This window comes from Desulfogranum marinum (genome assembly GCF_016918565.1).
Lineage (GTDB): Bacteria > Desulfobacterota > Desulfobulbia > Desulfobulbales > Desulfobulbaceae > Desulfogranum > Desulfogranum marinum.
Window position 1 is genome coordinate 1 of the sequence record NZ_JAFFQD010000033.1, and the last position, 57671, is coordinate 57671.

Below are 57671 nucleotides of genomic sequence, written 5' to 3' on the forward strand. Positions count from 1 at the left end.
GCACTCGGAACCGAAAGCTGACAGCTCGAGAACAGAAGAGTAACAGGACCAAATCGAAGGTTCGTGTAAGGGTTGAGCATGTTTTCGGTGCGCAAACCCAGAAGGCAGGAAATTTGCTTGTAAGAACAGTCGGCCTGGCAAGGGCGACGGTGAAGATTGGGATGAGAAACCTTGCTTACAATATGGATCGGCTGGGCACATTGCTTGTAACATAGCAGGAAAATGGGTTTCAGGGCGATTGAGTTGTTCGCTGCAACCCCAAAAACACGAAAATTTAAATGTTGAATTGACCCTGATTGCCATATTTATCGCATAATTAAAGACGCTGGGGAATAAACCATTTATTCGAGATTCCCTTAAATGGTTAACATTGCCATTACTAGTCTCTGCAATTGTTATATCGTGCGTCCCTGTACCTTCTCATGGATAGTATCAAATCTTAAATAACGGTTTAATCGTTAGGTTTTGAGGAAGATGTATTTTTTTAGATAGAATAGGGTTATCAATAGTTGCATTCCTCCGGCCTTCCAATTTACCCACATACCGTATTGCAATTATTGATAATCCTGAAGAACTGAACTGCGGAGCGGATTTACAGCCGGGAGCTCGGCGCTATGGGGATTGAGTGGTGATTTTATTTGTTGATATTTGATCTGGAATCAACATTGATACGGACATATTCCAGCCTTTGCTATCAGAATTGACTTTTGGGGAGAGATTTCTCTATAAACCGTGTCGTTCAAGTTTTATACCTTGCGCGTATTTGTCATTTTCACCCGTTCAAGACGTAGCTCTCCTGTTAACCCATCCACTGGGGCATTTACAAGTCACACGATCTTGTCAACCAGCCCAAGTCAGGACGTATCGTCATAAGCTGATTCAGTAATCGGCATGAGGTATACCATCTTCCCCTTGCCGCACTGCGGGCAGCAAAAGATGTCAATGCCGATTAGCCGCAGCATCATCTCCTGAACACTCTCAACCAGCTTATCCACGTATGCTATGGGTGTACCGATTAACTTGCGAATCAGCTCAATGCAAGTTTTCTTGTTGGCATGGGCCAGGAATCCGTAATAGCGGATCTTGGTAAAACCTCTTGGGAGCACGTGCAAAAGAAAACGCCGGATAAACTCATAAGCGCTGATGGTGAGTTCTTTTTCTTTGTTGTCGTCACTGCGATCTCGATACTTGATTCGTACTTGGTCGTTTTCGATTGCAACAATCCGATTGTTAGTGATCGCTACTCGGTGCGTGTAACGGCCCAGATACTCAAGTACCTGCTCCGGCCCACCGAAGGGCTGCTTGGCATAAGTAATCCACTGCTTGTCCCATAACACTGTAAGAAGTTGCTGGAACTGTTTTTCGTCCCGATACTTCTCAGCCCTGCCATTAAAAGACAAACTGTTCTTACGGTAGGTCTTTTCCAGCTTGTTCAGATATCGCCTCTGGAACTCCTTAGCTAGGGACTGCACCTTGAACAGATATTTTGTTCTGGCACCGATCCATTTTTTACGATCTAATGCAAGTACTCCTGCCGGGATGATGCAGTGCAGGTGAAAGTGGTCCATGAGTTTCTGATTCCATGTGTGGAGCACGGAGATGAAGCCGAGTTGGCCTTCAAGGCGCCACTGCGAATCACGGGCAAAGACCTGCAAAGTCTCTTTAACGGCTGTAAACAGCAGAGCCAGCATGATGCGCTTATTAACCATGATAAGGGAATTGAGCTCATGGGGTAATGTGAAGACATTGTGGAAGTAGGGGCAGGGCAGCAACTCTGCCTTCCTGTTATTGAGCCATTTCTCCTTGACCATTGTCTGGCATTTGGGACAATGTCTGTCCCGGCAGGAGTTGTAGGCATTTTGTGTATGGCCGCAGTGATCGCACGCTTGGATATGTCCTCCGAGAGCTGAGGTACGGCACATCTCAATGCGCTTCATTACTTTGTATTGCTGAGAGGTAACTCTGTTTTTATCCCGGAACTGTTGTCCATAGCTGCGGAATATATCAGCCACCTCCGGTGATCTGTTATTATCTTTCATCTTCCCCCTCCTGCGGTTCATCCATCAGATCGAGTGGACTCTTGATTTGGACGTACCGGGACGGGACCAGATGCAGATAGATCGTGGTTGTTTCTATTGCGTTGTGTCCGAGCAGTTGGCTGATTGTATAGAGATCGTAACCTTTATAGAGCAGATGTGTGGCAAAGCAGTGGCGAAGGGTATGGAGGCTGCACTCTTTGGTTAAGCCGATTTTTTTTAGCATCATACAATACCTGAGATACGGAAACGTTGGTGATATGGGTCCCGGGCTTCTGTCCGGGGAACAGCCAGTACTTCGGCTTATATTCAATCCAATAAGCCCGCAGTTCATGCAGCAGGTGTTCCGAGAGAACTGTATAACGGTCTTTACGCCCTTTGCCCTGTTCTATCCGGATCACCATCCGTGACGGATCACTTTCAATATGCTCGGGTTTTAGACGTATGGCTTCCCCGACCCTGAGCCCGGCGCTGTAGATGGTCTTGAGCATGACCCTGTGCTTGAGGTTGTCGATGCAATTAAGGAGCTTGCTTACTTCTTCCATGGACAACACTGCCGGTAACTTTCTCCCCATTGGGCGCGGTGGTAAACCAAAACGATCATCAACTTCCCGACCGCAGATATGGCGATAAAAATAGTTGATACCGGCGAGATAGGCTTTACATGACGAATGAGCCAGTTTCTTCTCAAGGAGCAGATGGCGAAAATACTCCCGGACTTGATCATTACTCAGATGTTCCGGGGATGTATTGTAGTGGTTAGCCAGGCATCTGACTCCGCTGATATATCCCTTTTGGGTCTCCTTGGTGAGACCATAGAGTTCCATGTGCTCAATAAATTTGTCTTTGATTGGATTAGGCATGATTTACCTCCCTGGTTGAGATGAATAGGATTGGTACTGCTTAATCCAATTTATCAAAAATCCAGGCAGAGCAAAAATCATGATCAGGGAAGTGCCGGGTTAACTGGGAGGCTGATGTTATTGCAAGAGGGGAGTATTGGTTTTTCTGCGCAGCGGAGCGTAGCGGTTCAGTTCTTCCTGTCCATTCTCAGGCAGATCAAACCGATAAGCTGCTCCTTTTCTAACCATAGCAGTGGAAAAAACTACGCTGAAAGCGAGCAGCAGGGAAGAGAAATTCCATTCTCACTTAATGTGGGTCCGCACCCATTATTGCGGGCCTCATTCCCACTAATGTGGTCCCATTGGCAATTAAAGTGGGTCGAGCACCATTCTTATTGTCAAATAATGTGGGCCGAGATCTGGCTTGATTGCGGGTCTGGCCGTTTATCTTTGCGGGTCACTACAACTAGTTCCATCATTGGTCAGGCAAACAAACTCCCTCTGACTCAAAACGGGTCTCAGATTTTTTTATCAGTTGCGGATAAAATGAAAACCCTTGATCAACACCACGATATCTCAATGAAAAAAGGTGAATAAAAGCTCCCACCCGTAGAGAATTAATGGTTTCCCCTTGTCATTTTAAGGGATTCCCCAATAGACAGAAACAACTTTTTCATCCAAAATAACCACAACCAATAAGTGTCGACATTCGTCACTTTAATAGCATTTTAATCACAGTTTTACAGAAAGATAGCGTTCAATATCATCACTAGCTACTAGAGCATATAACATGAAAGCGAAAACAGCAATAGCAACAGATAATGCTCCCGGGGCAACAGGATCGTATTCCCAGCCAGTAATGACAGGGAATTTACATTTCACCTCTGCCCAGCTGCCTATTGATCCGGCAACCGGGATTATGGTTGAAGGGTCTATTGCAGACCGGGCGCACCAGACGCTAAAAAAACTTGCTGCTGCAGTAGTAAAAGCTGCAGGTGCAACACTTGAAAATGTTGCAAAAACAACAGGCTTTTTATTTAATATTGGTGACTTACAAGAATTCAACACCGTTTATGTCGAGTATTTCGCATCTCCTTTTCCAGCGAGGAATGCATTCTAGGTTGCAGCTCTTCCTTTTGGGCGCGGATATTGAAATCGAAGCAGTTGCAATGATTAAGTAAAATCTCTAATAATCTGAAAGTTACAGGGTATACAATGAATCTGACACAGTTCCCCAGAAGAAATTATGTACAAAGCGCAACTCCCATCGAAGCGCTTCCTGCCTTTTCCAAGGCTCTCGGCGGCAAAGTAAATATTTTCATTAAGCGGGATGACCTGTTACCAGGTTGTGCCGGTGGCAACAAGACCAGAAAACTTGACTATTGCATCGCAGATGCTCTGGAAAATGGTGCGGACACGATTATCACCTGCGGCGCTGTCCAGTCTAACCACTGTCGGCTCACCCTCTCCTGGGCTGTTAAGGAAGGTATGGATTGTCATCTCGTTCTCGAAGAGCGTGTAGCTGGGAGCTATAAGAAGGACGGTTCCGGTAATAACTTCCTGTTCCAGTTGATGGGGGTGAAGAGCACAACCGTTGTACCGGGTGGTTCCGATATGCTTGGTGAAATGCAGAAACTTGCAGAGCAACTGAAAAAAAATGGAAAGAAGCCGTATATCATTCCCGGCGGAGCATCAAATACTATTGGCGCTACCGGGTATGTGGCCTGTGCTCAAGAGATTCAGCAGCAACTGTTTGAGAGCAATTTGACCATTGACCATATGGTTGTACCAAGCGGTAGCGCAGGTACCCACGCCGGTATTGTTGTCGGCATGTATGGCACCAACGCGGGCATTCCTGTATCCGGTGTTAACGTCAGTCGTAAAAAAGATGTTCAGGAAGAACTCGTTCACAAGCTCGCTGTAGAGACCGCTGAGCGGCTTGGTATGCGTGAGAGCCTGCCGGCAGATCAGATCACCTGTTTTGATAACTACGTTGGAGAAGGCTACTCTATCCCGACAGACGGCATGACCGAAGCGGTCAAGTTGCTTGCCCGGACGGAGTCAATTCTGCTTGACCCTGTCTACTCAGGAAAGTCGATGGCAGGACTTATTGATCTTGTTCGCAATGATCACTTTGCCCCAGGCTCTAACGTACTATTTCTGCATACTGGAGGGTCTCCGGCTCTCTATGCGTATCTTGATACCTTTTAGATCATTATGATCGTTTTTCAATAACCGGTCTATTGTAGGGGAGGTTCGTTAATAGGTTACGAACTAACAAAAAAGAAACTTAGTTAATTACCAACAAGGAGAACGTAAAATGAAAAAAATCAGAATTGTCAAAAATGTTTTCATGGTAGTGTCCATGTTTATTTTTAGCATCGTTATCCCGATCAGCGCTATTGCTGGAGATTACCCTAAGAGGCCGATAACTATTATCGTGCCCTACTCGGCTGGAGGTTCAACCGATATCCAGGCCAGAATGATTGCCGCACATATGAAAACCAAGTTGGGTCAACCGGTCAATGTCATCAACAAACCAGGTGGTGGTGGTGCAATCGGAATGGTGGCAGCAAAAGCAGCTCGCCCTGACGGCTATACAATAATTCTGACCGCCTCTGGACCGGTATCTGTAACCCCATTTCGAACCAACGCAGGTTTTGACCCGCTGAAGGACTACGAGTTTATGGCACAACTTAGTTCAAACGATTTTTCGTTAAACGTTAACAGCAAATCAGGCATTACTACCTTTAAAGAATGGGCTGAAATTGCCACTAAAGATCCTGCAAAAGCAACGTATGCTACTCCTGGAGCAGGATTGCAAATTCACCTTGTAATGCTAGAACTGCTGGAAAAAATGAACCTGGATCTCCCACATGTTCCTTTTAACGGTGCATCGGAGGCTATTGGCCAGCTTCTCGGTGAACACGTCTTTTCAGCTATGGTAGCATTACCTGATAGTATTACTCAATATGAAGCTGGAGCAATAAACACTCTCGCCGTTGCCAGCGACAAAAGACATCCTAATGTCCCCAACGTACCAACCATAAAAGAACAGGGTTATGATGTTGTTGCCGGCGGTTGGTTTGCATTCATGGCTCCAAAAGGCACACCCAAACCGATTATCGAAAAACTTAATTCATCGATCGCTTACGCTTTGGAGCAGCAGGACGTTATAGACAGGTATAAAAAGCTTGGACTGGACATCAATTTCACAAACCCCGAAGCATTAAAAACCTTTGTGACAAACCAATGCAATAAGCATTCTGCCATTGTTAAAAAATTCGGACTATAATTTATAGCCAACATTACGGAGCAGGTTTTATCACTTGCTCCGTAGAGGGAAGTAAATGAAAAACAAAACAGACTTTTTCTCGGCAATTGGATTATTGGTTCTTGTAGCTTTTGGATTTACCTCAACCTCAAAGATCCCTCCTCCTTCATCATTGAGCTATTTTGGCCCCGCCTCATTTGTTAATTTCATTTTGTTCTGCTTGGGTGGGTGCGCTTTGATTCTTGCAATCAGGTCTTTTCGTGAGCACCAATCACCAAGCAAAGCAAAAGGCGTTGTTGGTTGGCGCAGCTTACTGTTTACCTTGTTGTTCGGTAGCTATGTTTTTCTCTTTCTGAAAATCGGTTATTTGATATCAACAGCCTTATTTCTTTTTTTATGCCCCTTGTTATTTGGCCGAAGGAAAGTTTTGCAAAACACATTTTTCGCAATTAGCAGTACCGTATTATTGTGGGCTGTATTTATCAAACTGTTTAACGTGCCTTTACCATAAATAGAGGTTGAAATGATTGAAAATATCCTTTACGGACTTTCGTTTGCTTTTTCTTTGTCTGCTATTTTTGCAAATATAGTTGGAGTCGCCCTTGGTATTACTTTCGGAGCTCTTCCAGGGCTTACGTCCACCATGGGCGTGGCATTGCTCATTCCTTTAACTTTTGGCATGGAGCCTGTTATAGCTTTTAGTGCTTTATTAGGAATGTATATAGGTTCGGTCTATGGCGGGTCTCTGACTGCAATTATGATCAATACACCCGGTACACCTGCTGCAGTGGCAACGTTGCTCGAAGGACCTGGGCTTACAGCTAAAGGTCAAGGCCGTAAAGCTATGGAAATGGCCACGATAGCCTCATTTGTGGGTGGTTTTTTCAGCTGTATGGCGTTGACCCTGGTCGCACCACAACTTGCTAAAGTAGCTCTCTCTTTTGGGCCACCGGAGTATTTCGCTATTTCGCTGTTTGGGCTGTCTATTGTAATAGGTCTCTCAACCAACGAACTATTAAAAGGTGTTATCGCAGCCCTTTTAGGTCTCCTTATCGCCACCATCGGTATAGATTCGGTTTCAGGTACTGTCAGAAACACCTTCGGTATTCCGGAGCTGCTCAGTGGCGTAAGCCTGGTTCCAGCGCTTGTGGGACTATTTGCGATATCGCAAGTATTATTGAAACTTGAAGAGTGGGTGGAAACCAGGGTCGAAACATATTCACCCACGGTTCCAATAAGTGGGGAAAAAGACCGACTTACCTTAAAGGATATGCATAATAACTTTTGGACTATTATAAGATCTTCAGTAATAGGGACATTTGTTGGTTTAATCCCGGCAACGGGTGGCGGCACTGCATCGTTTATAGCCTATAATGAGACTAAACGAACCTCGAAAGAACCTGAAAAATTTGGTTCCGGTCATCTTCCAGGTGTAGCAGCAACCGAGGCAGCAAATAACGCGACAACCGGAGGGGCACTCATCCCTTTGCTTACCCTGGGTATTCCTGGTGACATGGTTACCGCAGTAATGCTCGGCGCACTGATGATTCAGGGGCTGGCACCAGGGCCACTGCTTTTTCGAGATAATATGCCAATCATCACTGGAATTTTTATAGCTTTGATGCTGGCAAATGTGTTCATGCTTATCCTTGGGTTCAACTCTCTCCGATTTTTAAGTAAAATAGTTGCACTACCAACAGGATTACTTTTGTCATTTGTTTCCGTCCTCTGCCTTCTCGGATCTTATGCAATGGCAAACTCTGGGTTTGATGTGCTTGTTATGGTTTGCTTTGGAGCTATTGGTTATATCTTGACTCGTTGTGGCTTTCCTTTAGCCCCGCTACTTCTGGCAATGATACTTTCCCCTCTGCTGGAATCAAATTTCCGACGATCGATGATCATGTCTCAGCAGGATTTCTCTATTTTTTTTACCAGACCGATATCTCTGGTGATCATCATTATTACCATTCTGTTTCTTACGAAAACGATATGGGATGAAACTCGTCGACGCCTCAAAAAGGCACGCTCTGAAAACATAAATAAGGTGAGTAGCATCTCATGATAGATACTTTATTATTAAACGGTTCGATTATAGATGGGACAGGGGCACCGGCTTACTCCGGTTCTGTTGGCTTGCATAACGGACGAATAATCATGATCACTCGACCGGATGGTTCCGGCACCGCTGAGCTAATAAATGCCAGTGCTAATAACGTCTTTAATGTCGACGGACTGACTATAGCCCCTGGTTTCATCGATCAGCACACCCATTCAGACATCACTCTTTTAGCTGACGGTAGGGGCAATAGTCAAGTTTGCCAGGGAGTGACTCTTGAGATCATAGGGCAATGCGGTTTTAGTGCATCCCCATGCCATTCCCCTGAAATTGTAAAACAAAGGATGATTGGCTATCACTCTTCTGTCGATGTGAGCTGGAGCAGTTTCGGTGAATACCTTAATTGTGCTTCAGAGCATCAACTCGGCTTAAACGTGGCAGCCATGGTTGGCCATGGGGCACTACGATGGACAACAACAAGAGGTGTATCTCGTCAAATAACCCGAGAAGATGTGGAGCAAATGACACAGCTCCTCCGTGAATCTTGCCTGGAGGGTGGTTTTGGTCTGTCATTAGGATTGGAATATGAACCAGGCTTAAGTGCCAATGTGCAAGAGTTGCAAAAACTAGCCGCTGTGACAGGACGTTTGAATCTTCCCGTCAGCTCCCACATTCGTAACAGAGACAAATACTTTGACTTGGCTGTAGCTGAGATGTGTAGCCTCTCACGTAACAGCGATGCGGAGGTGATTATCAGCCATGTAAATCCTAAATTTGGAGCTCCAGAATCTGCCATGGAACAGATTCTGGAAACTGTTTTGGCTAGCCGTAATAGAGGAATTCAAATTTTCATGGATTTAATGCCTGATATCTGGGCAAACACCTCAATGATTTCCATACTTCCGACCTGGGCATTTAAAAATGGAATTGAAGGAGTAGTTGAGCTGCTGACAGACGACAAGATGCGTAGTCGCATTAAACAGGATTTAAAACCGATCTGGCAACTGGTTCTTCAAGGAAGGTGGGAACTCATTTACCTGATGCATGCTGAAAACTCAACAGAACTCATAGGTAAAAGTTTCTACGAAATCAGCAAGGAGCGTAAAAGGCCTGCTGACGATTGTCTGCTAGATATAATACGAGATGAAGGGCTGGGGATGGTCAATCTGCTCTGGACCGCAAAAAACTTTAAAGAAAATGATGTAATAACTGCTTTGAGCGATCCTTATTGCGGGGTAATCTCAGACGCACGAACCCACTCTCCAGATGGTGTTTTAAAAGATCGTAGAGGAGCCCTTGCCACCTATGGTTGGGCTGCGCATTTTCTGAATCGATATGTTCATGTTCTAAATAAATTACCTTTAGAAGATGCTATCAGACGCCTTACTATGCTACCTGCAACACGGTTTGGCATATCTGACCGAGGGAGAATAGCACCCGGGGTATGGGCAGATATTGTTGTATTTGATCCAATAAAAATTAGAAGCAACGTTTCCTTTGATAATCCTGCTAGCTATCCATCTGGAATCAAACATGTGTTTTGTAATGGTCAGGCAGTTGTTTTAGATGGCGTTCGTACCAATAACAACCCTGGCAAAGTTATTAAATCCTACAACTATCGCAAATAAACTATCATTACGAGGAATTACTGAAAGTTCTGTCGCAAAGTTTGTTACGGATGTGTCCTGCATTGCCAGCAGCCAATAGCAGAGTCGAGTTTGCAACAGAACCAAAAACTACGTAAAACGTAGAAACCAATCAGCTATTCCCGGCTGAATTTTATGTATTTGAAAATATGTACTATTTAAGTTTGAGCTTTCGTAAACATTTGACACAAGACATGAGTGCAATAGACTGAAATAACAGAAAATAAATATCAACAAGCCTGACATTTTTTACTTGACATGCCCAGTAAAAAATGTCGCGCGTTTTCTATGGTATATCAATCTCATACATAGGGAACGCGATGAAATTATCAGCATACAATACAAGCAAAGCCTTAACCCTGACATTAGCAGGCAGAAAAGTGAGAAAACACCTCAATGCAGATTCACTTCTTGCAGCAATCCGGCAGGATTTTCAGAAAATCCCGGACAGCCGAGGTGCGAACTCGAAAATAACTCTTGATGATGCCTTGATGTCTGCCCTTGCAATGTTTCAGCTCAAAGATCAATCGCTTCTGGCCTTTGACAAAAGACGTAGTGAAGAAGATCATAATCTTCGTTCTGTCTATGGTCTTTCCAATATCCCTTGTGACAGCCAGATGCGTACAATTTTGGACCCGTTACCCTTGTCTGCTCTGAGAGCCCCATTCCTGTCTGTATTCAGACAAATACAACGAGGGAAGGACTTTGAGAAGATGGCCTATTATGATGGGCACTATCTCCTCAGCGGTGACGGCACCGGCTTCTACAGCTCTGAAAAAGTTTCATCACCGTATTGCATGGGAAAAAAAAGCAGGAATGGGAAGATCCTGTACCATCAACAAATGTATGCAGCCTGCTTTGTCAAACCAGGAAGTAAAGTTGTCATCCCTGTCTTTCCAGAGATGATAACCCAGAATGACGGTACCAGTAAAAATGATTGTGAGCGCAATGCTGCCAAAAGATTTTTCAAGGATTTCAGGCGTGAACATCCTCACCTGAAAGTCATTGTTGTCGAAGATGCACTCAGCAGTAACGGACCACACATAAAAGAACTCAAAAATCACGACCTACGTTTTATCCTCGGTGCTAAACCAAAAGATCACAAGGCGCTCTTTAAAGAGCTGGACCGAGCTACAAATGAAGGTCGAGCATCTGAGATTCAATTCCTGGATCCAGAAGATCAAAAGACAGGTCATATTTTCAAATACCTGAATAATGTACTGCTCAATCAATCCCATCCCGACCTTTTGGTCAACGTGCTGGAATACTACCAGGTTAACAAGAAAGGTAAGGTTACGGAATTCAGTTGGGTTACAGATATTGAGATAACAGATGACAATGTCTACCAACTGATGAGGGCCGGACGAGCACGGTGGAAGATCGAAAATGAAACGTTCAATACCTTAAAGAATCAAGGGTATAACCTTGGCCACAATTATGGTCTTGGCAAGAAGAACTTGAGTGGGATTTTCACTATCCTGATGATGTTGGCTTTTTTGGTAGACCAGGCGCAGCAATTAAGTTGCTGGTTATTCCAGGCCGCACTGATCAAGGGGAGAATAAAGAGAACCCTGTGGGAGCTTATTCGTTCTACAATACAGTTGTTTGAAGTTGACTCCATGGAAAGGGTTCTGCGCATTATAGTCTTTGGAAGCAAGGAGGCGTTCAAGACGTAATGGTTTCTTGCTTGATTGAAAATCAAATTGTCAATGATCAAGTGCCCTTGAAAACCGATGTTTTCATAGGGGATTGGGTGAGTATGCCCGAAAAACGTGTATTTTTAATAAAAAATGGTCATCAAAACTGAAGAATTACGGTTGAGGTCTCATCTTACTGGTAAACTAAGAATAGTAATGGTTCGATTAGTGGTAATTCCTCTTTTTTCATTGAGTGAAATGCCATAACGGGAATAGCTGGAAACCAATGAATGAACAACATAAGACACCAGGAATGAATCAACTCAAATGCAACCCGTGGAAAATGAATAAAAAACAGTTTAACCGAAGAAATTCTGTGGTAAGAAACGAAAGATAGGCTGGGGCCCTACCGTTCATTCATTCATGGAGTCGCATCATGATCATCACGCGTCACGGAAATCTTGTTTCTTACAATAAACGGTCCAATACGCCCCTTAAGAGCAGCTGTCTTGGTTTATTTTCCATGAAGTGGCTTGCTGCTCTCCTCTTACTATCCATGGTCGTGGGGACGGCCTGCACAAACGCCAGAGCAGCGGCCATAACCCTTACTTTCGCCACGAACACGGCCCCTGTGGGCCTCAGGGGCCAGGCCGAGAAAGCCTTTATTGATGAGGTGGAACATCTAAGTCAGGGTAAAATTCGCATAACCTCCTTCTGGAAACAATCATACCTCCGAGACCAAGAACTCCTTGAGGGTATTAAGGACGGCAGCGTGGATATGGGCCACGTGAACATCAACTACTACCCCAAACGGTTGGTGGTCAACAGCGTCATGTCCCTCCTGCAACAAGGCCCCTACCACTATGCAAACCGCATATGGGCCTATGACACCATCTACAATAAGATCCCCCAGCTCAACGCCGAATTTACAAAATTCAATCAAAAAATCATCTATACATACTCGCCACTGCCCATGGAAGGTGTCTTTACCCGGCCTGTGACCTCCCTTACCGATTTCCAAAACCTTCGGGTTTACACCCCCAGACGATGGATCATGAAAATCTTGGAAGAAGTGGGGGCCGTGCCCATCTCCATTCCTTGGACCGACACCTTCATGGCTTTAAAAACCAACGCCATAGAGGGGGTCTACACAAACATCGATGCAATTCACCGTGTCGGCTTAGACAGCGTGGCCCCCAATATCCTGATCTTTCAACCCTTCTGGATCCCCCTCCCTTTCCACATCACTATAAACCTGGATACCTGGAACCAGTTGCCCCAAGATATCCAGCTGATCATCCGCACAGCTTCGACAAACTCGAAACGCCACTTCGCAGCACATTACGAGAACATGCTAGATGAAATTGTCGCAGCTCAGAGAGAGGCGGGGTGCCAAGTTGCCTTTGTCCAAAAAGAGGATATGGACACCTGGCTTAAGCTTCCCGAGATAACAAAGGTGGAACAGCTATGGATCAAGGAGGTGAGCCAGTTCATGCCCACCGAAGAGGCTTGGGGAATATTGGAAAAAATCGAATCGATCGTTAGCGAAGGCATCCGAAAAGACAGTCGGCCCAAATACACCCACCCGGAAATAAATTGCCCCTGAGCGAAGCGAATATCTCGAACGAATAACGACAAGCCAGGAACGAGAAACGCTTTTCTCAAAACCCCAACTCTACCAACCCTTTGATGATGGCGTACTTGGTCAGCTCGGCTGTGCCGGAGAGTTTTAGTTTCTTCTGGATATTCGACCGGTGGGCTTCCACAGTCTTAGGACTGATGAAGAGCTGCTTAGCGATCTCCCGGTTGACGCGGCCTTCGGCGATGAGCTGAAGCACTTCCCGCTCCCGGTCTGAGAGCTTCTCCAGCCCCTTAGGTTCGTCGCTCCCTCCCTCTTTCTGCTTCACGTAATATGTGATCACCTTATTGGAAATGTCCGGACTCAAGTAAGAGTCCCCTTCATGGGCTACATGGATGGCCTTGATGAGGTCGCTGGTAGCTGACCGCTTCACCAGATAACCGGAAGCCCCAGCCCGCAAAGTCTCGAAAATGTACTCCTCGCTGGTGTGCACGGAAAGGATCAGGATTTTCAGGTCAGGGAACCGTTTCTTCAGCTGCCGCGTGGCGTCCATGCCATTGAGCTCCGGCATGGTGATATCCATGAGCACCACATCGGGCATAAGCTGCTCCACCATATTGATGGCCTCCCGACCGTTCTCCGCTTCCCCCACCACCTCGATATCAGACTCCACATACAAAAGGGCACAAAGCCCCTTCCTTACAATGGTGTGGTCTTCCACCACAATCACTTTAATTTTTGCCATCTTCATTCTTCCTTTATGGACCTCCGGGGACAAAGTGAGCCACCTTGAAAGTTGGTTGCGAATACTCCCGCCTTTCGTACCTCGAAACGATTACACTCGTTGACGGACATAAACCGCTATATTTTCTCAAATTTTTCAAGCTGTTTTGGTGCGTGTAACGCACCCTGCGGAATCAGGTACCTCAACAGGTTACCAATTACCAAATCTTCCTCGATTGTCAAACGTCGGGTTCGTCGGAAATGGCCAGATGCCATATATCCATAGGTATGCCATCACCGTTGCAGGGTGCATTTTATGCACCCTATCCGAACCGCCAATGCCCTTGGTTTTTGGTAGCTATTCGAATTCAGAACCATTTCAGCAACCTCACAAGCCTTATGTCAATGCCCGAGTAGCCACCAAAATTGATGGCGTACGAATCCCGCAAGAAACGATGTGCCCATCACAGCTTGGTTAGTAACCCCTGAAGAGCATGAAGCGACCACCGGGCATCATAAAGAAAACTGGATAACCTTTATTGTTCTCCACGGACAAATCCCTTATCATTCGCGAACCTAGGGCGCAAAGGGCTGAGTTCCTTGCGCCCTAGGCAAGATTGCTATTCCCCCCCCTGAATTTCGGTTGAAATACAGGTGCCCTGGCCCGGGCTGGACCAGATGGAGAGTTTCCCCCCCAGGAAGGCAATGCGCTCACGCATGCCGAGGAGGCCCAGTTTGTCGGTCATCTTGTGGCCGGAGAGAACCTCTTCGGGTTCGAAGCCCACGCCGTCGTCAATCACCTTAAACACGATCATGCCATCGGGTCGGTGGGAGAGAAAGATCTCCACGCGTGTGGCTTCGGCGTATTTGAAGATGTTGTTCAAGGCTTCCTGGGCCAGGCGGTAGATGGTGGTTTCGATCGCCTCGGAGGGCCTGTTGTCGAAATCCTGAGCATCGAGGAGCAGGACCATGTCCACCTTCTCTTCTATGCGGCTCAAATACCACCTGAGAGTGGGCACCAGACCGAAGTCCCGCAGCATGGGAGGCCAGAGGTTGACGGAGAGGTCGTGGGCCTGTTCAGCGAGGCGACTGACAATCTCTTCGGTGTCGGCAAGGAGGTCGACGATTTTCTCCCCTTTGCCTGTGGTGATCATCTTCTCCATGGCTGCAAGATTGAGAGTAGCCGCGGTGAGGGCCTGGCCAATCTCGTCGTGCAGCTCAAACGAGATCTTTCGGCATGTGGTTTCCTGCATCTCCACCACCTTGGCCGAGAGCCGTTCCAGCTCATGGCCATGCTGCACGGTGGCCTGCATGAGGTTGACGCTCTGGATGGCCACGGCAAGAGAGGTGGCCACCTCTTTAATGGTATCGAGATTTTCGATGGTAAAGCTCGGGTCCGGAAACCGGGAGAGGTTCAGGCACCCGATGAGTTCATCATTTGCGACCAGAGGCATGCTCACGTAGCCGTCCCGACCTCCTTCGGATGCGTGAAAGTCTGCAACCATGGTGTTCTGAGCGGCCTCGATCCCCCGGATAACGATACGTTTGCCCGGGGTCAGGCGTTCTGGCTTGAAATCGTCCATGGGATAGTGCTCCCCTTCGGGGACCCCGTACCCGGATTCCGTGTCCGAAGCCACCACGGTTGCTCTTGTTCTGGGGAAGTCAAACACAACGACACAGGCCCAGAAAGCCCCGTAAATGTCCCTCAAATACTTCAGGACTCTCCGAACTGTTTCCGATGAAAAGCTGCCGTCTAAAACCGCCCGATCGATGCGATTCATTACCCTCAGCTGATTGGAATAGTATTTCAAGGATGTCTCCACCCGTTTGCGCTGGAAGGTGTTCACCACAAGAATAAATATAATAATGCTCAGCACCGTGATACTCAGGACGATGCTCCACACCAGCTTTTTGTAGGTCTGGTAGAAGGAAAACGGCACGTTGATCACCTCGGCACCGGACGGGAGGGACGCCTCTTTGATATGGAACCGGATCATCTGGTTGTAATCGAACATGTGCCGGTTCAGGCTCTTGGTAAACACGGGAATGGCCTGCACCGGGGTACCCGCCATGATGCGCAGGGCGATCTCAGCAGCCTTTTTCCCGTGGGCGCTGCCGCTTGCCATCATCCCACCCATGACCCCGTTGCCGAGGTGGTTATCCCAAAAGGTGTAAATGGGGGAATTGGACGCCTGGGCCACACGTTTCAGGCCCTCGTCCAGGGAGAACTCGCGTCCGGTGCGGTCCACAGTGAAGTTGACGAAGAGCACCAGGGAGGCCGGCGGCAGGGAGCTCACCTCTTCCTGGAGCTCCTCCATGCTCATGGCGGGGATAAACCGGAAGATGGATGCGTCATCCATCTGTTTGAAGCTGGAAACAATGGTTTTCAGAGTGGCAATGCTGGTGTCGGTCTGATCCACCACCACGAGAATTTCTTTGGTTCGTGGATGGAGGCGCAGGGCGGTTCGGACGGTCTCTAGGATATCTATGCGTTCCACCACCCCGGTGAATCGGTCGTGCCCAAACATCTCGAACTCTTCGTAGTAGTTCACCCCACAGAAGACCACCGGGCTCTCAGAAAAAAGTTTCTTCTTTTCGTCCAGGAGGAAACGAAAGGCCGAATCGTCGGTGGCAATGATCACATCAAAGCGGGTCTGGCGGTATTTCTCCTTCAAGAAATCGGAGAGGCGGCTCATTTGGCGGGTGTTGTCAAATCGCTCCGCATCCATGTACTCGTAATAGACCCGGAGTCTCATGGCAGCAGGATCCACCTGTGTCAGCCCGGAATCGATCCCCTCCGAAATGCTGTCGTTCCAAACGTGCCCCTTGTGAAAGGAGTGCAGGATCAGGATATTCTGCTCCTGGATCACTTGGGAGTGCGCCGGATAAGCCCAGGAGAACAGGTACAATACAAGCAGCATAAAGAATTTTGGCAACAGTACTCTGTCAGTCACGATGCACATCCACCCCTGAATCGATGATAAGAAATCTCTTTTTCAAACGACCTTAAAAAATGAGCTTATCCGGCCCATGTTCTCCTGCGACAACAACTACCCTATCTGTTCAGCGCCACACAGGCAATATTTTTCACTTTATTATGTGTACTTATCTGTAAGACTCCATACTGAAATGCACTGTTGTGACTTAAAATCACATTTTGGCTAAATTTCGCGCAGACTTCATGGACTTGAGAAGTTCCCTGTTTTAGATGAATTACTATCCGACCTCGCATATTTTCATGAATTCCAGAATGTTTTAAGTACTCTTATAGATCGATACTCAATTGCGTATAAGCAGGAAGAAAATCTTCAAACATTTTCAGAACTGGTCATAGATTTTTATTATTCCACTGCTCCTGATGGGTATGATGCTCTGTATGCCTTGAAAGAGCGGTATCCAGTTGGAAGTGACAAGAGAAAAGTGATCGACTTCCTCAATGAGATTGAAGATTCAGGATGTGATGAGGAGGATATTGCGTTTTGAAACCTTTCAGATGGAGATTGATGCTGCCAATCTCAACAAAACTACTGATCTAGAAAGTTACTTTGATCGTTGCAAGAATGGATATGTCCACCCTAATGGAACTGGCCTACAATGGAGTCACTGCAAAGAAGAGATGTCCAAAGAGAAGGTAATTTCAGTAGCTTGTCATTGAAGTTTACATTGCCAGGACGAAGGTAGTGAATTCTGTCACAGACTCAAACGAGAGGTGTTTCTTGTGAAGGTCCTGGCCTGTTAGACTGGAACGTTGCTCCATTTTCAGCATGTGCCTCCACGGTGCCAACACTACAAAGTTTTGAAGTAATGAACTACTACCGAGATGGAGCCTTCTTTTTTGCCGACCAAGAAACCCAGCTACACCCGGGAGACGAAGTGGACATCCTGACAAGCAGCGAGCACCTGGTTGATTTGAGTAAGCGCTGGCATGCCGAAAAAAAACAGGAAGGATCATAGAGCTCAGTCCAAAATCATTCGCATACTACCTCTGTCAATCTTAGCCTAACCTATAGATATGGTAATTAACTGGGATCTTATATCAAATTTTGCTATCGCCATGCTGGCCATTGTCAACCCGATGGAAAAAATTCCGCTATGGGTCGCCGCTTCTTCCGGAGAGCGTCGCTCCTTTCGCTGGCTACTGGCAGGGCTGGTCATCGTGACCTGCGCCTCTATCCTGCTCTTTTTCCTCTGTTTTGGCCAATTCCTGCTACTGAAGCTGAAAATTGACCTAGCCAGTTTCAAGATCGGCGGCGGACTTATTTTGCTGCAATTTGGCTTTAGTGTCCTTAAAGGCACGGCTGTAGAATTCGACGATGTGGACCGCAACGAATCAACCACTACCCTTTCCAGAGTACTTCAACGCTACCAGCAGATCTTTATTCCCATAGGAGTGCCGGTCATTGCCGGGCCGGGAGCTATTACGACCGTCATTATTTACGGTCACGAAAGCGATTCTCTGCTGACGACCATTTTTCTGAGCGTGACCCTGGTCGCTGTCCTGCTCATCCTCCTGATGGCCCTTCTCAGCGGTTCCATCATCCAGAAGGTCACAGGCACCCTGCCGCTCGAACTTGCTTCTCGGGTTTTTGGCATGATCCTCATCGCCATCGCCGTCCAGTTCATGGTCGAGGGCCTGGTGATCACCTTTCCCGGATGGGCCGCAATTCACTAGCCAAGGTTGCTCAGGCGCAATTCGCTCTGGCAGCTCTATCCCCTGCCATCTCTGCCTTTTTTCGACAACTCCCAGATTGCTACTTCATCCTGAGCTTAAACGTTTTTCAAGTGGCCGCCCATCGTGCTCCGCTTGCTTTGGGCTCAGATGTTCCGGTCCCTTTTTCATTAACATATTAATGTGATATGTTTTGTTAGCCAGGATGAGGGGGGGGGGCTGCAACACTTGCACATTGCTCATAATTCACCAGAGAAAGGGTAGCGTATGCAACAGGCAATAATAGATGATTTGGTTCTAGTTGGCATCGGTGCATCAGCCGGAGGGCTTGAGGCACTGAAAGCACTGCTGCCCTCGCTTCCGGCGACAGGTAATGTTGCCTATGTGGTGGTGCAGCACATGGACCCGCAGCACCACAGCCTGCTCGCCTCGCTGCTGAAAAAGACCACCGACATTCCTGTTGTCGAAGTGGAAAACGATCTTGCACTGGAGGCCGGAAAAATATTTACTACCCCTGCCGGCCACAATATTACGGTGCGAGATTCAAGGCTCGTGCTTTCCCAAACCGAGTCAGAAGGTGGTCCCACGCCCAATGTTGATCTTTTCTTCACCTCGCTTGCAAACCACTATGAAAAACGCAGTATTGGCATTATTCTTTCCGGCACCGGCAAGGATGGCGCCAGAGGCCTGCAAGCCATAAGAGCCGCCAACGGGATCACCCTGGTGCAGCAACCGGAGACTGCCAGATATGACGGCATGCCTAAGACTGCCATTGGCCTGGGATGTGTTGACCTTGCCCTTTCCCCGGAAAAGCTCGGCCAGGAAATCGCCTCAATACTGGATACCGGTACCGTCAGCGAGCCCACCAGTGACAACGAAATCAATTCTGGCGACCTTAAGCGCCTGATTACGGCCATACATGAGCATACCGGATACGACTTTTCCGACTACAAGGAAGCTACCCTGCATCGTCGTGTATGGCGGCGCATCGCTGTCCTCAAATTGAGGAATATAGCAAACTATCTCGCATACACCAAAAAAACACCTGCTGAATACCAGGAACTGGTAAAGGATGTGCTGATATCGGTCACCGATTTTTTTCGCGACCCAGAAGCCTTTGAGGCACTGGGTAAAGAGCTCAAGCGATCACTGGGATCCGAAGACAGGGAACCGCCCTTTCGGGTATGGATTCCCGGTTGTTCAACAGGAGAAGAGGCGTACTCCCTGGTCATCCTGTGCGCAGAAATCCTCGGGCAGGCCTTTTTCAATTTTGATCTTCAGTTCTACGCAACAGACATTGACGCGGAAAATATAGCCTATGCCCGCCAAGGCATATACCCCCTCTCCAGCCTCGAAGCCATCTCCTCTGAACGTATAAGCAAATACTTTACCCATGATGAGGGATTTTATCGGGTCATCAAGCCGCTCCGCGAACGCATTGTCTTTGCAAAACAAGACGTCATTCACGACCCGCCTTTCGCCCGCCTCCAGCTCATCGCCTGCCGCAACCTGCTCATCTACTTCAAGCCGGAACTCCAAATGAAAATCCTGGAGACCTTTCACTATGTCTTGAATGCCGACGGCCTCCTTTTTTTAGGAAAAAGCGAGTCAGTCTTCCAATGCGAGGGCCTTTTCCGACCGGTCTCTAAAAAGCATAAACTCTTCAAAAAAGAACAGGCTGCAGTTCGCTATCCCCCCCATGAAAGACGGAATTTTTACTCCACTTACCAGCGCTCGCACCTTGGCAAAGTAAAGGCGGAAAAAAGCAAACCCTCTTTTGGCGAAATCATAGACAGCGCCATCGCCAGTATGTTTTGTCCCTCTGCGGTACTGATCAACAACAAGACCGACCTGCTGTTTATTAAAGGAGAAGCAAGCAAATACTTCCAGCTCCGTGAAGGCAGCCTGGGAGCGAGTGTCATTGATCTGGTCAATCCGGAAATTCGCCCCGCTTTGCGTTCATCCATCATTCGCGCGCAACGTGAAGGCCGGGAAGTGAACTGCAAACGCATACGCTACAACGACCCGGACGCCGGAAACAGGTACGTGGATATCCGGGTTCGCCCTCTGGAAGCCACAAAGGAACAGGGAGGATTACTGGTTGCCGCTTTCAGTGAAACAGCGGCGCCTGAGCTCGTCCAGGCGGTAGAGGAAGCGGATATAGACGAGAAGGACAGACAACGTGTAATTGAATTAGAACAAGAGCTTGCTGCTGCCTATGAACGATTGCAAACCACGGTGGAAGAGCTTGAGACGTCTAACCAGGAGTTACAATCGCTTAATGAAGAGCTGCAATCCTCCAATGAGGAACTGCAGGCAACCAATGAAGAGTTTGAGACCAGCAACGAAGAGCTCCAGGCAACCAACGAGGAGCTGAACACGGTCAATCAGGAACTGCAGGTAAAATCACAGGAGCTCAGCGAAGCAAACGATGACCTGGAAAACGTGTTCCGCAGGCTCGATATCCCCCTGGTGGTGATCGACAAAGAGATGCGCATTCGACGCAGTACGCCTACAGCAACATGGATTTTTGACATCAGACCAGGAGAAGCAGGGCAGGTGATCACCAACGTCGGCACCCGTTGCACCCTGCCGAATTTTCGTGAGCACCTTGATCAGGTGATAGCCACGGGAAAAGTCATCGAGTTGACCATCTCCGGTGCAACCAGGGTCTATAGCAGTAAATTTCATCCGTATCATGATGAAGCTGAGACCATCAGCGGAGCCATTCTCTCTTTTTATGACGTAACCTCGAGCCATAGGCGCCAGCAGGAATTTCAAGCACTGGCGGAAAACGCTCCTGACATAGTGGCGCGATTTGACATGCAGATGCGTCACCTGTATGTCAACAATGCCGTTGAAGAGTACGCGGGCCTGGAAAAAGAGGAGTTCATTGGCAAGACCAATCGCGAACTGGGCATGCCAAAGGATCTCTGCTCACTATGGGAAGAGGAGATGCGCAAGCCGCTCCTTACCCAGCGTGAACATGACTTTGAGTTCACCTTCCCCTCTGTTGACGGCAGAACCAGCCATTTTCACGCTCGGATTGTGCCGGAATTCTCTGCCAGTGGCACCATATCCTCCCTCCTGCTGGTATCTCGCGATATCACCGAGGAACGGAATAAACTCCTGGAACTCAACGACACCTTGAGCAGTATCAGCGACGGCTTCTTTTCCCTCGACCAGGACCTGCGTATAACCTATTTCAATCGAGCCGCGAGCAAACTTTTAGGCCGCAGCCCTGATGAGGTGCTGGGAGAAAAAATATTCGGCGTGTTTCCAGAGGCTGCAGGATCAATTTTTGAAAAAGAGTACCTAGCTGCCCTGCGCGACAAGCAACCTCGAAATTTCGAAACCCACTTTGAGGTTGAACCGTATACAAACTGGTACAACGTCAGAGTGTTCCCGAAAAAAAACGGGATATCCGTCTATTTTCAGGTCACCACTTCCCAACATAAAACCTTGCTGGAACTGGAACGAAACAAAAAAATACTGCAGGCCATCATTGATAACATCCCGGTAATGATAACCACCTACGACCAACGCCACCATATAACACTGGTAAACAATGCCTTTGAGCAAATTACGGGATGGACGCAGGAAGAGGTCAATACCGTTGACGTGATGGCACAATGCTACCCAGACCCTGAGCTGCGGAAAAAAGCAGCCCAATATATGGAAAAAGGGAGTACTGAATGGAAAGAGTTTCCCCTGACCAATAAAAATGGCACGACCGTGGATACAGTCTGGTCAAACGTAAAACTCGATGACGAGTTCCGCATCGGCATAGGACTGGACATCTCAGAAAAAAAATTGATCGAGAAAAATCTGCGCGAACACCAAAACGTTGAGTCACTTGGGACCCTTGCCGGGGGGATTGCCCACGATTTCAATAATATTCTGGCGGTTATCCTTGGTAATGCAGAGATAGGCCTCGATGCTGTTGACGATTTCAACCCGGCCAAACGCTCCCTGGAAGCGATCATTCAAGCAAGCAGGAATGCCGCTGAACTCGTCAAACAGATATTAACCTTCTGCCGCAGGGAACAGATTAAAAAGGTGGAATTGGATACACCGGCAGTAGTCCGCGAGGCACTCAATTTTGCCCGCGCTACCATCCCAACCACTATCGATATCAGCGAACGAATAAGCTCGGATTGCGGTCCAATTCTGGCGAACAAGACGTATATCCACCAGATCGTAGTCAACCTGTGCACCAACGCCGCCCATGCGCTCACGGACGAAAAGGGAGAGATATCTGTGGAATTACGGCAAGAACAGCTAGCAGATAGAGATCTCGTCAATGAACCTGCAATCGATCCCGGCTACTTTGCCGTCCTCACCGTGGCGGACACCGGATGCGGCATGAGCAAGCAGACGATGGAACGGATCTTTGAACCCTACTTCACAACCAAGGAGGTCGGCAAGGGCAGCGGAATGGGTCTTGCCGTTGTCCACGGTATCATCAAGCGAAGCGGCGGATTCATTAGGGTCAGCAGTACCGAGGGAAAAGGAACCCGGTTCAGGGTTTATTTCCCCATCATACCCAGTCGACAACACCAGCAGGCTGCTGGCGGAGAACAGCCACAGACCGGGCAGGCACTACCCAATACACACATCCTCTTTGTTGATGATGATGACGGGATAGTACAACTCAACCAACGCCTACTCCATCACGCTGGATACGCGGTCACCGCAATCAACGACAGCGAACGCGCACTCCAACGCTTCCGCAAGGCACCTGCTGCCTTTGATCTCATTATCACCGACCAAACAATGCCTCACCTCTCCGGTGCTGAACTGGCAAAGAAAGCGCTCGCCATCAGAGCAGATATACCGATCATTCTCTGTACAGGACACAGCGCTGTCATCGACGAAGAACAGGCAAAAGCCATCGGCATTAAGGCGTTTTTGATGAAGCCAACAGCCAGAGAAGAGCTCCTTGCCACCATACAAGAAGCGCTCAACCAGCAAGATAAGGATTCCTTTCCTGATCAGTAGCGGACCAGGCGCCCGTGAGAACCCAGCCCCTGAGGTGTGCAATGTGCTTGTCTTTCCTGGAAAAACAGCATCAATTGTGTAATGCAGGCGCACGCCACTGCGCTGTGAGGCGACCTATGGATTGCGTTTTTTCAACAAGGAATAAGCCCCGATTCCCAAAACAAGGAGAACCGCTAGACCGACCAGAACAACCGGATCGACCCTGACAAGCCCTCTGCCTGACACGGGGTTATGACTGTACGGTTTTCGTCGTCGACCAGGCGCTGATCCACCTGCTCCAGCGTAGAGGGAAACACCGTTTTCCCGCCACGGCTGAAAAACCAGCAACCAATTGACCAGTCCGCGTGGATCAACGATGGGATAGAGGGCGATATCGGGCAACCCGACCGCAGTCCAATTACGAGGGGTGAGGTTGACATGGGAAAAAGAAAACGCCCTGGGGATAAACGAAGGATCGCTTGGATTAAACTGCCTGACAGTCCAATATGGCCAGACCCAATCCAGATTATGCTGGATGGCTTTGGTATTCAGCAGCCCGCGGGCGTGAAAGACCATCCCGGCTCTGAGCAGTTCTATAGGCTCCTGAACCTCTGAAGGTTGAACAAAACTGCGCAGTCGAGCCAAAAAGGTAACCGGATCGAGAAAACCATATTTTCTTGCTGCTCGATTGAGCAGGAACTTCCAGGGAAAAAATCGAAAAATCATAAATCACCGTTTATTCACCATCATCCCTACACCAGAATCCTGCCCCAGAGAGTCATCACCGTAAACGGCGGGTCCCCTTCATCAGCAACACATGCTTCCGGTTGTCCGATGCAACCGGAATTATCCTCTTTTTTCGGAAAAACTTCTCTACGGTGCCACACAGCCACCGCTCTACCATCGTGTTTGGCAAGTACTCGCCCTCTCTCCACATCCACTCTCCCCCAAGGTACCGGAAAAGTTTATCCCAGCCCCATGCACCAATCATACTAACCGGCACCAAGATTGCAAGGATCCGTTAAAAGCGCGGGCACCCAACAAAGGAAGTGTAGGAGCGCATTGTAGCTCAGCTGCTGCGTTGAGGGGTACGCTGCCCCCGGCACCAGATAAATACCCCGCTGTTTCGGTAAGAGACCGAAACAGCGGGGACGTCGATTACCTACCAAGCAGGACCAGGGCAGTGAATCGATAAAGATGACAGCTGTGAGGGTTAGTACAGGAAGGCATCCCGCAAAGCATTCACGGCAGGCTCAGGTATGTCGTGTTCTTTCATAACCTGTTTGAGCTGCTCAAAGTGCTCTTCTTTTCTAATCAATGACTTTTCTTCGTCGAGCCCTTCTTGAATAAAACCAACGACAACCTCTTCTACTGCGACATCTTTTGCCTCAGCAAGGACGTGTAATTTGTTAAACACATCAGATGCAACAGTAATTTTCATTGTATGCTTTTTATCAGAAACATCATGTTGTGCAGTTTTCATTTTACCTCCTGCTGTTTTTAGAACAATTGACCCGTTATAGGTTTTCTCCTCTTCCTCGGCATGAAAAATTTAATGAATAACCTCTTCAAATTTTCCATGCCCCCAGTTTTATGAAAAAAACAGACAAAACATTCCTACATAACCGCATGTACCTCTTTTGGACATGCATTCAACCAACCTTTTTATAAGGAGATACAATGGCAACTAAATCAGAGATTTATAGATGTGAAGCTTGCGGCAATATCGTTATGGTTCTGCATGGCGGCGATGGCGACCTGGTCTGCTGCGGAGAGGACATGGTGTTACTCACGGAGAATACGGTCGACGCTGCCACGGAAAAGCACGTTCCTGTTATCGAAAAACTCTCCAACGGGTACAAGGTTACCGTAGGGAGCACCCCTCATCCTATGGAAGACAAACATTATATCGAGTGGATTGAGCTTGTTGCCGACGGCATAAGCTATTACCAGTTTCTCCAGCCAGGAGCAGCCCCGGAGGCCTTTTTCTGCCTTGAAGCAACCGATGTCTCGGCCCGGGAGTACTGTAATATTCATGGGCTGTGGAAGGCATAGCGACTTCCGCTTCCTGCTCCCCTTTTCTGTCCTGGAGGAACCGCAACGCACTGTCCCTTGGGGTACGGTGCGTTGCTCCTGTTCTCCGTGCAAGGCCCTCTCCAGCAGCAACTACAGGTTGAGTGCACTTACGACGATCAGCAGCAGGTCTCCATCTGATAGTGCTTGCCGTCGACATTGACAAAATGTATACCGTCTAGCTTTGGCAACCCGGCTATTTTCCAGGCTTTCATCGGATTTATAAACTCGTTGTTCATACATTGTTTCGGCTGGTCCACATGCTTGCAAACATAATTGAGCATAGGGAAGGCTTCGTACTGGCGGTAGTACTTTCGTATAAACTCAATAATTTCTATCTGTTCTGTCGAAAGTTCGTCAATACCAAGCCGTCGGGCAATAGCCCTAGCTACATCATGGTTCCAGTCATCCTGGTTAACGAGAAAATCTTCCTCATCCAGAACAATTGTTTTTCCGGCTACAGTCAATTCAGGCATAATGGACTCCTTGTTCAATTCATGGTTTACCTTCATTTTTGCAAAAGGCATACCATGAGAGCAGGAGCAGAGCGGTTCTGAGGAATGGAAACGGAGAGGGGCACCACCCGGCTAGGAGGAGGACCGGCGTGCAGGGAGATTATATTTTTTCAACAGATCATAGAGGCGTGATCGGGAAAGGTCGGCAATCTGGCAACATTGCTTTATATCACCGCCGGTCAGGGCGAGTACTTTCTGCAGGTATCTTTCCTCCTGGTAGGCAATAGCCTGTTCGCGCGCTTGCTTTAAGGTCGGCAGGGCCTGCCCTAATTTTTCAGCCGAAAAATCGCCGGGAACGTGGCGGTCTGCAGCTTTACTTTGCTCCAGTTTTTTTTGGGCGACCTGCACCCGAATACCGGGAGGCAGATGAATCGGATACAACACCGTACTTTCCCGCGCATCGACAATCGATCGTTCTATGGCCTGGAAAAGTTCCCGTACGTTTCCAGGCCACTCGTACTGGGTAAGCACCAGGAGAAAATCCGGGGAAAATTTTTTTTTCTTCAGTTTCTCCCGCTTACAGAACTTATCACGGCAGTAGTAGGCAAGCTCGGCAATATCCGCAACCCGGGTCCTCAACGCAGGGAGTTCCAGATGAAAGGTCTTTAAGCGAAAAATCAGATCCTCTCTGAACTCGCCCGCCTCTGTCATAGCGTGCAGATCTTTGTTGGTTGCAGCTATCAGCCTGAAATTGATTTTTCTTTCCGTGGTTGCCCCAACCGGAAGATAGGTGCGTTCCTGAACAATACGAAGAAATTTTTTCTGGATATCAATTGGCAGTTCTCCTATTTCGTCAAGGAACAGGGTGCCGCGGTCTGATTGCGGGATAAGGCCGGGCTGCTGTTTATCGGCTCCGGTAAACGAGCCTTTGGCATGGCCGAAAAGAATGGATTCCGCCAAAGAGGGGGGCAGTGCGGCGCAGTCGACTATGGCGAAGTTGTTTTCCGAGCGGGAACTCAGGTTATGAATGGTGGCCGCAAAAAGTTCCTTGCCGGTCCCCGATTCCCCGGCTATCAATACGTTTGCATCAGACTCTGCAATGCGCACAGTCAGGTCGATACAGTTTTGCATTATCTTACTGCTACCGATAATGCCGCTGCTCCTTAGCTCAGCCCGTACGCCTTGCAGGCGCTTCTCGATGTCTTCAACTTTGTTCTTTCGATAGCGCAGCGCCCGGCGGACAATTTTCGGCAAGATATCCGCTGGCGATGAATCGATAATATACTCCCACACCCCTGCCTTGAGCGCTTTTTCCGCCTCTAGGGGATCGCCGTCTATGGTGAAGATAATAATTTCAGGGCTGTCCAGGCCTGCCTGCAGATCAGGAATTATCTCACTGGCAAGCCCATCGGAAAGGCGATCCCGCAAAAGCACGACGTCGTAGCTTTCTTCCCTGTTTTTCCCTACACCTTCCTGCAGCGTAGATGCGCAAACAATGCGGACTGCACTGTCAGAGTTATTTTCCTCCAGTAAGGCCCGCAGCTTCGGGTCGTTGTCGATAAGCAGTAGGGCTGGATGTGACGGGATGGTGGTCATAAAACCGGTAACTCAAGTGATTGAAGGGGGTTGTAGTCGATAAAACAATGCTGCCCCATAACCGCGCTCTATTTAACCATACTATTTAATAAAAACGCAACAAAATCAAGAGGAAAAGGTCATGTGCGTCGACGCGTTATCCATCACCAGACGGTGAGCGCTATCATACCGCGCCCTGGACTGAGCAGGCGGGTGTTGTCCTTTGCTTGACATGCTGGAGTAGATTTTATAAGTATTTGCACTATAGTGGCCTACCGGCAACGCATATAGGCTGTGCGGGCACACCCGTCGATGAGAAGGAAGGCCCTAGCAAAACTCCTTTTGTCTCTAATCAAGAACGATTCCTGCATGCAACAAGGTATCTAGGCAAAACACGTTTTCTTATACAATCGAGGTCTACGAAAATAAAGCTCGCACCATCTACGCAGAGTAAAAAATTTGTAACTACCTACGGGGTGGTAACTCCGCAGTATCGTTATCCTCCGAACCGTAACTATCCTCAACAGGAACCGTCCTTACACCCGCAGATTCAGCATGCATGCACTGTCAATACTGATTGTAGAAAAACATAGCGATGACATCATCCTGATAAGAAAGTGCCTGGAACAAAAACAGGCCGACAGCGATGCAATCGAGGAGGCTGGCACGTTGCAGAGTGCGCTGGCCCTTCTGGACCATTATGATTTTGATGTGGTGCTCACTAACCTTTTTCTGCCAGACTCTCAAGGGCTGGACACTGTTCGCCGATTAAGCAAGGCTTCGCCCCATTCGGCAATCATCGTTATTACCGATCGGGAAGATGAGGCACTGGCTCTTCAGTGCGTACGATTTGGCGCCCAGGACTATATCGAACGGCAGAATCTCTCGCCCTCCTCACTCGGCAAGTCTATCGCTCACTCCATCGAACGAAGAGGTATTCTTCAGAGTAAAGAAGACCTGCTCAATGACCTCACCTCAGCCCTGGAGCAAATCAACAAACTGGAAACGATCCTCACCTTATGCGTGGGATGCAGAAAAATACAGAGTGACGATAAAGGGTGGATGGATATCGATGAATATTATCAGGAAATAATTCAGTCTCATCAGGGAAGAAAGCTTTGTCCGGAATGTCGGGCAACCTTTACCGCACAATTCACTCCTACCAAGAAAAATGAACGGTAATCAGGCACACCGCCCACATCAGGGTAATCGTCTGTGCACGATCAGGTAAGTATCCGGCCGTCATGCTGCAGCAATCTGCCACTTTGCTCCAAAGTAAAGGCCTGGATAATGCTTCTCATTCCAGCAACGCTTTGTTGCGGCGAAATGCCCTCTGTTCCCCCCATACGGCTCATCACCCGGCCGGGATGAAAGAGTAGCACCCCGATTTTTCGCCGCTTCAAGGCCTTGATCTGGCCTTGCATTGCCACATTGAGCGCAGCCTTGCTTGAATGGTAATATATCTCATCCACCTGATCAAGGCCATCGTAGCCCGCTGTTGCACAGCTCAAGACCACCACCAGTCGGACCTGATTGCTTTGTTCGATATTGTCTAACAAGGCCTGGGTTATCCGGACAGTCCCCATGGTATTGGTCTCAAAGGTGCGATACCAGAGATCGTACTGGAAACAATCCGTGCCAGCGTGACCGCTCTTGAAGCGTACGCCGGCATTGTTGATCAATACATTGATGGGGATGTTGTTCAGTTCCCGGATGACACTGCTTATGTCCTCGCTTTTGGTTATATCAAGACGCAACAGGCGAACTTCACTGTAAATTTGGGCAAGGCGGAGTAGCTCTTCTGCTTCAGCCGGTCGACGACAGGTCGCATATACCCGCCACCCGTCCTCCAGGTACTGGCGGACAAATTCAAGCCCCAACCCTCGATTACTTCCGGTGATAAGAACTCTGTTCAAGATATTGCTCCATCCCGCTTCATTCCTGGTATATACAGCACATCGTGCCATACTCCACAATGCCCGCGCCCTTTGGTGCTTGCCCAAATGGAGCAAGCCATGATGCAGGTAGACAAAGTGTCCGATTGTTCCTCCTGCAGGTTCTTCAAGTACATGCAACTCTTCACCATCAGGTCACCCGTTTTAGGCATTGTCCGCAGGTTTTTCGGTTGCTTCGTCCTTGTCAAGAGGAATGACAAACAGGGGCACAGGACAGTGCCTGATGGTCAATCCGGCTACGGAACCGATGAGCAGGCGATCAACACCGCTTCGCCCATGGGTTGCCATAACAACCACATCGATGTTTTTCTCTTCGACAAAATCGAGAATCACATCACGCGGATGACCGACTATAACATGGGATTCAGCATCCATACCTTCGGGCACCTGCTGCCTGACAACAGCAGCCAGGCTTTTTTTCGCTGTTTTCACCAACTCACGCTCGTAGAGTCCAACGTCAAAAGTCGGTACCACTTCCACAGCTGAAACAGATTCGGGAAATATCGGTATGGGTGTTACCGCGTGTAGGACATATATTTTTGCCTGAAACCGCTCTGCCAGGGTGACAACGGCATCAATAATTTTCTGTGACGGGGTATAGCTCTCGGTCGGCCAAAGAATAGCTCTGATTTCCATGCTCAAACACTCCCTGCTGCAAATAAGATCGCGTAGTCAAGTGCTGCGCCCGGTAAACGATGCGCGTCAAAGAGGACTACACGGTGTACATCTACACTCAACGGAGACTGTCAGCCGTGCATGTTTTTCCGTTCTCCGATACCCTTCTTCCTCTGGTCCGGTGCTTTCTGCCTTGTTTTCTCTGTTCGCTGTTTTGCTTTTCTTCCACAATCGCATCAATCTGCTCAAATGTGGCTTGTAATATTTCCTTGGCGCTAGCTGTCGACATTGATCTCCTCGTGTAGGTTGGCTCATCGGTCTGTATACCTGTAATTGTCTTCTCAAATAGCATGCCAGGCCCAGCCGCCATGTCATCCTGAAAGCCATTGCCCTTTGTGCAGCCTGCCCCTCCCACCTGTTGCCATCTATAGCATGCGTGACTGGAACAATATTTGAATTGTAGTCTCCAGACGCTTCGGGGATATCCCCCAGTTCAGGAGAACGAACCTACGCTGAGAAGAGGAGAAAGATAAATGGGCTATCAACTGGAGAAGGGAAAAAACATAGAGGATGCCGTTCACAGCGTCGCAGAAGAGCAGGTAATAAAAGCGATCGATGAATTACGCGACTTGGCATTGGACCCACACCCCACAGTCCACCAGGTCCGGAAACGGTGCAAAAAGCTGCGAGGGCTGATACGGCTCATCCGCCCTACGTTCGATGCTTACCGACAAGAGAATGTATTCCTGCGTGATGCCGCACGCGAGCTTTCCTCTATACGCGACGCCCAGTCGATCATCGAATCCGTTGACAGCCTGCAGACCTATTATGCCGGACAGGTGGATGAACGTGTCTTTCACAAGGTGCGGCAAGAGCTTATCGCTCGCCGACAGCGTATCACGGACGATCAGGAAGATATGGATCAACGACTGGAAATTTTCCTGGGAAAGATGCATAAACTGGAGCATCGAATAGAGGAATGGCAGGTAAACGAGGAGGGGTATGCCGCGGTTGCCGATGGCCTGCGCAAGACCTTTCGCAGGGGAAGAAAATATTTTTCACGTGCCTACCTTTCTCCATCAACGGAGCGTTTCCATGAATGGCGCAAACTAGTTAAATACCACTGGTATCACCTTCGCCTGCTCCATGGTATCTGGCCGGAAATGCTTACCGTACAGGAAGAAACCGCTGACAAGCTTGCCGATGCTCTTGGAGACGACCATGACCTGGATGTACTGTTGACGACCGTGCTGACCACCCCGGATGCATTCGGTGATGACCGACAGCGCCAGGTGCTGTACGGACTTATCGACCGCCGACGCCACAGCCTGCGCACCGATGCCAGGCTTCTCGGCACCTATCTGTTTGCGGAAAAACCTGGTTCCCAGGTTCGGCGGTTTGGGACGTACTGGGAGATGTGGCAAAAACAATAACCAGTGAATGGCCCTGTTGAACCATTCATTTCTAAAAAATCAGCTGGTATTGGGCCAGCGCAGCGCCGGCAGAACGGAAAAAATGAGGCAGGGAATAAAAACATCACGCGCCCTCCCAACTGCGGGAGGGCGCCTCAACTGTTTACAGGTAACGTATGATCAAAGGCCATTCATAGGCGGTAATGCATGCCGGACACCTCCCTGTTCAGAACCGGTCTACTCTTCGGCTTTCCCTGCTGCCGAAGCGGCCTCCTCCTTGCTGGTGTTAAAGGCATCAACAGCGTTTTCATAGGTCGCAGCAAACCCCTCTTTGACCTCGTGCCATGCTTTATCCGAACTATATTTCATACTTCCATACCATTCGGAAAGCTCATTCCGCTGCTGCTGTAACTGCTTGACCGATTCCCTGTACTTCTCTCGGGAGGAATCTTTCATTGCCGCCCACTGTTCGTCCATTGTTCCCTCCCAGGCCTCCACCTGTTCATCAAAGGATGCCATCAACTCTTTGGCTTTGGCCAGAGCAGCATCTTTCTGGGCGTTACTGTATTCGCCTATAGCGGCAACAGCTTCTTCTATCTCTTTTTTGGTTTCTTTTTTGCTTGTTTCCGCCAGTGCGGTGCATGAGGAAAAAAAGACAAAAAGAACAAGCAGATAAAGCATCCTGAGGTATAAAGAACGATTGTTTGTATACATTGATTGCCTCCGATGTATATGGTGATAAAATTTTTTTAATAAAAAACAAAATGTTAAGGCACTACGCCTCCTATCGCATCCTTCTTTTTCTCGCGGTCCCTGCTACCAGGGAAATGACGAACAAGACGATGAAAAGAAAAAATAAAATTTTGGCTATACCAGCCGCAGCTCCTGCAATACCGGTGAAGCCAAGTGCTGCGGCAACCACCGCCACAACGAGAAACAGCAGTGTCCATGTCAACATACGACCTCCGTTTACGTGGTGATGAGCGCTAAAGTTACCCTGACAAAAGCGCAAGGACTTCACCCGTTCATCCGTGGAAATTCACCCGTTCATCCGTGGACACAGATTGCCCATATCCGCAGGAACCGTTCCCGAAAAGGCGGACAGGGTCTACGCCTTGGTTTACCTAAAACTGCTTTCCCTGGATATGCTTTTTCAACTGGGCGATTTCCAGCCCCAATGAAACGCACTGTTTTCCCTCCATGCAATCGTCTGCATCGGGAACTTCCAGGTGGTGCTTGAGTTCGTGATCATCTTTCTTCAGGTCGACGACCCATGCATTTTTTTCCTGGTCAAATGCAACGTTGACATCAATTCCGCATTCACCGATTTCAGGGTACATAGAAATAATCTGACGACATAATTCATCTTTATCGTGCATCATCCACCTCTCTCTTTCTCTTTATCTGACGTTCGCTTCACTTCATGCGGCATTGTATAGAGCCGAATAGAAGATGTGCCGAGCTTGGAGAAACTCGATCCATGCTCACGCTTCTATGAAAGAACCTACAAAAAGTATACCATTCACGGCATAGACAACTCCTGAACAAAACGACGTGGCCTACCACCATGCCTGGGAAACGTCTGTGTACATTATTTGCTGGATGTGGTGTAAGTGTACCCTCAATCTACGGTTGAAGGTTGAGCGACACTGGAGCGACATCGCCTGCTCTCGGACCTGTAGGTACATGATGATGGTTGAGCAAGTGAACGACCCCGTGAGTACACCACTACCGCAAATCAACACACGGAGCATGATATGGAACATCAAAAAGTAATAGAAGAATCGTTTCAACGGGCACATCGGGATTTCATCTCCAGCCTCTCTGAGACTATCGATCTGCTGGAAAAAGATATAGGTGAAGCTGCAGAGATGTAGCAAATATGCACTGACGAGTGGTGCAAGGCGACAGAGCATTATCTTGATGAATCTGGAAAATCCATCTTCTCAATCAGCGAGCCTCGTTGGCAGGGAGAGGAAGATTCAAACAAAATAAAAGAGCTGCGCAAACGCCTACATGACCTGTGCGCCCAGTTCAAAAACGCAAAATCCGCATAGTTCGTCGTTGTTGTTCCGTTCCTGACAGCAAATCAACCGGATAGGTGCATAAAGCGCTAACAGTTCCAATTGATACGTGCCCTCTTCTTATTCGGCCCGGGGGGCAACATGGTGGAACAGGCAACAACGGTTGGCACGCCAGTAGTGCAGGCTGAGGAAACTCATCCCAGCCTGCACTACGAACGGAAGTAAGAACAGGATCTTAACAGCAGGTCACGGCTTCCTAGGTGAGCAGCCTCCCCCCGTTCTTTTTTCCGGCAATACCGGAAGATGTCCGATATGAAAGGATTTTTACAGACGTAACCGGTTCACCGGTTTACCACATGACAATAACGGCAGGCACAGCCAGCCCTGCAAAACAGAGCAGCACGTACCAAGTCATCTTCATGGTGCCAATGAAACCGACAAGCGCCAGTTTGAACGCCAAGTTGGCTACAAAAGCGATGAGCAGACTGATACCTGCCTGAGAAAGGGCAAGGACTTCCTGGCCGGCCAGCCTGGAGTTGGACAGGGTAATGGCATCTACATCGGTTAAACCAGAGAGAAGCGCGACAATATACACCCCTTTTTCACCAAAAAAATCCTTACCGCCTGAAACCGCGACCAGGATTATTGCGTAGAGCATACCAAATAGAACGGCCTGTTTTAACTCTGCGGGGTTTTTGGTCTCTGGCACTGGCACCTCCTTGTTGCCGAGACGGTGCCAAATCCACAGCGCCGGCACCAGACCGCCAATAAACATCGTGCCAAGCGGCACTACCAGCTCTTCAAGCAGCGGCAGATAAATCACACCAATAAGCAACGCCATGCGCACCAGAGCTATGGCCGAGGCCAATGCAATGACCAGCGCCCCGGTCATCGAGAATGTAGGATTGGCACGGGCATGTCTGCTGATAGAAAAGGTCGTTGCAGTGCTGGACACAAGACCACCTATAAGACCGAGAAATGGGCCTCCCCAGCGGCTGCCGATCAGCTTGAGAGTAACATAGCCCACCACGTTGAATCCGCTGATCATGACGACCATCAACCAGATGTTATATGGGTTGAGCGTTCCATATGGGCCGTATGAATGGTTTGGCAATACCGGCAGGATAACAAATGCGAGCAGACAGAACTGAAAAATCGCCACAAGGTCCTGTCGCTTGAGGCGATGGGTGAATGCATGCAGCTGCGGTTTGAAATAAAGAATAACCGTGGTAGCGAGGCTGAGAGCAACAGCAGAGGACTGGAGATCAAAAGCAACCAGCGCTCCGATTGTAAAGGCAATGAGCAGCGCCGACAGGGTTGTTAAACCGGGCTCCTCGTTCCCCCTATCCAGGCGGAGTATCTGAACGGTTATCGTCTGCGCGGCCACGGCAAGCATACCAGCCATCAGCAACCACTGATTATCGATGATCTGGCTCAACTGGCCGCAAATAGCACCAAAAAGTACCACGAGAATAAAAGTGCGCAGGCCTGCCAGCCGACGCTCCTTTCGCTCTCTCTCCAAGCCAAGCAAGGCACCAAGCAGCATTGCCAGCACATATGTCTCGAAGTGTTGATAGATGATTGAATCTGTCATGGGTCCAAACGATCTCTATCCCCCTCCTCTCTTCTCCGCTCCTGCTCGTTGATTGCAGATGGCCACGCTGATGAAGGTTTCCCTTCACTCCAACCAGCGTGGTGCGGATGTTGGTTAAGCTCAACTTATCGCTGTGTGCAGAAAATGCACCTGCACCATTTTCGTCCACTCCCGAGGTTCAGCTATAATCATACAATTGCAACTTACGGGCCATTGCCCCTGAGGTCCACATTCCTGTCGTTTGCCAACCAGGACTACTATAGGGGATGCGATGCTGTGAGGTTTAAGGAAGAAGGGGGTAGCTGGTCGTGTACCTTGCCGGTACGGGACCTGCGAAAAGGAAAATGGCGGAAGGCCACCGTCTACGGAAACGGTGCATGGAGATGCAGAGACGGTTAATATTCAGCGCCGTTCACTGTTTCCGGCGCTGCCAATGTCCTCCGTCTTTTTCGTATTTTTGTTTAACGGCAGCCCAAGCGACCTTGTGCGCCACTTCCTCCCGGGAATCCTCGCCTTGGCGGGCATCTTTCTCTTTATACTGCTCCCATGCACTGTTGAATGCGGCACGATAAATATCCTGCGCCGCTTCGGGTAAAGCATCTCTGACAGGTTGCGGAAGGTCACTTAGACGTTGGTAAGGCATGGAATCCTCCAGATACAAACAACAATGGTAAACCCAGGGAGTGGTTGCTTGCAGGCACCAGGTATGTGCTATTCATATATCCCCGGTCGACGATGAAAATCCACCAGCACCCCACGGAGCAATACCAAGGAGGCACGACAGTTCCACCAACAGGATAACCCGGCCGCCTGCAAACAGGGCTGGAGCAGCCCCTGATCAGCCTCCTTCTATCCAGTCTAGAAGTTCCGGAAAAAAGTAGAGCATACCTTCCACTACCCCGGCGGCATAGTTACCGTTCAGCGAAGAGAGGCTGCCCTGAGCACAATACAGCCTGGACTGCTGCTGTTTTTCTGTCAATGCTGCAATCGCCTCCCTGCGGACATCTGCAGCAGCGTTTTTTACTAGTATCGCCTGCAGTCCACTGGTCAACGCATCAAGATCATTGTCGCTGTCTCCTGCAAAAACAGCCTGTTGTTGGGGGACACCCTCCTGATCCAACAAAAAAGTGATAGCCTCGAGTTTGTTGGCCGATGCCGGCAATACGTCAAGCAGTCCCAGATTTTCGGCCTCGTCAAGGCTCCAAATCAGATTGGCGGCGACCTTGTTGGCTTCCAGAATGGTACAAATCTCCTCTATGAGGCGGCTCCGTTCAACATCGGGATCGGTAAAATAACTGAGTTTGAACGTGTTTTGCTTCTCCGGCGGCTGCAGCCATATATGCTCGACCTCTTTGGCTGCGATCAGTTCATCGAGTTCTCCTTGTTCGAGCCCATTCCAATCCGCTCCGATATGTTCCTGCCACGCCGGATCGAGCAGCCATGCACCATCGCGCAATCGGTAGAGAGTCGTCCCCACATCGCCGATAACAAAATCAGGAACAGGCAACTGATAATCGGTCAGCGCCTGCTCCACCAATATCCTGTCGCGTCCGCTCACATATGCCAAGCGGACCTTTGGATGAAGAGCAAGCCTTGTCAGCAGCGGACGAGCAAGCTCCGACTCGGTTTGACTACCATTGGGAATAAGCGTTCGATCCAGATCACTGCAGAGAAGTAACGTCTTCATTGGTAGCAAAAACCTTTTTACCTTGTACGGCATGAAATCCCATCAGTGCAGCAGAAGCACTCCAGCACTGGGCTGAATTTCCGCCGGGACGAAAATGTTGACCATGTATATACTCAGCAAACCCCCATTCGCGACCATCCATTGCCAACTGGTTGGCCTGGTTGATCCCATCCAGATAAGCCTGGGCGCTATTGACCTGTCCACGCTGAGCGAGATCAGCCACATAAAATCCTGTAAGCATCTGCCAGAGGCCACCGTTATGAAACTCATAGGGGTGATTCTTAAAATCGTAGGAGAAGGTGATCTTCAGGTCCTCCCAGTCCCGATCGACCGGTTGAATGACAGGGTAAAAAGCCGGCAGCAACTTCATTGTCCGCGGCGTCACATATTTCTCCACATACTGGTCCACCTTCCCACGGCGTGCATCACTTGCCACACCGAGCAGAGAAGCGAGAACGTTGGCAAATGCGTCAAATCGGTACCCGTATCCATGGGGCGAAAAAAACGGCATCCAATACCGCTGCGTACATCGGTCAGCTGCTTTTCGTCCTTTCTCGAACAGCACCTCATGATAGACATGGGTCGGAATTTTATCCTGGGAACCAAACCAGTAGTTGTCTTGTATCATTTGCTCCAGCCGGCCTATCTTGTCCACCAGATCGGGGCGTTCGACATGCCTGAAGCGGTTATGAAGAAAACACCAGGAGCGCAATGCCTGCAGGTAGATCAACTGATCGTAGAGGATATAGCCATTGTGGATGTATTCATCCGACCAGTCACCTGTAGCCGGGACGTACAAAAAACCACGGTTATTGAATTCCCAGGCACCGAGAAGAAACATGACCCGGTCAAGGACCGGCATTAGCTGTTCAAGAAAGCGGTCGTCACCAATCGAGCGCCAGTATTCGGTTGCACCGATCACAAACCAGAGCGCGGCGTCTACCCGACCGGCTGTACCACCATAACTGACCCTGCCGTTATTCATGTCGACATTGCTGGGAATCTCCCCATGCGGCCCCTGGTGGTCGGCTAATGTCTTTAACGTCAGACGGAATGCATCATGCAGATCCAACTCCTCGGTCATCAGAGCGCCGAGCCCGACAATAACGCCGTCTCGCCCCCAGATACGCCGGTAGTTGTCGTTATCGGCTAGACTGGCAATGAAGCCATGCTGTGTGGCGCACTTTCGCACTAGTTGTACTGCCCGCTCCAGTGGTTCATCTCCGTAGGTTGGATACATTGCTGTCATTGTCTTTTCAAAGAATAATGGTTCATTGGCATGCATTACAATTGACGGTAAACACCCTAGCCCGACAGCACAAGCAAAGAATTGGGCTCCTCTCCAGCCCCCGCAACAGGCACTGCCCTGCTGAATGGCAAACAATTTGCTGAACTTACAATAAAAGGAGGAAAAAAAACAGGCGATGTCGGACAAATAGTGCCGACGCACACTGTACGTTGCTGACCAATAAATCGGACGGAAAACCACCGTCCAGTGAGATGGGAGTATAAAGTATGCAAAATCAACAACAGCTGAGAAATCTCGATGCGCTGCTCGGATATGGCCTGGGGGCTCAAGATGGGAACATAGGCTCCTGTAAGGATTTCCTGTTTGACGATAGAGACTGGAAAGTGCGATATGTGGTTGCTGATACACGAAAATGGCTTCCAGGCCGAAAAGTGCTCCTTTCACCTATATCCATCGGCCCGATCGATGTGATCAGCAGGGCCATGAAAATAGAACTGACCTAAGAGCAGGTCGAATCAGCGCCGCCCCTGGATAGCGATGCTCCTGTTTCCCGCCAATATGAGCAATTCTACAATCAATATTTTCAATGGGATGCTTACTGGGTCGGGACAGCAATTTGGGCCAATTACCTTCCCCCCAATTTCTTCCATAAATTATTGCGATGCTAGAGGCGAAACTAACTTGCTCCCCATCTTTTTTCTAACGCGATTAATCTGCTTTCAAGCTCAGTAATGCGTTTCTTAAGAGCCTGATTCTCTACATTTTGTATTGAGGCCTCGTACACGACATCAATAAATCCTTCCAGTATCTTGCTATATACATCCTGAGCGGAGAGTATATCATTCACCTTCTGGGTCTTTTCTCTATATTGCGGGCTGGCATGATACCTCAACTCCTCCTCCCTAACGAGTAGCGCTCGGTCAGGCAGTTCTGTGATCAAGGGTTTCGATTCTCTTTTGCTTGCATCTACTGGCGCATCATCTCCCGAGGATGGTGGAACACTCGTTTCCAGCAAACTCCGTCCAAGAGCGAGCATTTCTTCATACGTCAACTGAAAGTAAGCCGCTATTTTTGAACGAGCTTCCTCTGACCCAGGCTTTCGCCCTTTTATAATTGCACTGAGATACCCCTTATCAATGTGTTGTTGCCTCGCGAGTCTACTTTGCGCTCCCCTACCCTCTGTTTCTAACAAATGAATGAGCGCTGCCTGAAAATTGTCTGAAATTGATTGTGCCATAAGGCAAACTCTAGAGCATATGCTCAATTTTTGAAAGGATGGAATGCCTGTTTGGCAAACCACCTTTATTTTTTTGTTGACCAAAAAGACAACATGTTGATATAAAGTAGACCATGAATTCTACAAAAAAACGGATCACCCAAAAAGAAATAGCCCATTCGGCCAACATCAGCCCAGATTTCCTTTCGCATATCATTCGTGGAAGACGACGTTGTCCGCGCGATGCGGCTCTACGGCTCGAAAAAGTCACAGGCATAAGCAAAGTGGTCTGGGTATGGGGGACACCAGAAGAAATTCGTTCTGCTGTGCACGAGTACAAACATCAGCAAGGACAACAAAATGGATATTGAAACAAGATTAGCTGCCATTGAAGAGATGCAGAACAAAATCCTTGCCCTGCTATCAAACCCTCAACCCAAATCGTTGCCTTTCATGAACCTCAAAGAGGCCGCGGACTACGTTGGTTATTCCTATCACCACTTCAGAAGACTTGCTGTCGAGCAAAGAATGATTCCTTTTTCCAGACCATCAGGGCAGCAAAAAGGAAAAGTGCTCTTTAAAAAAGCTGATTTGGACAAATTCATAACAGATTCTACTAAGGAAAACTACTCATCCCTTTCTGTTGGTAGAAGAAGAAAATCCAAAAGAATCAGCTATTGGTAGGTCGTCACAATGGACTCAAGAGACATCGCCTTACCTCCTGGTATAGAAAAATTGCCCCAAGAGCTACAGGATAAGATAAAGCATTGCATAGCAAACTCCCCCTTGCCCGAGTGGCCTGAACATTCTCGTGGAATGCCAAATATTTTCCTCAGGTCCTCACTCTTTGCCATCATCCAACGCGGACACCGAGAGGCCGTCAAAGGGGATAAGATTGAGACCGTGAATGGTTTCGACATTTGTTACACCGGATGGAGGCTTGACCAGGGTGACCTCGATGTCTTGGCCCATGCGTACCATTTAGTTTCTAAAAACAACAAATGCTCAGGTGGGGAATATATCCAAATTACCGCCAAAGGGTTCCTTCGAGATCTCGGCCGTTCAGCCGGTAAATCTGGCCGAGAATGGTTGAAAGATGCCCTCAGGAGGCTCTCAGCATCAGCGGTGGAAATTAGGTTTGAGATAACCGATCAATGCAGAAATGAAACATACACCTATGTCGGCTCATTGATTGATGAGTTTTGCCACAATGAACAGAGTCACACCTATTGCCTCAAATGCAATAGCAGGCTCGTTAAAGTCTTTGAAGCTGGCTGGACTCAACTCCAATGGCAGCAGAGACTCAGCCTTCGCACCAGCCTGGCAAAATGGCTTCACGGTTTTTACTCCAGTCACCGCGAGCCCTATTCTCTGAAAGTCGTCACCATCAAACGGCTGTGCGGCTCACGATGCAGGAGATTATCCGATTACAGGGGCAAACTTCGTGTTGCCCTAGATGAACTGGTCATTGTTGGCGCCCTTTTGTCGTGGATTATCGATGATACCGACAAGGTCCACGTGGAGAAAAGCTCCTTTTTTTCAGCCCAAGACAGGGGGCATAGCAGTCGTAAGGAGGGGGCATAGCGATCGTAAGCTGGGGGCATAGCAGTCGCACAAGGGGGGCATAAAGGTCGTAAGCCGGGGGCATAGCAGTCGTAACGGGGGGCATAAAGGTCGTATGCCAGGGGGCATAGCGATCGTAAGGAGGGGGCATAGCGGTCGCACTGGCCCGAGGAAAATAACTTATAACCTATCGACATTATAGAACATCTGGAACGACCCAGATCCCTTTAATCTTTTTTAATCTATATTTAATCTTTTAAAGGCAATGACACACACAGAAATTTGGAACCTTGCAATTATTTGGGTCAAGTCTCATCGGGTACTCATCCGTTGTGTTGCTGCTCGCTACAGTCCGTATATGGGGTGCAGCGCCCAAGATCTTGAGAGTGAAGCTCTGCTTGTCGCTTACCTCACCCTCCGCGACCTGGTGCGAAACAATAAAGACCTGTCCCTTATGAACCGCTATTTCCGGGTCATTTTCCGCTCCCGCTGCATCCATATGGCCATGGGGGTCGACATGGTGCATGAACTCGATACAGAGCGCATGAAGGCTGAACAAAGAGAAGAGAGGACGTTTGACCCTAAACTGGATCAACAGTTGATCGAAGCTTCCCTCCTCTGCCTTACCGAGCGTCAACGACTGGTTGCCCAATGGATTTTAAGCCAGGATATCCCGGTTAACGTGAGCCTGATAGGCCAACGTTTTGGCATCACAGCCAGAGGGGTAAGGAAACTCATCAACAATGCAATATTTCGGATCGAAAATGGACATCACAGAGTATGCAAAACAGTCACAGCTCTCACGTAAAATTTTACGTTGGATGGTCAACAAAGAAGTCATTCATAATCCTCTTCGACAAGGGGATATCTCAAATCTCAAATTTCTCGAAAAAGTATGGGCCAAGCAAGAGTTCATCCGAGGGCAATTAAGCAAATACTCAAAGGCACGACGGCTGCGTTTACTGGAAAATTCAGCATTTGAAACCAAGTGGGAAAGATATGCGTACGGTCGATTCTGCAACCTTGACAAAGGCAAACGACTCAGCATGAAACAGCTGGCCTCTGAGATAGAATCAACTTTTGGTTTTACTCCAGGATACCATGAGATCAGGAACCTCTATAAGGTCCGGGAAAAGGCCTATAACAAGCGCAAGGCAATAAGTAAAAAGCAACACGAGAGTGAGCTGAGAAATTAGTAAAAAACTACAAATGAAGAAAAAGAAACAACGTTTCTTTTACTTGGTAAACGTGAGGGGGCAATGGCAATCAAACAACTCGTAACCAGGATAGCGATATCGATACCCATTTCCATGGCCCTGCTGACCACATCCACTGGGGCAAACCTGGAGATTCGGCAGGAGGTGTATCACTACCAGATGGCATTTACCCAAGACGTTGCAACCGAGACTTTTGTTCTTTCCCCTGTTGTAGATCCAGCAGCAGAAGAAACGGTTACTCCAGCCCCTCCCCATCCGAACCCAGCAACTGTTGCGCATTTTACCAATCCAATCACGATTAATTTCCTGATCAATAGCCACCAAATCGACCCTAGTGATCAGGACAAAATGCTATCCCGTTTACGAGAGCTGGAGGTACCACAGGATACTCCGTTGAAGGTGACTGGATACACCTGTCAGAAAGGGCCGGATTACTTCAACAAGTGGCTGGCAAATGAGCGGGCAAAAGCAGTTGCAGCACTCCTCAAAAACCACGGATACACCGTTGGCAAAATCGTGGGAAAAGGCGATGTGGATCTGATCAGCAGAAGCTTCTTCCCTGTGAACCGTCGAGTTGAGATTACCCTACTCAAAAATTGAACCTGTCCATGTTGGGCAAACCGCAATTTCTACCAAGGAGAAAACCATGAACACTGACATGCAAACCAAAAAAACCACCCTCATCACGGCACTGTCTCTTGCCTGCCTGATGGTGGCAACCAACACCCTGGCCATGACCACCCCGGCAACAGGATCCTTTGCCTATGACCTGTACGATATCGGAGTGAATCAAATGCTGCTTGGCCCCATCGGGTTTGTCGGTGGCTGTGCGGTAATGGTGCTTGCTGCAATTCTTGCCATCCGCCAGATGCTGCTTCCTGCTGCAGGGGCAATTCTAGGTGGTGCCTTTTTGCTCAAGGCCGATGCTGTTGTGCAGTCGGTTGGAGCAGTCATCTACTAATCCATATGAGCCAACTATTAGCCAGGCCTCGCTATGCCGGGGCCTGAACAGGAATGAGTAGACCATGAAGACAAACGATTTCCAAAAAAGTTTCCCACAATATTTGAGCAAGCCTATCCAGGTGCTGTGGTTTGAGTTGGACGAATTAATCATTTTCATTTTCACGCTCACCTTTGCCCTGATCTATGGGGGATTTATGTGGATTATTTTTGTGGCTATTCAATGGATATACACCAGTACCAACCGGAAAAACGCGAGAGGATTTCTCAAACACATCCTCTACATGCTCGGCTTACTGGAGCTAAAGAACTATCCGGAATACTTTGAGAAGGAGTTTCACGAATGAGAGCCAACGATTATCTGCAGAAATCAAGCGCCCTGTTTGATGAGAACCGGCTCCTGAAGTTTGCCTTTGTGGTGATGGCCATTGCCCTTTGCTTCAACTCTTTGATGGTGCACCGAGCGGTCAAATACCAACGGACCATCCTGATCCCACCCCATATGACAGGTGAGATCGAGTTTGTTCAGGGAAATCCATCAGAGAAGTATATCCGGGATATGAGCCGCACAATCGCGGGCCTTGCCGGTACCTATTCTCCCTCTACAGTCAGAGAAAATTTTGAGGAGCTGCTCTACTACTACTCCCCGAAGTCGTATCCTGAAGCCTCTGCACGGTGGTACTCACTGGCCAGCCGAGCTGAAGAGGGTTTGGTTAGTTCTGTTTTCTTCCTGGAAACAATCAAATTTGACGACAAGAGAATTGAGCTGTTTGGCCAGCAGATCCAGTACACCGGCAACACTCCCCTTGAAAACACATCAAGAACCTACCTGGTTGATTACTTGATTGAACAGGGGCGGTTCTTTGTCACAGCCATTAGGGAAAAAGTGCAGCCAGGAGAAACAACCCTAAAAGAGGAACAATAATGAACAAGTTGTGTGTAGCCATAGCCCTGCTTTCTATCTTCGGGCCCTGTGCCCATGCAGAACAGTCCGTTGCTCCAGATGCGCGTACGGCGGTCAGGGTCTCAAACCGTGACATCAACCGGTTTGTTTGCCCTGGTGCCATGCAGGATATGATCTATTCCAAAGAAAAAGACATAAGCGGGCATTTTTCAAAGCATGACGCCTTTATCAAGTTCAAGATCAAGAAGATCGGCACCAGCAGGGAGTATGCGACAGAGGACAATGAGCTTTTCCTGGTCTGTGACGGCAACGTGTACAACATCATCGCCCAACCAGTGGACATCCCCTCCACCACCGTTCGTCTTACACCACCGGTCGGCAATGCCTTTAAAAAGAACGTGGCCATGTTCAAAAATATGCCCCTGGAGAAACAGGCACTTCGTATCATCAGGCAGGCATATCGTGACCAGTATCCCTCCAGCTATAAAATTACTGCAGCTGCCGCCAGGCAGGTGGTTATCAGGGCCGATCTTGAGGTACGCCTCAAGCAGTACGTGGACGTTGAAGGGGTAGGACTCCGATTGAAACGATATGACATCAGGTCCGTTGCCTCTGCCACTATCACGGTTGCGGAAACCGATTTTCTCCACTCACGCATCAGCCCTTCTCTGCTCGCGATTGCAGTAGAAGATCACACCTTAGGCCCCAACGAGACAACTAGGCTCTTTGTCGTGGAAAAGAAGGAGGACGTGTAATGCAGCGTTTTGACAACCTGGATCCCCGACAGAAGAAGCAGATCATATGGGCTGTTATCGGGATCGCCCTGTTTACCTTGATCATGGCCGGCTACAACCTGCGATCAAAGCGCACTCCACAGCTGACAGGAGACCACGGCGCCAAGACGGTCGAGCTTGAGCCTGACCTGATCGAAAAGACCATGCTCAGAGAAGCAAGAAGAGAGCTGGCTGCCCTACGGGCCGAGGTTGATGAGATTAAGAAGAAAAAGACCCAGGAAGAGCGCAAGCACCAGGCTCCAACGACCATAGCAGCCAAGATCCCGACTGCAGACGAGGTAGCCAGGACCAGACCTATTACTGAAGCTGAGACGACCAGATGGCCCATGCCATTGGGAGAAGAGATATCTAAACCAGGCAGTCATGCCATTCCACCGGCAGTTATCGCAGATCCTGAACCCGTCGTTATCGGTGAAATCGGTGTGCTCTCCAACCCTGACGCTGAAATACTTGAGGAGCCTAAAAAAAAAGGGCGGACCGTCTATCTCCCGCCCTCGTTTATGGAGGCGAGCCTGTTGACCGGTTTCGATGCTTCTACCAGCAGCAACGGCAAAGGTAATCCAGAACCGATGTTACTCCGCATCCAGACTCCGGCTGTACTGCCCAACGATATCAAGGGCAACGTGGAAGGGTGTTTTGTTGTGGCAGAGGCCGTGGGCAGGCTGGATAAAGAACGGGCCGATGTACGATTAACCTCGCTTTCCTGTCTTTCTAAAAACGGGCAAGCCGTCATTGATGAGCAGGTGAAAGGCTTTGTCACCGATACAGATTCAAAAGTCGGTTTATCTGGTCGGGTTGTCTCCCGCATGGGAGCCGCAACTGCCAGGGCGACGGTGGCCGGTATTTTTGGCGGGGCCGGGGACTGGCTTAAAGCGGCATCAACCACCACAAGCGTATCAGCACTGGGCTCAACCCAGACGGTCGAATCCGGTGATGTGGTCCCGTATGCACTTGGCGGAGGGTTAGCGGAAGGAGCCGACACGTTACGGGATTTCTATCTGGATTTAGCCAGGCAGACCACACCGGTTATCGAGGTCGGAGCAACCAAAAAAATCACGGTGGTTATTTCAGAGGGAAAAGACCTCCACATCCGGGAGATTGACAGTGGAACGATTTAAGAGCGCAATGGTTATGCTGGGAATTTTAGGGCTTTCAGCCTGTACACCATTGGAAAAGGCCGTAAACCCCTACGAAGAAAATTTTCAATGCAAAGCCAGTGACCAGTCAGGCAAGTGCATTGCCACCCCAAACGCTTACCTGGAAGCCAGATATCCCAAACTTGAGACTGAACCGATTCAAAAGGTAAACGAGTCAGATCAGCGTTACCAGATGGTTGCATCGCTCCTCGATGAGCCAAAGAAACCGATTCTGCAGCCGCCAAAGATTATGCGGGTCCTGCTCCTGCCCTATGAGGGGGAAGGCGAAGAACTGTTTATGACCCGCTACGTGTACGTCAAGGTTGAGGATTCCGACTGGATCCTCAGCGATATCAACGAAACATCCAAATAAACGTCATGTTGCTTACATTTCTGCAGAACTCAGGCTTTGGCAGTCGTCACCATATCAAGCAGTCTGATCTTGACAAGATGACCAGAAGGACGCCTTTTTCGTCTTTTTTTAACTATGTGGCCTTTGACAGGCAAACAGAGGTCTATATCAACCAGGACGACAGCCTGGGGATGCTCTGGGAGTGCTATCCAGTAGTGTATGCCGGTCCCAAGACGATCAATGCCCTGGAAGGATTGTTCAGGGCGGGTATTCCCAAAGAGAGTGTCATTCAGTTCACTTTTCATGCTGATTCGCACATCGAACCGATCCTGGATCGATACCAGGCAAGCAGGAGTAGAGAGGAGCTGATCATTGCCTCCAACACCGACAAGGTGAAGGAGTTTATGGTCCAAGGCAAAAAGGGCCTCAAGGCCTGCAGCAATATCCCGGTACGTAATTTCAGGCTGTATGTCGCCCTCACCATCCCTTCAGGAAGCCAGGGCATGCCCAAACCTGAAGACTTGACAGACAGGACCAAGGCTGCGCCGCTGATGGAAATCAAGCGGCAGGTCAATGAAACCCTGAAAGCAGCGCTGCTTTCCCCTGCACCAATGGCGCCGGAAGAGCTGCTGGAATGGTTGCGCCGACTCATCAACAGCTATCCCGAGGGATATCCGGAAGACAATTTCAATGCGTACAGCGACCAGGTACCGCTAAGAAAACAGATCATCACCGCCGATACGACCATCCGTGCAGAGAAGGACCATATGGTGGTGGGTGATAAGTACTTTTGTTGCACCACGCCCAAAATAATCCCAAAGCAGGTGGATTCCCTGCAGACCAACGCCCTCTTCGGCGGGATCTGGGGTGTGGTGTCTGATGCAGATCAGATCAAGACCGACTTTCTGTACACCTTCAATATCATCTTTGAGAAGGGCCTGGAGATGAAAATTCATGGCAAATGTAACCTCCTCTTAAATCAACAGGCAGTCGGTTCTCTGTCCACCACGCTGAGAAGAAAACAGCAAGAATTTATGCAGGCAACAGATCAGCTGGAAGGAGGAGAAAAATTTATCAAAGTGATCCCCATCGTATGGGTGTGGAATGAGGATCTAGAGAAAGCCAGAGATAGCCTGACCAGGGTCAGGAGGTTATGGGAAAACCAAGGCTATGTGATGCAGAAAGATAACATGATCCTTAAGATCCTGTTTCTCTCCTCCTTTCCCTTCTGCATGTACACCAGCGGCAATAATATTGAAAATTTGGAGCGTGATTTTGTTGCTCCTGTCAGCTCGGTTACCCCGCTCCTTCCTGTACAGGGTGACTTCTCAGGCTCTGGTGGTGATCCCAACCTGATTTTTATCGGCAGAAAAGGGCAACTCGTCTCACTGGACTTCTTTGCCAAGGGGGCAGCCAACCATAACGTGCTCTGCTGTGCAACGTCTGGCTCCGGCAAATCGTTTTTGATTAACTACATTGCTTTCAACTACTACGCCACCAACGCCATGGTGCGGATCATTGATATCGGTGGCTCCTATAAAAAGATTGCACGGATGCTTGGCGCGAAATACCTCGACTTCCAGGCTGACACCGATGTGTGTCTCAATCCCTTCACCTACATCCTGGAGCCTGACGAGGAACTGAAGTCGGTCGCTGCAGTCTTTGCGCAGATGGCGTATTCCAACTCTGACAGTGACAAGTGTGATGATACAGAGATGAACCTGATCCGTAATGCGGTTCGCTGGGCATGGCAGGAAAAGAGACAAGCAGCCGATGCTGATACGGTCTACGCCTTTCTGATGCAGTTTCCGGAAGTACCGAACGCTGATCTTTCCGAGCTGGCCGACAACAGGCGGTTGATTGAAAGTGCCAGGAAGCTGGCCTTTAACATCCGTGAGTTCACGTCCCACGGCTTTCATGGCAAATTCTTTATCGGCCCTTCTACTTTTGACATTCGCAGGGATGAATTTGTGGTGCTGGAACTGGAAAACCTCAAGGTTCAGCCTGATCTGTACCGGGTCGTGACCCTGCTGATTATCAATGCTGTCACCCAGGATCTGTATTTATCTGACCGTTCTCGCCCCAGGTTGGTGATATTTGAAGAGGCATGGCAGTTCCTGGATAAAGCCGCCATGCTTGCCCCAGTGGTCACCGAGGGCTACCGCAGGGCCAGAAAGTACAACGGGAGCTTCATGGTAGTCACCCAATCCTTACTCGACCTGCAAAATTTTGGTGAGGTCGGCAAGGTGGTGAACGGAAACTCGCAGTTTAAGATCATGCTCGAGTCCGGTGACTTTAGCCAGGCAAAGAGCATGGAGCTGATCGACTATGACGATTTCACCATGGAGCTGCTCAAGTCGCTCAAGTCCAACCCGCCCTACTATTCAGAGATCTTTTTTGATACCCCCTTTGGCCTTGGTGTGACACGCCTGGTGGTCAATGACTACGCCTATTTCATCTATACTTCCAAGGCATCTGAAATCGCCATGATTGAGCAGCTGGTTGACAAGGGTATGAGCCACCATGAAGCCATTGAACAGATGGTGCAACTGAGGCAGCAGGGTGAAATATAACATTTTTTGGATGCACATCCTGCTCATGCTTGCGATCCCTACGGTAGCATCAGCCATGACCGATCTTGGCCAGGTAGGGGAAGTATATCCGGTGGTCGAACCGGATGTGCGTGTGGAGATGCAGCAAAAGGCCGTTGAAGGGTGGGAGAAAAAGAAAAAGGAGTACCTTGAAAAGGTCCGAACCTACCAGCCTTTTGACCTGTATCCGTTACCCAGGGCCAAAGAGGAGAGGAGTTTTGCGGTTGATATGAGTTACACCCTGGATCAGGACGTGAAGGATAAGGACGGCAAGATTCTTTACCCTCAAGGCTATACCTTCAATCCCTTGGACTATATGCGCCTGTCTATTGGGCTGGTGGTGATTGACGGCAGTGATCCTGCACAAATCCGATGGTTCAAGCAGTCGCCCTATTCCAGCAATCACAGGGTAAAGCTGCTCCTTTCCGGGGGCTATGCACAACCCCTCATCCCTGAGCTGAACAGGGCCGTGTTCTATTTGAACAAGGACATTGCCGAGCGATTGCAGCTGACAGCGGTTCCCTGTGTTGCCGTACAAAAAGACAGGCACATGCAGGTCACTGAATTTTTGATTGAGGAGGAAAGGTGAAGAGAAAAACGCTCCTTATTGCCTGTCTGCTGACCGTCACCGTCAACACAAATAGTTGGTCAAAAGGCGGGGCACCGTTCAACCCGTTGACCGATATCCATTACCATGAGATCCAGTTGACCTTTCTGGGGCTGTGCATCTGCCCGGTCCCACCGCCGCTTTCCACGGTCATCGGCATCTTGTGGACCTATTGGGAGCCTTTTCTAGCCGTTGATACGGTGACGACACCATTTTACTCTCCCTTTCTGGGGATGCCGACAGGTGGTTCGTTGATAGACGAGTTGGGTGGAAAAAACGCCACTGCAGACTCAGTAAACATAGCCAACGAGTCCACCTATGCCCAGGCCCATGCCTACCCTCTTCCCATTCTCAACTGGCTCCTTTGTAACCGCTGGGACTATCCATTTTGGCTGACGGAGTTTGATCCGCAATGGCAGTTTGACGAACTTTCGATGTTCATCCATCCAGAGGCGGTGCTCTACGCCAATCCGGTCATGCAAATGGCATGTATGGCCGATGCCACCTCCACCAATGTGGGGTTTCCGATTGATGCGATGCCCTGGTGTATCGGCAGCGGAGGCTCTTCTTATCCTATGACCGGCCATGTGGATAATGACAATATCGTCCAGGCCAACAATACCGCAGCTGCCCGGCTGATCTATAAGCTCAACCGGATCCTGCTTATCTGTGATCACGCGCTGAACCCCTGTGGTTGTTTACCGACACCGGTTTGGGTGAAGAGTAATTACAAGATGCACGTTGTTCGCCCTGGCGTTCGTGGTCCTGCCTGGCCCATGGGAGTCAATGCGGCGTATTACAACGCTGGGCTCAATGCCCCGTTTGTCGGGGGCGGGTTGGGACCCAATGACGAATTCCTATGGACAGTATACAGGAGGCAATTTTGCTGTACGTGCTGCGACTAATCCTTTTTCTTTGCCTCTTTGTTACATCGGCCATTGCCAGTGAACCAAATCTGGCTGACTCGGTAAAGTATGTCATGGAGCAGGCCAGAGAGACAGGTGCAGCCATGAGCCTGCCGGATAACCGCTATCAAGAGGAGGGGTTTCAGGCAGCCCAGGCAAGCGCAAACCAATTTCATTCTGCACCATTCCAGGAAAAGCTCCAGTGCGAACAACAGCGCATCAGGGAGGAGGTTTTCCCTGATGCGCTCGATGAGCCACCACAGAGCAAGGAAGCTGTCGCCGGGAAACTCGCAGAAACGGAAAAGGTCTATCTCTTTTTCTCCAGTGCCATGCCCGATACGACGGTCCACAGCTATCTTGCAGCGTTGGCAACGATCAATGAGCCAAACCTGGTCATGTTGATGAAGGGCTTTGTACCTGGTAAGCGGGATCAATACTTGATCCAGATCACCAAAAAGAATCTCAGTTGCAGGGATCAGTTACAACCTGAAAACCAACATATTTGTGAACGCTACGAGGTACCAATCAAAATCCAACCCTCACTGTTTACCAAATACGAGATTACCCAGGTACCTGCCCTGGTCTACGAGCGCGGGGATGCAGCGTGGAAAGTGACCGGTGATATGGCGCTCGACTACCTGCTGGAGAGGATTAATCGAGAGGTGAAGAGTACCAGCCTGGCAGGATTGGTCAACAAGTTACGAGGAAGCTGAGCAATGAACGAGAACGAGGCAAAGAGGGAACCGAGAAAAAGCAACCTGACACCGAGCTACCTAGAGGTTGTTTTGATTGTGCTGATTGTAGTTGGTGGAGCCGTATACGGCTATGACCGGTATTTTGCCCAGAAAGTCAAAGTAGTGGATATGAGCAGTTATCTCCGCCGCCAAAAAGAACAGATAGCGACAGGAGAGATAACAGCAGATGCGTTCAAGGTAGATCTGGAAAGAGTTGATCAACTCGTGAGCCAGGATGCAGAGCTCCACCACAATCACATCTATATCCTCAAAGAAGTTGTGCTGAAAAATGGCGAGGAACTTCGTCTTGACCAATAAAAAGCCGTTCTGGTATCTCAGCAGGCAAGAGCAGACCGTTATCCTGGTGCTGCTGGCCGCGATGCTTGTCGGTACAACGTTGCCGAGCCGGATCATTGTCGCTACCAGCGACTCTCTCGATCGACGGGTTTTCTTTAAGGTGCCAGTTACCCCTTCCAGGATCCAGAGAGGCGATTACCTTTTATTTCCACTGCATGGAGAAGAACACAGACCATTTCTTCGCCAAGGGATCACGGAAAACCATGTGCTGATTAAAAAGGTAGGTTGTGTTCCTGGGGACCTGCTTACCAAGGAGAGTGGAGGCGTATTTTCCTGTCAGCAGAGCACAGTCGGCAAAGCCCTGGTGAAAGACAGCCACGGGCACGTACTGCCGGTGTTTAGTTTTAACGGCCCTGTTCCCCAGAACAGCTACTTCATGATGGGGACCAATCCCCGCAGCTATGATTCACGATACTTTGGGTTCATACATGGTGACGCATTCATCGCAAAAGCGCTGCCGCTCTGGTAGTGCCCTGCTCTTGTTCCTGATGCTTGGGCTTGTCTATGCTCCGGGGCTTTTTTCTGCCCAGAAGGGAGCAGGTACGACCTTCTACACAAAGCAGAAAGAAGGCTGGTTCTGGTATCACGACCCCGTTCAGGAGCCGGAAGTAAAAGTAAAACAGCCGGAACAACCTGAACCGCCGCTGCAGAAACCACGACCTGCTCAGGAGAATAAATACCGCGAGACCGATCTGGAAGAATACGGCATCGAGGAGCTGTGGGGTATGTACCCCGATGATTTCCAAGAGCTACTCGATCATGTCCAGAATCTAGCGGTCCAGGAGCCCACTGAAAAGAATGTCCTCCGTTATCTGGTGATGCAGGACGTTGCCAGACGCAAGGCATTAGCCTACACCAACTCCTCTATGTATGTGACCCAGAAATATGGAGATCTGTTTAACGTCAATCAGGTCTATCCCACTTCTAAGCCAGGCGTAACCGCCAGGGTACAGCTGCAGCAACAGGAAATCGGCAAGACTATAGCTGTTGCCAGGAACAATCACGCGTTGATCTCCTTTACCAGTCCGACATGCAGGTTCTGCGAACGGCAAAACTCCATTCTTGCCTACTTTGTCGAGAAATACGGTTGGCAGGTTAAACCAGTGGATATAAGCAGGCAGCCAGGTATTGCTGCCAGATTTGGTATTGAGTCCACCCCTACCCTCCTGCTCATCCAAAAAGGAAGGGAGGAGTATATGACGGTATCAGTTGGTGTGGTGGCGCTGACAGAGCTGGAACGCAAGCTGTACCGGGCCATTCGTTACCTGGGCGGCGAAACCAGGGATGACAACTTCCTCATGTATGACTTTCAAAAGGGATCAGCGCTTGATCCGACCTCAATCCTCAACCAAGGTGGTCACCCATGGAAAAGAGACTGATCACGATCATTATGGCCGTTTTCCTTTGTATTGGCTCTGCCCAGGCGGAGTGGGTCGATGATTGGCTGCAGCAACGCAGCACCAATGGTCCGAACTATTTTCACGGCCAAGAGAGAGGCTTTTACCAAGGGGGCAGTTTTTCAACCCGTTGGTCCAACACCAACGATTTTCCACTCACCGTAGAGTCTCCCCGGATAAAAGCCGGCTGTGGCGGAATCGATGTCTTTTTAGGTGGCATGAGCTTCATGAACGCTGATTATCTGGTGAACAAGCTCCAGGGGATTTTGACCAATGCTGCAGCCGTAGCCTTTGATTTGGGATTGAAAACACTTTGTGAGCAGTGTTCCAATACGATTAAAAATTTTGAGGCGCTGGCCGACAGTCTCAACTCCATGCAGATAGAGGAATGTGCTGCTGCCCAAGGAATGGTGGGCGTGGTGATGGACAAAAATGGGTTCCATTCAGCAGAGGTCATGCGGGAGAAGCTCGGTACCGCGATCAAGGAAAATAAGCTAAGTCAGGGCATCACCGAGATGTGGGATATCGCCACCAAAGATGACCAGGCGAATAACAATGTTCCGCAGACAGCCGATGTTGTGCGCATTAACAGTGGATGTAATGCCGATATTACTGCAACCTTCCTCTCCGGCGGCTCCCTGCTGGCAAACCTTGGGAGCAAGATGGGCGTTCCAACCGGTCATACGGACCTGATTCGTGGTCTGGTAGGCGATGTAATCCTGAGTGGCCCGGCCAATGCCTACAAGGTTGCCTACGAAGGCCCCTGTCCCCAAAATAATGCAGATGATATCAAGGGGATTTCCGAGGGGGTACTGTATGCGAAAAACAGTGGTGGTACCTGCCACCAGATTGCAGACACCAACCGGGATTTGGTGCAGTACGTGACCACTACCCTGGACGGTATTGCCACCAAGATTGAAACCAGGGGAGCACTGAGCACTACAGAGCAGGACTTTCTTGCTGCAACGCCCCTCTCCCCACTTCCCATCCTCAAGACAGCCATCGGCAGCAACATGCGGGGGAGCATGATCAGCAGTCTTGCCGACATTACCGCCAAGGCCTACAGCCTGCAGATGCTTTCCGATCTCTATATTCGCGGTGAAGCCATTGGGGTGAAAGCCAAGGAAATGCTGGAGAAGCAGGCAGGAGCAGCCAGTGGTGCGCCTGCTGAAAATTGTAACCCCGCAGTCTTTGCCGGCCATATTGATTCGGATCTGAGTGTGATGCTCAACAAAATCCGGCAGCTGCAGGAAGCATCACGGACTGCCTATATCGCCTCAGCCAAGGAGATGACGACCATCATGACCTACTTGGAGAAGATGCAGCGAATTGAGACCCAGATGGTGAGCGAAATTACCCGCAGGTACGGCAAGGACGTTGCTTCAAGAATACAACTCTAGGATGAAGTGATGAAAAGACATATCCCTTTTTTGGTCACCATTATTGTGCTGTTTGCAGGACCGGCAATGGCCCTGGACATGGAGTTTTACACCTATGGTGGTTTTAATCCGGTTGTACAAGCCTTCACCAAAGTAGCCTTGATCTTTGGTGATAATGCCTATAAGGGGTTGCTTGTAGTTGTGACCGTCCTTGGAACGGTTGCTGCCGCAATAGGGATGATAGCCAAGGCGACTGTTAGTGGAAAAATCAGTTTAACCTGGCCGGTGCCGGTTCTTGCCGGGATGGCGATCTACATTGCCCTGTTTGTCCCTACTGGCAATATCACCGTCTATGATCCTACTTTAAACAGGTTCCAGATTGTTGGCGGTGTCCCGGATGCAATCGTATTCACAGCCGGCACGCTCAATAAGCTGGAGAAAGGTCTGGTCGATATCATTGACACAGCCTCTGCTCCGAATGCTCAGTATCTCGATAAGGCTGGTGGAATTGGCTTTAAGGCCCTGGAGGCAATCAGAGGATCAAGCCCCAAAGACAATCACGCAAGAACCTCGATGATCCGCTACATTAAGGACTGTGTGACCTTTGAATTGCTGCGGCCTGGGAGCACTATCGACCTAGATACCATGCGCAATTCCAGCACCAATTTCCTCACCCAGTTAGCAGGCGCCCAAAATCCCGCTATTTACACCGTCTATTACGACAGTGTGCATCCGGAGGGGCAAAGTTTGACCTGTACCGCAGCCTGGAACAGGATACAGCCCATCTATGCGAATCCAGCCAATTATGATGAGGCAATAAAGCGTGCCTGCAGCAAGGCCCATTTTGATCCCAACAGTACGGTGGAGATGAATACATGTGAGAACTTGATCCGCAGCACAATGCTTCATGTTACCGGCACAGCTCAGACTCCGGAACGTTTGATCCAACAGCGTCAGATTGCCGAGATCCTCTATAACTTCTATTACATGGATGATTATGAAACGTCAGTATTAATGGAGGCAGACAGGAAAATTGTATCCACAGGGATGGGGATCGGCATTACCATGAACGAATGGATACCGATCATCAGGGCCATTATGACGGCAGTTGCCATCGGTACCCTCCCCTTGCTTGCCCTCTTTCTTCCGACCCCGGTCATTGGTAGAGCAGCTTCGGTCATGTTTGGTTTTTTTGTTTTCCTCACCACCTGGGGCATCACCGATGCTGTCATCCATGGGGCTGCCATGGACTACGCCTCTTACGCTTTTGAAGATGTACGGCAATCCAACCTGGGCGTATATGCCATGGCCTCCTTTCCCAATATGTCACTCAAAATGCTGGCCATGTTCGGGGTGATCCGTTCAGCCGGGATCATGTTGGCCAGTATTTTCTCCATGATGTTAGTCCGGTTTGGAGGGTCGGCCCTTGCTCACTTTGCGACCAACCTCAACAGTATTGCCAGGGGAGCAGGGGCTCAAGCTGGTTCGTTGCTCACTCCGGAAGGCAACGCCTCTGCAATGGCTGAACAGACGAGAATTGCAGGCCTACTGGAAGGTATGCAGGAACATCGTTTTACCAATATGGCTGCAGCCGGTGCTTACAAGATGCACTCCAATGTCGGAGGGTATCATGCCGCCATGAATACCAGAAATGCACTGCAGAAATCTGGACACCTTCCGCAGGGTACTGCGGCAACTGAGTATGCCCAGGCAGAAGCATCTGCAAACAGGTCTGCTGGGACAAGTTCGGGGATGTTTGGTGTAACTACCGGTCTGGATGGAAACGCATCACGGATGAAGGGTGAATCTGTCAACACTGATGGATCTGTAACTAGCATGACTACGGGTGCTGGTGGCAAGGGTGTTGCCACCGACACCCTGGCTGCAGGTACAGCTCAGTATCACGTAGGTGCTGATGGAGGCCAGAATTTAGAATATGCCGATGTGCGGAATGTTAATTCCATCAGTGTCGGTCAATCCCTACAGAATCAGCTTATCGATTCAGCATCTACAAGCCTTGGTGGTTCAAAGAACTGGAGTTCATTAACTCAGCAGTTGCAAAAAGACAGCCTTAACAGCTCAAGCGCTCAGAGTTATAGCGAGAGGCTTAATAACTCCATAAGAGAGAATTGGAATAGGTCGTTTAATGATTCATCGAGCTTTGTTCATTCGATGGATCAAAGCACAGTTACAAAGTTTAACTCAGCTGTTGGAGCTGGTTTTAAAAAAATTGAACTTGGGACAAATGGTCAACTCTCTATTGTGGGCAATGATGGCGAGAGAGTTCATTTTAATGTTTCCGAACAAACAGCTCAAGCCTTTGCAAGAGATGAGGCAAAGATAAGAAGTCAGGCTATTCAAGATACATTTACCAATTCACAAGGTCTTGATTATCTCACCAATGTTTCTAGGCAATTGGGAGTTTCCGAAGCATACTCATTCCTTAGTGATGCAAAAAGAGTTCAGGCAGCTACCGAGTCTTATGGTGCAAACGCTGAAACAGCTCTGGTACGGGATTATGCAATAAATCATTACGGTGAGGAAACACCTGCAAATATCAGAAAAACTATGACCTATTTAAACCACCTGGCTGAAAATGACCCTAGTCGCCTGAACAGAATTGTCGAAGGTTTCTTAAGTGGTCGAGGTTATGGACGTGGCAGTACAGCCAATTCTGTAAGAAGTGCTATTGATGCGACTAAATCTAGGTTACATGATGATGCAATCCTGAAAGGTGCAGTTGATCATATCGCCAATGCCGCAGGACAAAAGGCATCAGGAGTTAGGCCGAGCAATTTAACACCACCAGACTCTAAAGGAATACGTGAACCGGATAAAACAGGCGTAGCGAAAATTGCAGATAGCTTGAAAAGCAGAAATCGTCATGAAGAAACTGGTGAGGGAAGAATACGAACAACCCCCACAGGAATGGCTAAAGAGGGGGTTGGGAAGGTGTTTCAGGGAGTCGTAGACAGTCAGGGAATGCGACCAACAGATAAAGGGGCTTTTGATTATGTTAACCCGGTTCGAGGCTCTAAAAACGTACCACCAGCGGGACCAATCCCCAAGGACGCACCATCAACCCTTGGAGGGAAAGATGATTAGTTACTTTGACCATCTATCTTCATTGAAGACATTGCATGATAAAGAAGAATACTCTGGATCAAGGACGACATCATTATCTTGAGCATATACATAATCATCGGATCTTTTTTTTTTGATGACTGAACGCAACCCACTCCCCAGGAGTCCCAATAATGAGACATTACGAGTAGGAACTTCTTCGTCATGGAACAGCTTGCCACAAGCAGCACAGTACTCGTCATCTTCACAATGACAACCGCAATGAGGGCAAACTGCGTAATCAAAAGTCATAATCTCACCTTTACGTAAAGACAGGTCAACAAAAGGCAATAACTATACAAATTTTTACAACAATGTATAGAAAAGTCAAGTCCAGTACAAACGGGATAAATTG

The 57671-nt window shown here is 49.0% G+C and carries 58 protein-coding genes and 1 pseudogene; 38 read left to right on the forward strand and 21 right to left on the reverse strand.

Annotation, left to right across the window (positions count from 1 at the left end):
• Positions 1–215 (forward strand): transposase (locus JWH17_RS16600; protein ID WP_205223768.1); only part of this gene is annotated, 215 nt, incomplete at its 5' end.
• A gap of 639 nt (positions 216–854) precedes the next feature.
• Here JWH17_RS16600 and JWH17_RS16605 read toward each other — a convergent pair.
• Both JWH17_RS16605 and JWH17_RS16615 read right to left on the reverse strand, forming a co-directional pair.
• On the reverse strand, positions 855–2039 hold the full coding sequence (locus JWH17_RS16605; protein WP_205223770.1) for an IS91 family transposase: 1185 nt from the start codon (positions 2037–2039) through the stop codon (positions 855–857).
• Positions 2029–2899 (reverse strand): annotated as a pseudogene (locus JWH17_RS16615) (tyrosine-type recombinase/integrase). The gene JWH17_RS16605 and the pseudogene JWH17_RS16615 overlap by 11 nt, the downstream one beginning before the upstream one ends.
• Before the next feature lie 30 nt (positions 2900–2929).
• Between JWH17_RS16615 and JWH17_RS16620 the strand changes: the two are divergent.
• The 9 genes from JWH17_RS16620 to JWH17_RS16660 all read left to right on the forward strand — a co-directional run bounded on the left by JWH17_RS16620 (position 2930) and on the right by JWH17_RS16660 (position 13097).
• Positions 2930–3475 (forward strand): hypothetical protein, encoded by a 546-nt coding sequence (locus JWH17_RS16620; protein WP_205223774.1) that lies wholly within the window; start codon positions 2930–2932, stop codon positions 3473–3475.
• A 193-nt stretch (positions 3476–3668) separates the two neighbouring features.
• Complete coding sequence (locus JWH17_RS16625) at positions 3669–3998, forward strand: Rid family hydrolase (RefSeq protein WP_205223775.1); 330 nt, start codon at positions 3669–3671, stop codon at positions 3996–3998.
• Between the two features lie 95 nt (positions 3999–4093).
• Entirely contained in the window at positions 4094–5089 is a 996-nt protein-coding gene (gene cuyA / locus JWH17_RS16630) for a D-cysteate sulfo-lyase (RefSeq protein ID WP_205223777.1), read from the forward strand.
• A 109-nt stretch (positions 5090–5198) separates the two neighbouring features.
• Positions 5199–6173, forward strand: a complete 975-nt coding sequence (locus JWH17_RS16635) for a Bug family tripartite tricarboxylate transporter substrate binding protein (RefSeq protein ID WP_205223779.1) — start codon at positions 5199–5201, stop codon at positions 6171–6173.
• 55 nt (positions 6174–6228) lie between these two features.
• Entirely contained in the window at positions 6229–6663 is a 435-nt protein-coding gene (locus tag JWH17_RS16640; protein ID WP_205223781.1) for a tripartite tricarboxylate transporter TctB family protein, read from the forward strand.
• A gap of 12 nt (positions 6664–6675) precedes the next feature.
• A complete protein-coding gene (locus JWH17_RS16645) occupies positions 6676–8214 on the forward strand; it encodes a tripartite tricarboxylate transporter permease (RefSeq protein WP_205223782.1) in 1539 nt (512 codons plus the stop codon).
• Positions 8211–9836 carry an N-acyl-D-amino-acid deacylase family protein gene (locus JWH17_RS16650; RefSeq protein ID WP_205223784.1) on the forward strand — a complete coding sequence of 542 codons (1626 nt, stop codon included), beginning with the start codon at positions 8211–8213 and terminating at the stop codon, positions 9834–9836. Before JWH17_RS16645 ends, JWH17_RS16650 begins: the two co-directional genes overlap by 4 nt.
• A 338-nt stretch (positions 9837–10174) precedes the next feature.
• Positions 10175–11530 carry a transposase gene (locus JWH17_RS16655; RefSeq protein WP_205223786.1) on the forward strand — a complete coding sequence of 452 codons (1356 nt, stop codon included), beginning with the start codon at positions 10175–10177 and terminating at the stop codon, positions 11528–11530.
• Between the two features lie 397 nt (positions 11531–11927).
• Complete coding sequence (locus tag JWH17_RS16660) at positions 11928–13097, forward strand: TRAP transporter substrate-binding protein (protein WP_205223788.1); 1170 nt, start codon at positions 11928–11930, stop codon at positions 13095–13097.
• A gap of 55 nt (positions 13098–13152) precedes the next feature.
• Here JWH17_RS16660 and JWH17_RS16665 read toward each other — a convergent pair whose 3' ends face one another.
• Both JWH17_RS16665 and JWH17_RS24415 read right to left on the reverse strand, forming a co-directional pair.
• Complete coding sequence (locus tag JWH17_RS16665; protein ID WP_205223789.1) at positions 13153–13815, reverse strand: response regulator; 663 nt, start codon at positions 13813–13815, stop codon at positions 13153–13155.
• Positions 13816–14413: 598 nt separating this feature from the next.
• Positions 14414–16747, reverse strand: coding sequence for an ATP-binding protein (locus JWH17_RS24415; RefSeq protein WP_205223790.1), 2334 nt, complete (start codon positions 16745–16747; stop codon positions 14414–14416).
• Between the two features lie 823 nt (positions 16748–17570).
• On the opposite strand from JWH17_RS24415, the gene JWH17_RS16675 reads away from it, so the two are divergent.
• The 3 genes from JWH17_RS16675 to JWH17_RS16685 all read left to right on the forward strand — a co-directional run bounded on the left by JWH17_RS16675 (position 17571) and on the right by JWH17_RS16685 (position 23463).
• Positions 17571–17747 carry a TrkA C-terminal domain-containing protein gene (locus JWH17_RS16675; protein ID WP_205223791.1) on the forward strand — a complete coding sequence of 59 codons (177 nt, stop codon included), beginning with the start codon at positions 17571–17573 and terminating at the stop codon, positions 17745–17747.
• 58 nt (positions 17748–17805) lie between these two features.
• Positions 17806–18465: a MarC family protein gene (locus JWH17_RS16680; protein WP_205223792.1), complete on the forward strand. Its 660-nt coding sequence runs from the start codon at positions 17806–17808 to the stop codon at positions 18463–18465.
• Between the two features lie 264 nt (positions 18466–18729).
• A complete protein-coding gene (locus tag JWH17_RS16685) occupies positions 18730–23463 on the forward strand; it encodes a chemotaxis protein CheB (RefSeq protein WP_205223793.1) in 4734 nt (1577 codons plus the stop codon).
• A 114-nt stretch (positions 23464–23577) separates the two neighbouring features.
• Here JWH17_RS16685 and JWH17_RS24890 read toward each other — a convergent pair whose 3' ends face one another.
• From JWH17_RS24890 to JWH17_RS16700, 3 genes are all read right to left on the reverse strand, one after another.
• A complete protein-coding gene (locus JWH17_RS24890) occupies positions 23578–24168 on the reverse strand; it encodes a hypothetical protein (RefSeq protein ID WP_205223794.1) in 591 nt (196 codons plus the stop codon).
• Positions 24169–24194: 26 nt separating this feature from the next.
• Positions 24195–24377: a hypothetical protein gene (locus tag JWH17_RS16695; RefSeq protein WP_205223795.1), complete on the reverse strand. Its 183-nt coding sequence runs from the start codon at positions 24375–24377 to the stop codon at positions 24195–24197.
• A gap of 278 nt (positions 24378–24655) precedes the next feature.
• Positions 24656–24925, reverse strand: a complete 270-nt coding sequence (locus JWH17_RS16700; protein WP_205223796.1) for a hypothetical protein — start codon at positions 24923–24925, stop codon at positions 24656–24658.
• 197 nt (positions 24926–25122) lie between these two features.
• Here JWH17_RS16700 and JWH17_RS16705 point away from each other — a divergent pair, with 197 nt between their 5' ends.
• The gene (locus JWH17_RS16705) at positions 25123–25497 is read left to right on the forward strand and encodes a desulfoferrodoxin (protein ID WP_205223797.1); all 375 of its coding nucleotides are present in this window, start codon (positions 25123–25125) and stop codon (positions 25495–25497) included.
• Between the two features lie 137 nt (positions 25498–25634).
• Here JWH17_RS16705 and JWH17_RS16710 read toward each other — a convergent pair whose 3' ends face one another.
• Both JWH17_RS16710 and JWH17_RS16715 read right to left on the reverse strand, forming a co-directional pair.
• Positions 25635–25991 (reverse strand): TusE/DsrC/DsvC family sulfur relay protein, encoded by a 357-nt coding sequence (locus tag JWH17_RS16710; RefSeq protein ID WP_205223798.1) that lies wholly within the window; start codon positions 25989–25991, stop codon positions 25635–25637.
• 111 nt (positions 25992–26102) lie between these two features.
• Complete coding sequence (locus tag JWH17_RS16715) at positions 26103–27566, reverse strand: sigma-54-dependent transcriptional regulator (RefSeq protein ID WP_205223799.1); 1464 nt, start codon at positions 27564–27566, stop codon at positions 26103–26105.
• Positions 27567–28100: 534 nt separating this feature from the next.
• On the opposite strand from JWH17_RS16715, the gene JWH17_RS16720 reads away from it, so the two are divergent.
• Positions 28101–28727 (forward strand): response regulator, encoded by a 627-nt coding sequence (locus tag JWH17_RS16720; protein WP_205223800.1) that lies wholly within the window; start codon positions 28101–28103, stop codon positions 28725–28727.
• A gap of 41 nt (positions 28728–28768) precedes the next feature.
• On the opposite strand, the gene JWH17_RS16725 is transcribed toward JWH17_RS16720, so the two are convergent.
• The 3 genes from JWH17_RS16725 to JWH17_RS16735 form a co-directional block, all read right to left on the reverse strand.
• A complete protein-coding gene (locus tag JWH17_RS16725) occupies positions 28769–29461 on the reverse strand; it encodes an SDR family NAD(P)-dependent oxidoreductase (RefSeq protein ID WP_205223801.1) in 693 nt (230 codons plus the stop codon).
• 183 nt (positions 29462–29644) lie between these two features.
• On the reverse strand, positions 29645–30136 hold the full coding sequence (locus JWH17_RS16730; protein ID WP_205223802.1) for a universal stress protein: 492 nt from the start codon (positions 30134–30136) through the stop codon (positions 29645–29647).
• Positions 30137–30233: 97 nt separating this feature from the next.
• A complete protein-coding gene (locus JWH17_RS16735; protein ID WP_205223803.1) occupies positions 30234–30404 on the reverse strand; it encodes a hypothetical protein in 171 nt (56 codons plus the stop codon).
• A 244-nt stretch (positions 30405–30648) separates the two neighbouring features.
• Between JWH17_RS16735 and JWH17_RS16740 the strand changes: the two genes are divergently transcribed.
• On the forward strand, positions 30649–31548 hold the full coding sequence (locus JWH17_RS16740) for a CHAD domain-containing protein (RefSeq protein WP_205223804.1): 900 nt from the start codon (positions 30649–30651) through the stop codon (positions 31546–31548).
• Positions 31549–31764: 216 nt separating this feature from the next.
• Here JWH17_RS16740 and JWH17_RS16745 read toward each other — a convergent pair whose 3' ends face one another.
• The 7 genes from JWH17_RS16745 to JWH17_RS16775 all read right to left on the reverse strand — a co-directional run bounded on the left by JWH17_RS16745 (position 31765) and on the right by JWH17_RS16775 (position 38081).
• The gene (locus JWH17_RS16745; RefSeq protein WP_205223805.1) at positions 31765–32241 is read right to left on the reverse strand and encodes a hypothetical protein; all 477 of its coding nucleotides are present in this window, start codon (positions 32239–32241) and stop codon (positions 31765–31767) included.
• Positions 32242–32311: 70 nt separating this feature from the next.
• Positions 32312–32485 carry a DUF1328 family protein gene (locus tag JWH17_RS16750; RefSeq protein ID WP_205223806.1) on the reverse strand — a complete coding sequence of 58 codons (174 nt, stop codon included), beginning with the start codon at positions 32483–32485 and terminating at the stop codon, positions 32312–32314.
• A gap of 166 nt (positions 32486–32651) precedes the next feature.
• Positions 32652–32909 (reverse strand): hypothetical protein, encoded by a 258-nt coding sequence (locus JWH17_RS16755; protein ID WP_332468429.1) that lies wholly within the window; start codon positions 32907–32909, stop codon positions 32652–32654.
• A 991-nt stretch (positions 32910–33900) separates the two neighbouring features.
• The gene (locus tag JWH17_RS16760; RefSeq protein ID WP_205223807.1) at positions 33901–35145 is read right to left on the reverse strand and encodes an MgtC/SapB family protein; all 1245 of its coding nucleotides are present in this window, start codon (positions 35143–35145) and stop codon (positions 33901–33903) included.
• Between the two features lie 412 nt (positions 35146–35557).
• A complete protein-coding gene (locus tag JWH17_RS16765; RefSeq protein ID WP_205223808.1) occupies positions 35558–35788 on the reverse strand; it encodes a ChaB family protein in 231 nt (76 codons plus the stop codon).
• A gap of 195 nt (positions 35789–35983) precedes the next feature.
• Positions 35984–36832 (reverse strand): HAD-IIB family hydrolase, encoded by an 849-nt coding sequence (locus JWH17_RS16770; protein WP_232371151.1) that lies wholly within the window; start codon positions 36830–36832, stop codon positions 35984–35986.
• Positions 36807–38081, reverse strand: a complete 1275-nt coding sequence (locus JWH17_RS16775) for an amylo-alpha-1,6-glucosidase (protein ID WP_205223810.1) — start codon at positions 38079–38081, stop codon at positions 36807–36809. The genes JWH17_RS16770 and JWH17_RS16775 overlap by 26 nt, the downstream gene beginning before the upstream one ends.
• Before the next feature lie 266 nt (positions 38082–38347).
• On the opposite strand from JWH17_RS16775, the gene JWH17_RS16780 reads away from it, so the two are divergent.
• Positions 38348–38584, forward strand: a complete 237-nt coding sequence (locus JWH17_RS16780) for a PRC-barrel domain-containing protein (protein WP_205223811.1) — start codon at positions 38348–38350, stop codon at positions 38582–38584.
• Positions 38585–38757: 173 nt separating this feature from the next.
• Here the strand turns inward: JWH17_RS16780 and JWH17_RS16785 are convergent, their stop codons facing one another.
• Positions 38758–39318, reverse strand: coding sequence for a hypothetical protein (locus JWH17_RS16785; protein ID WP_205223812.1), 561 nt, complete (start codon positions 39316–39318; stop codon positions 38758–38760).
• Positions 39319–39431: 113 nt separating this feature from the next.
• Here JWH17_RS16785 and JWH17_RS16790 point away from each other — a divergent pair, with 113 nt between their 5' ends.
• The 21 genes from JWH17_RS16790 (at position 39432) to JWH17_RS16890 (ending at position 57298) form a co-directional block, all read left to right on the forward strand.
• A complete protein-coding gene (locus JWH17_RS16790; protein ID WP_205223813.1) occupies positions 39432–39668 on the forward strand; it encodes a helix-turn-helix transcriptional regulator in 237 nt (78 codons plus the stop codon).
• Complete coding sequence (locus JWH17_RS16795) at positions 39658–39981, forward strand: MerR family transcriptional regulator (protein ID WP_205223814.1); 324 nt, start codon at positions 39658–39660, stop codon at positions 39979–39981. Before JWH17_RS16790 ends, JWH17_RS16795 begins: the two co-directional genes overlap by 11 nt.
• Positions 39982–39990: 9 nt before the next feature.
• Positions 39991–40881: a plasmid replication initiator TrfA gene (trfA, locus tag JWH17_RS16800; protein WP_205223815.1), complete on the forward strand. Its 891-nt coding sequence runs from the start codon at positions 39991–39993 to the stop codon at positions 40879–40881.
• 244 nt (positions 40882–41125) lie between these two features.
• A complete protein-coding gene (locus tag JWH17_RS16805; protein WP_205223816.1) occupies positions 41126–41668 on the forward strand; it encodes a sigma-70 RNA polymerase sigma factor region 4 domain-containing protein in 543 nt (180 codons plus the stop codon).
• Complete coding sequence (locus JWH17_RS16810) at positions 41625–42056, forward strand: hypothetical protein (protein ID WP_205223817.1); 432 nt, start codon at positions 41625–41627, stop codon at positions 42054–42056. The genes JWH17_RS16805 and JWH17_RS16810 overlap by 44 nt, the downstream gene beginning before the upstream one ends.
• A 63-nt stretch (positions 42057–42119) precedes the next feature.
• Entirely contained in the window at positions 42120–42677 is a 558-nt protein-coding gene (locus tag JWH17_RS16815; protein ID WP_205223818.1) for an OmpA family protein, read from the forward strand.
• 46 nt (positions 42678–42723) lie between these two features.
• Entirely contained in the window at positions 42724–43038 is a 315-nt protein-coding gene (locus tag JWH17_RS16820) for a hypothetical protein (protein ID WP_205223819.1), read from the forward strand.
• A gap of 64 nt (positions 43039–43102) precedes the next feature.
• Positions 43103–43384 carry a type IV conjugative transfer system protein TraL gene (locus JWH17_RS16825; RefSeq protein WP_205223820.1) on the forward strand — a complete coding sequence of 94 codons (282 nt, stop codon included), beginning with the start codon at positions 43103–43105 and terminating at the stop codon, positions 43382–43384.
• The gene (locus JWH17_RS16830; RefSeq protein ID WP_205223821.1) at positions 43381–43962 is read left to right on the forward strand and encodes a TraE/TraK family type IV conjugative transfer system protein; all 582 of its coding nucleotides are present in this window, start codon (positions 43381–43383) and stop codon (positions 43960–43962) included. The genes JWH17_RS16825 and JWH17_RS16830 overlap by 4 nt, the downstream gene beginning before the upstream one ends.
• Positions 43962–44696, forward strand: a complete 735-nt coding sequence (locus tag JWH17_RS16835; protein ID WP_205223822.1) for a type-F conjugative transfer system secretin TraK — start codon at positions 43962–43964, stop codon at positions 44694–44696. Before JWH17_RS16830 ends, JWH17_RS16835 begins: the two co-directional genes overlap by 1 nt.
• Positions 44696–45853 carry a TraB/VirB10 family protein gene (locus tag JWH17_RS16840; RefSeq protein WP_205223823.1) on the forward strand — a complete coding sequence of 386 codons (1158 nt, stop codon included), beginning with the start codon at positions 44696–44698 and terminating at the stop codon, positions 45851–45853. The genes JWH17_RS16835 and JWH17_RS16840 overlap by 1 nt, the downstream gene beginning before the upstream one ends.
• The gene (locus JWH17_RS24155; RefSeq protein ID WP_205223824.1) at positions 45840–46244 is read left to right on the forward strand and encodes a TraV family lipoprotein; all 405 of its coding nucleotides are present in this window, start codon (positions 45840–45842) and stop codon (positions 46242–46244) included. Before JWH17_RS16840 ends, JWH17_RS24155 begins: the two co-directional genes overlap by 14 nt.
• A gap of 5 nt (positions 46245–46249) precedes the next feature.
• Positions 46250–48796: a TraC family protein gene (locus JWH17_RS16850; protein WP_205223825.1), complete on the forward strand. Its 2547-nt coding sequence runs from the start codon at positions 46250–46252 to the stop codon at positions 48794–48796.
• Entirely contained in the window at positions 48786–49403 is a 618-nt protein-coding gene (locus JWH17_RS16855) for a hypothetical protein (RefSeq protein ID WP_205223826.1), read from the forward strand. The genes JWH17_RS16850 and JWH17_RS16855 overlap by 11 nt, the downstream gene beginning before the upstream one ends.
• Positions 49400–50326 carry a TraU family protein gene (locus JWH17_RS16860; RefSeq protein ID WP_205223827.1) on the forward strand — a complete coding sequence of 309 codons (927 nt, stop codon included), beginning with the start codon at positions 49400–49402 and terminating at the stop codon, positions 50324–50326. Before JWH17_RS16855 ends, JWH17_RS16860 begins: the two co-directional genes overlap by 4 nt.
• Positions 50281–51039 (forward strand): TrbC family F-type conjugative pilus assembly protein, encoded by a 759-nt coding sequence (locus JWH17_RS16865; protein ID WP_205223828.1) that lies wholly within the window; start codon positions 50281–50283, stop codon positions 51037–51039. Before JWH17_RS16860 ends, JWH17_RS16865 begins: the two co-directional genes overlap by 46 nt.
• A gap of 3 nt (positions 51040–51042) precedes the next feature.
• The gene (locus JWH17_RS16870; protein ID WP_205223829.1) at positions 51043–51378 is read left to right on the forward strand and encodes a hypothetical protein; all 336 of its coding nucleotides are present in this window, start codon (positions 51043–51045) and stop codon (positions 51376–51378) included.
• Positions 51368–51886, forward strand: coding sequence for a S26 family signal peptidase (locus tag JWH17_RS16875; RefSeq protein ID WP_205223830.1), 519 nt, complete (start codon positions 51368–51370; stop codon positions 51884–51886). Before JWH17_RS16870 ends, JWH17_RS16875 begins: the two co-directional genes overlap by 11 nt.
• On the forward strand, positions 51846–52796 hold the full coding sequence (locus JWH17_RS16880; RefSeq protein WP_205223831.1) for a conjugal transfer protein TraF: 951 nt from the start codon (positions 51846–51848) through the stop codon (positions 52794–52796). Before JWH17_RS16875 ends, JWH17_RS16880 begins: the two co-directional genes overlap by 41 nt.
• A complete protein-coding gene (locus JWH17_RS16885; RefSeq protein ID WP_205223832.1) occupies positions 52781–54214 on the forward strand; it encodes a conjugal transfer protein TraH in 1434 nt (477 codons plus the stop codon). Before JWH17_RS16880 ends, JWH17_RS16885 begins: the two co-directional genes overlap by 16 nt.
• A gap of 9 nt (positions 54215–54223) precedes the next feature.
• Positions 54224–57298 (forward strand): conjugal transfer protein TraG N-terminal domain-containing protein, encoded by a 3075-nt coding sequence (locus tag JWH17_RS16890; RefSeq protein ID WP_205223833.1) that lies wholly within the window; start codon positions 54224–54226, stop codon positions 57296–57298.
• Here JWH17_RS16890 and JWH17_RS16895 read toward each other — a convergent pair whose 3' ends face one another.
• Positions 57299–57568 (reverse strand): hypothetical protein, encoded by a 270-nt coding sequence (locus JWH17_RS16895; RefSeq protein ID WP_205223834.1) that lies wholly within the window; start codon positions 57566–57568, stop codon positions 57299–57301.
• Positions 57569–57671: the final 103 nt, after the last annotated feature.

What these genes read in the sequence shown, in the direction of transcription:
- JWH17_RS16655 (WP_205223786.1), top strand. Translation starts at nt 10,175, where the DNA reads ATGAAATTATCAGCATACAATACAAGCAAAGCCTTAACCCTGACATTA.
- JWH17_RS16795 (WP_205223814.1), top strand. Translation starts at nt 39,658, where the DNA reads ATGGATATTGAAACAAGATTAGCTGCCATTGAAGAGATGCAGAACAAA.
- JWH17_RS16830 (WP_205223821.1), top strand. Translation starts at nt 43,381, where the DNA reads ATGAGAGCCAACGATTATCTGCAGAAATCAAGCGCCCTGTTTGATGAG.
- JWH17_RS16650 (WP_205223784.1), top strand. Translation starts at nt 8,211, where the DNA reads ATGATAGATACTTTATTATTAAACGGTTCGATTATAGATGGGACAGGG.
- JWH17_RS16770 (WP_232371151.1), bottom strand. Translation starts at nt 36,832, where the DNA reads ATGAAGACGTTACTTCTCTGCAGTGATCTGGATCGAACGCTTATTCCC.
- JWH17_RS16840 (WP_205223823.1), top strand. Translation starts at nt 44,696, where the DNA reads ATGCAGCGTTTTGACAACCTGGATCCCCGACAGAAGAAGCAGATCATA.
- JWH17_RS16685 (WP_205223793.1), top strand. Translation starts at nt 18,730, where the DNA reads ATGCAACAGGCAATAATAGATGATTTGGTTCTAGTTGGCATCGGTGCA.
- JWH17_RS16680 (WP_205223792.1), top strand. Translation starts at nt 17,806, where the DNA reads ATGGTAATTAACTGGGATCTTATATCAAATTTTGCTATCGCCATGCTG.
- JWH17_RS16740 (WP_205223804.1), top strand. Translation starts at nt 30,649, where the DNA reads ATGGGCTATCAACTGGAGAAGGGAAAAAACATAGAGGATGCCGTTCAC.
- JWH17_RS24890 (WP_205223794.1), bottom strand. Translation starts at nt 24,168, where the DNA reads ATGATTTTTCGATTTTTTCCCTGGAAGTTCCTGCTCAATCGAGCAGCA.
- JWH17_RS16735 (WP_205223803.1), bottom strand. Translation starts at nt 30,404, where the DNA reads ATGTCGACAGCTAGCGCCAAGGAAATATTACAAGCCACATTTGAGCAG.
- trfA (WP_205223815.1), top strand. Translation starts at nt 39,991, where the DNA reads ATGGACTCAAGAGACATCGCCTTACCTCCTGGTATAGAAAAATTGCCC.
- JWH17_RS16715 (WP_205223799.1), bottom strand. Translation starts at nt 27,566, where the DNA reads ATGACCACCATCCCGTCACATCCAGCCCTACTGCTTATCGACAACGAC.
- JWH17_RS16720 (WP_205223800.1), top strand. Translation starts at nt 28,101, where the DNA reads ATGCATGCACTGTCAATACTGATTGTAGAAAAACATAGCGATGACATC.
- JWH17_RS16810 (WP_205223817.1), top strand. Translation starts at nt 41,625, where the DNA reads ATGGACATCACAGAGTATGCAAAACAGTCACAGCTCTCACGTAAAATT.
- cuyA (WP_205223777.1), top strand. Translation starts at nt 4,094, where the DNA reads ATGAATCTGACACAGTTCCCCAGAAGAAATTATGTACAAAGCGCAACT.
- JWH17_RS16625 (WP_205223775.1), top strand. Translation starts at nt 3,669, where the DNA reads ATGAAAGCGAAAACAGCAATAGCAACAGATAATGCTCCCGGGGCAACA.
- JWH17_RS16755 (WP_332468429.1), bottom strand. Translation starts at nt 32,909, where the DNA reads ATGATGCACGATAAAGATGAATTATGTCGTCAGATTATTTCTATGTAC.
- JWH17_RS16775 (WP_205223810.1), bottom strand. Translation starts at nt 38,081, where the DNA reads ATGACAGCAATGTATCCAACCTACGGAGATGAACCACTGGAGCGGGCA.
- JWH17_RS16780 (WP_205223811.1), top strand. Translation starts at nt 38,348, where the DNA reads ATGCAAAATCAACAACAGCTGAGAAATCTCGATGCGCTGCTCGGATAT.
- JWH17_RS16825 (WP_205223820.1), top strand. Translation starts at nt 43,103, where the DNA reads ATGAAGACAAACGATTTCCAAAAAAGTTTCCCACAATATTTGAGCAAG.
- JWH17_RS16760 (WP_205223807.1), bottom strand. Translation starts at nt 35,145, where the DNA reads ATGACAGATTCAATCATCTATCAACACTTCGAGACATATGTGCTGGCA.
- JWH17_RS16805 (WP_205223816.1), top strand. Translation starts at nt 41,126, where the DNA reads ATGACACACACAGAAATTTGGAACCTTGCAATTATTTGGGTCAAGTCT.
- JWH17_RS16730 (WP_205223802.1), bottom strand. Translation starts at nt 30,136, where the DNA reads ATGGAAATCAGAGCTATTCTTTGGCCGACCGAGAGCTATACCCCGTCA.
- JWH17_RS16765 (WP_205223808.1), bottom strand. Translation starts at nt 35,788, where the DNA reads ATGCCTTACCAACGTCTAAGTGACCTTCCGCAACCTGTCAGAGATGCT.
- JWH17_RS16820 (WP_205223819.1), top strand. Translation starts at nt 42,724, where the DNA reads ATGAACACTGACATGCAAACCAAAAAAACCACCCTCATCACGGCACTG.
- JWH17_RS16870 (WP_205223829.1), top strand. Translation starts at nt 51,043, where the DNA reads ATGAACGAGAACGAGGCAAAGAGGGAACCGAGAAAAAGCAACCTGACA.
- JWH17_RS16640 (WP_205223781.1), top strand. Translation starts at nt 6,229, where the DNA reads ATGAAAAACAAAACAGACTTTTTCTCGGCAATTGGATTATTGGTTCTT.
- JWH17_RS16885 (WP_205223832.1), top strand. Translation starts at nt 52,781, where the DNA reads ATGGAAAAGAGACTGATCACGATCATTATGGCCGTTTTCCTTTGTATT.
- JWH17_RS16665 (WP_205223789.1), bottom strand. Translation starts at nt 13,815, where the DNA reads ATGGCAAAAATTAAAGTGATTGTGGTGGAAGACCACACCATTGTAAGG.
- JWH17_RS16605 (WP_205223770.1), bottom strand. Translation starts at nt 2,039, where the DNA reads ATGAAAGATAATAACAGATCACCGGAGGTGGCTGATATATTCCGCAGC.
- JWH17_RS16660 (WP_205223788.1), top strand. Translation starts at nt 11,928, where the DNA reads ATGATCATCACGCGTCACGGAAATCTTGTTTCTTACAATAAACGGTCC.
- JWH17_RS16645 (WP_205223782.1), top strand. Translation starts at nt 6,676, where the DNA reads ATGATTGAAAATATCCTTTACGGACTTTCGTTTGCTTTTTCTTTGTCT.
- JWH17_RS16705 (WP_205223797.1), top strand. Translation starts at nt 25,123, where the DNA reads ATGGCAACTAAATCAGAGATTTATAGATGTGAAGCTTGCGGCAATATC.
- JWH17_RS16865 (WP_205223828.1), top strand. Translation starts at nt 50,281, where the DNA reads ATGGACAGTATACAGGAGGCAATTTTGCTGTACGTGCTGCGACTAATC.
- JWH17_RS16850 (WP_205223825.1), top strand. Translation starts at nt 46,250, where the DNA reads ATGTTGCTTACATTTCTGCAGAACTCAGGCTTTGGCAGTCGTCACCAT.
- JWH17_RS16785 (WP_205223812.1), bottom strand. Translation starts at nt 39,318, where the DNA reads ATGGCACAATCAATTTCAGACAATTTTCAGGCAGCGCTCATTCATTTG.
- JWH17_RS16635 (WP_205223779.1), top strand. Translation starts at nt 5,199, where the DNA reads ATGAAAAAAATCAGAATTGTCAAAAATGTTTTCATGGTAGTGTCCATG.
- JWH17_RS16880 (WP_205223831.1), top strand. Translation starts at nt 51,846, where the DNA reads ATGGTGACGCATTCATCGCAAAAGCGCTGCCGCTCTGGTAGTGCCCTG.
- JWH17_RS16710 (WP_205223798.1), bottom strand. Translation starts at nt 25,991, where the DNA reads ATGCCTGAATTGACTGTAGCCGGAAAAACAATTGTTCTGGATGAGGAA.
- JWH17_RS16815 (WP_205223818.1), top strand. Translation starts at nt 42,120, where the DNA reads ATGGCAATCAAACAACTCGTAACCAGGATAGCGATATCGATACCCATT.
- JWH17_RS16895 (WP_205223834.1), bottom strand. Translation starts at nt 57,568, where the DNA reads ATGACTTTTGATTACGCAGTTTGCCCTCATTGCGGTTGTCATTGTGAA.
- JWH17_RS16750 (WP_205223806.1), bottom strand. Translation starts at nt 32,485, where the DNA reads ATGTTGACATGGACACTGCTGTTTCTCGTTGTGGCGGTGGTTGCCGCA.
- JWH17_RS16700 (WP_205223796.1), bottom strand. Translation starts at nt 24,925, where the DNA reads ATGAAAACTGCACAACATGATGTTTCTGATAAAAAGCATACAATGAAA.
- JWH17_RS16835 (WP_205223822.1), top strand. Translation starts at nt 43,962, where the DNA reads ATGAACAAGTTGTGTGTAGCCATAGCCCTGCTTTCTATCTTCGGGCCC.
- JWH17_RS16890 (WP_205223833.1), top strand. Translation starts at nt 54,224, where the DNA reads ATGAAAAGACATATCCCTTTTTTGGTCACCATTATTGTGCTGTTTGCA.
- JWH17_RS16790 (WP_205223813.1), top strand. Translation starts at nt 39,432, where the DNA reads ATGAATTCTACAAAAAAACGGATCACCCAAAAAGAAATAGCCCATTCG.
- JWH17_RS16745 (WP_205223805.1), bottom strand. Translation starts at nt 32,241, where the DNA reads ATGTATACAAACAATCGTTCTTTATACCTCAGGATGCTTTATCTGCTT.